This window comes from Microbacterium sp. NPDC019599 (genome assembly GCF_040632175.1).
In the GTDB taxonomy this organism is placed as follows: Bacteria; Actinomycetota; Actinomycetes; order Actinomycetales; family Microbacteriaceae; genus Microbacterium.
On the sequence record NZ_JBEYBL010000005.1, the window covers coordinates 1 to 57,671 of the forward strand.

General features: G+C 70.1%; 49 protein-coding genes (1 of these 49 running past the window's edge). 28 read left to right on the top strand and 21 right to left on the bottom strand.

Going from position 1 to position 57,671, the window contains the following annotated elements; genetic code table 11:
- Window positions 1-143 precede the first annotated feature (143 nt).
- The 4 genes from ABZ477_RS10440 to ABZ477_RS10455 form a co-directional block, all read right to left on the bottom strand.
- Complete coding sequence (locus ABZ477_RS10440) at window positions 144-1,400, bottom strand: nucleotide sugar dehydrogenase (RefSeq protein ID WP_360131998.1); 1,257 nt, start codon at window positions 1,398-1,400, stop codon at window positions 144-146.
- 736 nt (window positions 1,401-2,136) lie between these two features.
- Complete coding sequence (locus tag ABZ477_RS10445) at window positions 2,137-2,766, bottom strand: sugar transferase (protein ID WP_360132001.1); 630 nt, start codon at window positions 2,764-2,766, stop codon at window positions 2,137-2,139.
- Complete coding sequence (locus tag ABZ477_RS10450; protein WP_360132004.1) at window positions 2,763-3,890, bottom strand: aminotransferase class I/II-fold pyridoxal phosphate-dependent enzyme; 1,128 nt, start codon at window positions 3,888-3,890, stop codon at window positions 2,763-2,765. Before ABZ477_RS10450 ends, ABZ477_RS10445 begins: the two co-directional genes overlap by 4 nt.
- Entirely contained in the window at window positions 3,887-5,662 is a 1,776-nt protein-coding gene (locus ABZ477_RS10455; protein WP_360132007.1) for a nucleoside-diphosphate sugar epimerase/dehydratase, read from the bottom strand. The genes ABZ477_RS10450 and ABZ477_RS10455 overlap by 4 nt, the downstream gene beginning before the upstream one ends.
- Before the next feature lie 263 nt (window positions 5,663-5,925).
- Between ABZ477_RS10455 and ABZ477_RS10460 the strand changes: the two genes are divergently transcribed.
- Entirely contained in the window at window positions 5,926-7,707 is a 1,782-nt protein-coding gene (locus ABZ477_RS10460; RefSeq protein ID WP_360132010.1) for a DUF4012 domain-containing protein, read from the top strand.
- Window positions 7,708-7,726: 19 nt separating this feature from the next.
- On the opposite strand, the gene ABZ477_RS10465 is transcribed toward ABZ477_RS10460, so the two are convergent.
- The 3 genes from ABZ477_RS10465 to ABZ477_RS10475 form a co-directional block, all read right to left on the bottom strand.
- Window positions 7,727-8,638, bottom strand: a complete 912-nt coding sequence (locus ABZ477_RS10465; protein ID WP_360132013.1) for a hypothetical protein — start codon at window positions 8,636-8,638, stop codon at window positions 7,727-7,729.
- 1 nt (window position 8,639) lies between these two features.
- A complete protein-coding gene (locus tag ABZ477_RS10470) occupies window positions 8,640-10,274 on the bottom strand; it encodes a polysaccharide biosynthesis tyrosine autokinase (protein WP_360132016.1) in 1,635 nt (544 codons plus the stop codon).
- Window positions 10,275-10,352: 78 nt separating this feature from the next.
- The gene (locus ABZ477_RS10475; RefSeq protein ID WP_360132019.1) at window positions 10,353-11,030 is read right to left on the bottom strand and encodes a low molecular weight phosphatase family protein; all 678 of its coding nucleotides are present in this window, start codon (window positions 11,028-11,030) and stop codon (window positions 10,353-10,355) included.
- 34 nt (window positions 11,031-11,064) lie between these two features.
- Here ABZ477_RS10475 and ABZ477_RS10480 point away from each other — a divergent pair, with 34 nt between their 5' ends.
- The 5 genes from ABZ477_RS10480 (at window position 11,065) to glmM (ending at window position 15,114) form a co-directional block, all read left to right on the top strand.
- Window positions 11,065-11,889, top strand: a complete 825-nt coding sequence (locus ABZ477_RS10480) for a type II CAAX endopeptidase family protein (protein WP_360132022.1) — start codon at window positions 11,065-11,067, stop codon at window positions 11,887-11,889.
- A gap of 130 nt (window positions 11,890-12,019) precedes the next feature.
- Window positions 12,020-12,523 (top strand): hypothetical protein, encoded by a 504-nt coding sequence (locus ABZ477_RS10485; protein ID WP_360132025.1) that lies wholly within the window; start codon window positions 12,020-12,022, stop codon window positions 12,521-12,523.
- A 257-nt stretch (window positions 12,524-12,780) separates the two neighbouring features.
- The gene (gene rplM, locus ABZ477_RS10490; RefSeq protein WP_360132028.1) at window positions 12,781-13,227 is read left to right on the top strand and encodes a 50S ribosomal protein L13; all 447 of its coding nucleotides are present in this window, start codon (window positions 12,781-12,783) and stop codon (window positions 13,225-13,227) included.
- 26 nt (window positions 13,228-13,253) lie between these two features.
- Entirely contained in the window at window positions 13,254-13,730 is a 477-nt protein-coding gene (gene rpsI, locus ABZ477_RS10495) for a 30S ribosomal protein S9 (RefSeq protein WP_360132031.1), read from the top strand.
- A 16-nt stretch (window positions 13,731-13,746) separates the two neighbouring features.
- Complete coding sequence (gene glmM, locus ABZ477_RS10500; protein ID WP_360132034.1) at window positions 13,747-15,114, top strand: phosphoglucosamine mutase; 1,368 nt, start codon at window positions 13,747-13,749, stop codon at window positions 15,112-15,114.
- Between the two features lie 333 nt (window positions 15,115-15,447).
- Here glmM and ABZ477_RS10505 read toward each other — a convergent pair whose 3' ends face one another.
- The 5 genes from ABZ477_RS10505 to ABZ477_RS10525 form a co-directional block, all read right to left on the bottom strand.
- Window positions 15,448-16,296 (bottom strand): hypothetical protein, encoded by an 849-nt coding sequence (locus ABZ477_RS10505; protein ID WP_360132037.1) that lies wholly within the window; start codon window positions 16,294-16,296, stop codon window positions 15,448-15,450.
- A complete protein-coding gene (locus tag ABZ477_RS10510) occupies window positions 16,289-18,859 on the bottom strand; it encodes a DUF4062 domain-containing protein (RefSeq protein ID WP_360132040.1) in 2,571 nt (856 codons plus the stop codon). The genes ABZ477_RS10505 and ABZ477_RS10510 overlap by 8 nt, the downstream gene beginning before the upstream one ends.
- Before the next feature lie 106 nt (window positions 18,860-18,965).
- Window positions 18,966-22,436 carry a hypothetical protein gene (locus tag ABZ477_RS10515; RefSeq protein ID WP_360132043.1) on the bottom strand — a complete coding sequence of 1,157 codons (3,471 nt, stop codon included), beginning with the start codon at window positions 22,434-22,436 and terminating at the stop codon, window positions 18,966-18,968.
- Between the two features lie 163 nt (window positions 22,437-22,599).
- Window positions 22,600-25,173 (bottom strand): DUF4062 domain-containing protein, encoded by a 2,574-nt coding sequence (locus ABZ477_RS10520; RefSeq protein ID WP_360132046.1) that lies wholly within the window; start codon window positions 25,171-25,173, stop codon window positions 22,600-22,602.
- Between the two features lie 158 nt (window positions 25,174-25,331).
- Entirely contained in the window at window positions 25,332-26,264 is a 933-nt protein-coding gene (locus ABZ477_RS10525; RefSeq protein ID WP_360132049.1) for a Ppx/GppA phosphatase family protein, read from the bottom strand.
- A 208-nt stretch (window positions 26,265-26,472) separates the two neighbouring features.
- Between ABZ477_RS10525 and coaA the strand changes: the two genes are divergently transcribed.
- The 9 genes from coaA (at window position 26,473) to ABZ477_RS10570 (ending at window position 34,799) form a co-directional block, all read left to right on the top strand.
- Window positions 26,473-27,426, top strand: a complete 954-nt coding sequence (coaA, locus tag ABZ477_RS10530) for a type I pantothenate kinase (RefSeq protein ID WP_360132052.1) — start codon at window positions 26,473-26,475, stop codon at window positions 27,424-27,426.
- A gap of 217 nt (window positions 27,427-27,643) precedes the next feature.
- A complete protein-coding gene (gene glmS, locus ABZ477_RS10535) occupies window positions 27,644-29,497 on the top strand; it encodes a glutamine--fructose-6-phosphate transaminase (isomerizing) (RefSeq protein ID WP_360132055.1) in 1,854 nt (617 codons plus the stop codon).
- 152 nt (window positions 29,498-29,649) lie between these two features.
- Window positions 29,650-30,084 carry a holo-ACP synthase gene (locus ABZ477_RS10540; RefSeq protein WP_360132058.1) on the top strand — a complete coding sequence of 145 codons (435 nt, stop codon included), beginning with the start codon at window positions 29,650-29,652 and terminating at the stop codon, window positions 30,082-30,084.
- Window positions 30,081-31,205 carry an alanine racemase gene (alr, locus tag ABZ477_RS10545; protein WP_360132061.1) on the top strand — a complete coding sequence of 375 codons (1,125 nt, stop codon included), beginning with the start codon at window positions 30,081-30,083 and terminating at the stop codon, window positions 31,203-31,205. Before ABZ477_RS10540 ends, alr begins: the two co-directional genes overlap by 4 nt.
- Window positions 31,206-31,323: 118 nt before the next feature.
- Window positions 31,324-31,827: a tRNA (adenosine(37)-N6)-threonylcarbamoyltransferase complex ATPase subunit type 1 TsaE gene (tsaE, locus tag ABZ477_RS10550; RefSeq protein ID WP_360132063.1), complete on the top strand. Its 504-nt coding sequence runs from the start codon at window positions 31,324-31,326 to the stop codon at window positions 31,825-31,827.
- Between the two features lie 164 nt (window positions 31,828-31,991).
- On the top strand, window positions 31,992-32,660 hold the full coding sequence (tsaB, locus tag ABZ477_RS10555; protein WP_360132066.1) for a tRNA (adenosine(37)-N6)-threonylcarbamoyltransferase complex dimerization subunit type 1 TsaB: 669 nt from the start codon (window positions 31,992-31,994) through the stop codon (window positions 32,658-32,660).
- Window positions 32,657-33,154, top strand: a complete 498-nt coding sequence (rimI, locus tag ABZ477_RS10560) for a ribosomal protein S18-alanine N-acetyltransferase (RefSeq protein WP_360132069.1) — start codon at window positions 32,657-32,659, stop codon at window positions 33,152-33,154. The genes tsaB and rimI overlap by 4 nt, the downstream gene beginning before the upstream one ends.
- The gene (tsaD, locus tag ABZ477_RS10565; RefSeq protein ID WP_360132072.1) at window positions 33,145-34,221 is read left to right on the top strand and encodes a tRNA (adenosine(37)-N6)-threonylcarbamoyltransferase complex transferase subunit TsaD; all 1,077 of its coding nucleotides are present in this window, start codon (window positions 33,145-33,147) and stop codon (window positions 34,219-34,221) included. The genes rimI and tsaD overlap by 10 nt, the downstream gene beginning before the upstream one ends.
- On the top strand, window positions 34,218-34,799 hold the full coding sequence (locus ABZ477_RS10570; protein WP_360132075.1) for a hypothetical protein: 582 nt from the start codon (window positions 34,218-34,220) through the stop codon (window positions 34,797-34,799). The genes tsaD and ABZ477_RS10570 overlap by 4 nt, the downstream gene beginning before the upstream one ends.
- 219 nt (window positions 34,800-35,018) lie before the next feature.
- On the opposite strand, the gene ABZ477_RS10575 is transcribed toward ABZ477_RS10570, so the two are convergent.
- Window positions 35,019-36,209, bottom strand: coding sequence for a class I SAM-dependent methyltransferase (locus ABZ477_RS10575; RefSeq protein WP_360132078.1), 1,191 nt, complete (start codon window positions 36,207-36,209; stop codon window positions 35,019-35,021).
- Window positions 36,210-36,358: 149 nt separating this feature from the next.
- Between ABZ477_RS10575 and groES the strand changes: the two genes are divergently transcribed.
- Together groES and rarD are read left to right on the top strand one after the other, a co-directional pair.
- On the top strand, window positions 36,359-36,655 hold the full coding sequence (gene groES / locus ABZ477_RS10580; protein WP_045275440.1) for a co-chaperone GroES: 297 nt from the start codon (window positions 36,359-36,361) through the stop codon (window positions 36,653-36,655).
- 221 nt (window positions 36,656-36,876) lie between these two features.
- Window positions 36,877-37,812: an EamA family transporter RarD gene (rarD, locus tag ABZ477_RS10585; RefSeq protein ID WP_360132702.1), complete on the top strand. Its 936-nt coding sequence runs from the start codon at window positions 36,877-36,879 to the stop codon at window positions 37,810-37,812.
- A gap of 365 nt (window positions 37,813-38,177) precedes the next feature.
- On the opposite strand, the gene ABZ477_RS10590 is transcribed toward rarD, so the two are convergent.
- The 3 genes from ABZ477_RS10590 to ABZ477_RS10600 are packed head-to-tail and all read right to left on the bottom strand — an operon-like array spanning window position 38,178 to window position 41,049.
- Window positions 38,178-38,507: a metal-sensitive transcriptional regulator gene (locus tag ABZ477_RS10590; protein WP_360132081.1), complete on the bottom strand. Its 330-nt coding sequence runs from the start codon at window positions 38,505-38,507 to the stop codon at window positions 38,178-38,180.
- A complete protein-coding gene (locus ABZ477_RS10595) occupies window positions 38,504-40,840 on the bottom strand; it encodes a heavy metal translocating P-type ATPase (RefSeq protein ID WP_360132084.1) in 2,337 nt (778 codons plus the stop codon). The genes ABZ477_RS10590 and ABZ477_RS10595 overlap by 4 nt, the downstream gene beginning before the upstream one ends.
- Entirely contained in the window at window positions 40,837-41,049 is a 213-nt protein-coding gene (locus tag ABZ477_RS10600) for a heavy metal-associated domain-containing protein (RefSeq protein ID WP_360132087.1), read from the bottom strand. The genes ABZ477_RS10595 and ABZ477_RS10600 overlap by 4 nt, the downstream gene beginning before the upstream one ends.
- A 211-nt stretch (window positions 41,050-41,260) precedes the next feature.
- On the opposite strand from ABZ477_RS10600, the gene ABZ477_RS10605 reads away from it, so the two are divergent.
- Entirely contained in the window at window positions 41,261-42,550 is a 1,290-nt protein-coding gene (locus tag ABZ477_RS10605) for an ABC transporter substrate-binding protein (RefSeq protein ID WP_360132090.1), read from the top strand.
- 160 nt (window positions 42,551-42,710) lie between these two features.
- Here the strand turns inward: ABZ477_RS10605 and ABZ477_RS10610 are convergent, their stop codons facing one another.
- The 4 genes from ABZ477_RS10610 to ABZ477_RS10625 form a co-directional block, all read right to left on the bottom strand.
- Window positions 42,711-43,487 carry an ABC transporter ATP-binding protein gene (locus ABZ477_RS10610; RefSeq protein WP_360132092.1) on the bottom strand — a complete coding sequence of 259 codons (777 nt, stop codon included), beginning with the start codon at window positions 43,485-43,487 and terminating at the stop codon, window positions 42,711-42,713.
- The gene (locus ABZ477_RS10615; protein ID WP_360132705.1) at window positions 43,484-44,431 is read right to left on the bottom strand and encodes an ABC transporter ATP-binding protein; all 948 of its coding nucleotides are present in this window, start codon (window positions 44,429-44,431) and stop codon (window positions 43,484-43,486) included. The genes ABZ477_RS10610 and ABZ477_RS10615 overlap by 4 nt, the downstream gene beginning before the upstream one ends.
- Window positions 44,432-44,504: 73 nt before the next feature.
- On the bottom strand, window positions 44,505-45,482 hold the full coding sequence (locus ABZ477_RS10620) for a branched-chain amino acid ABC transporter permease (protein ID WP_360132095.1): 978 nt from the start codon (window positions 45,480-45,482) through the stop codon (window positions 44,505-44,507).
- Window positions 45,483-45,486: 4 nt separating this feature from the next.
- Window positions 45,487-46,797 (bottom strand): branched-chain amino acid ABC transporter permease, encoded by a 1,311-nt coding sequence (locus ABZ477_RS10625; protein WP_360132098.1) that lies wholly within the window; start codon window positions 46,795-46,797, stop codon window positions 45,487-45,489.
- A gap of 247 nt (window positions 46,798-47,044) precedes the next feature.
- On the opposite strand from ABZ477_RS10625, the gene guaB reads away from it, so the two are divergent.
- From guaB to ABZ477_RS10675, 10 genes are all read left to right on the top strand, one after another.
- Window positions 47,045-48,547, top strand: a complete 1,503-nt coding sequence (guaB, locus tag ABZ477_RS10630) for an IMP dehydrogenase (protein ID WP_360132101.1) — start codon at window positions 47,045-47,047, stop codon at window positions 48,545-48,547.
- Window positions 48,548-48,939: 392 nt separating this feature from the next.
- Window positions 48,940-49,083: a hypothetical protein gene (locus tag ABZ477_RS10635; protein ID WP_360132104.1), complete on the top strand. Its 144-nt coding sequence runs from the start codon at window positions 48,940-48,942 to the stop codon at window positions 49,081-49,083.
- Window positions 49,084-49,214: 131 nt separating this feature from the next.
- Complete coding sequence (locus tag ABZ477_RS10640; protein ID WP_360132107.1) at window positions 49,215-49,499, top strand: DUF2277 domain-containing protein; 285 nt, start codon at window positions 49,215-49,217, stop codon at window positions 49,497-49,499.
- A gap of 148 nt (window positions 49,500-49,647) precedes the next feature.
- Window positions 49,648-51,336, top strand: coding sequence for an ATP-binding cassette domain-containing protein (locus ABZ477_RS10645; RefSeq protein WP_360132110.1), 1,689 nt, complete (start codon window positions 49,648-49,650; stop codon window positions 51,334-51,336).
- Between the two features lie 175 nt (window positions 51,337-51,511).
- Window positions 51,512-52,630 carry a GuaB3 family IMP dehydrogenase-related protein gene (locus tag ABZ477_RS10650; protein ID WP_360132708.1) on the top strand — a complete coding sequence of 373 codons (1,119 nt, stop codon included), beginning with the start codon at window positions 51,512-51,514 and terminating at the stop codon, window positions 52,628-52,630.
- A gap of 161 nt (window positions 52,631-52,791) precedes the next feature.
- Window positions 52,792-53,574, top strand: coding sequence for an SURF1 family cytochrome oxidase biogenesis protein (locus tag ABZ477_RS10655; protein WP_360132711.1), 783 nt, complete (start codon window positions 52,792-52,794; stop codon window positions 53,572-53,574).
- Window positions 53,575-53,690: 116 nt separating this feature from the next.
- Window positions 53,691-54,215, top strand: a complete 525-nt coding sequence (locus tag ABZ477_RS10660; RefSeq protein WP_360132113.1) for a DUF3817 domain-containing protein — start codon at window positions 53,691-53,693, stop codon at window positions 54,213-54,215.
- A gap of 13 nt (window positions 54,216-54,228) precedes the next feature.
- The gene (gene guaA / locus ABZ477_RS10665) at window positions 54,229-55,836 is read left to right on the top strand and encodes a glutamine-hydrolyzing GMP synthase (protein WP_360132116.1); all 1,608 of its coding nucleotides are present in this window, start codon (window positions 54,229-54,231) and stop codon (window positions 55,834-55,836) included.
- A 383-nt stretch (window positions 55,837-56,219) separates the two neighbouring features.
- A complete protein-coding gene (locus ABZ477_RS10670; RefSeq protein WP_360132119.1) occupies window positions 56,220-56,843 on the top strand; it encodes an ATP-dependent Clp protease proteolytic subunit in 624 nt (207 codons plus the stop codon).
- A complete protein-coding gene (locus ABZ477_RS10675; protein WP_360132122.1) occupies window positions 56,840-57,442 on the top strand; it encodes an ATP-dependent Clp protease proteolytic subunit in 603 nt (200 codons plus the stop codon). Before ABZ477_RS10670 ends, ABZ477_RS10675 begins: the two co-directional genes overlap by 4 nt.
- A gap of 114 nt (window positions 57,443-57,556) precedes the next feature.
- On the opposite strand, the gene ABZ477_RS10680 is transcribed toward ABZ477_RS10675, so the two are convergent.
- Window positions 57,557-57,671 carry the 3' portion of a helix-turn-helix transcriptional regulator gene (locus ABZ477_RS10680; RefSeq protein WP_360132125.1) on the bottom strand. The gene runs 218 nt beyond the window's last position, so the window shows 115 of its 333 coding nt (coding positions 219-333); its start codon lies off the right edge, out of view; the stop codon is at window positions 57,557-57,559.

Sequence of the window (57,671 nt, forward strand, 5' to 3'; positions counted from 1 at the left end):
CGAAGGTAGCGTTGAACACGTCGAGGTCTTTCGGATGCTGAGCGTAGGAACTTCCATCCTCGAAGGCCTCGACGCCTATCCGCCCAGCGGCGCGCGCGCCCCCACTACACCCTCAACTGCGAAGAGCCCCTATGGAGCGGTCTTTAGAGAGCAGAGACGTGGTCGCCTCGGATACGGTTGCGGGTGTCTAGCACCATCGTCTTGCTTCCCGCCAAGATGCTGACATCGAGGTTGGAGTGGTCAGTGAGAAGAATGACTAGGTCAGCGCTTTCGAGCGACTCATCGTTCAACGCAACTTTCTCTACGCCGGCGGGCCAGAAGCGCGTCTCCACGTGATCGTCGACCGCTCGGAGTACTGCGCCAGTATCCAGAAGGAGGTTAATCACCCTCAGGGAGGGAGACTCCCGGATGTCTCCAGTGTCCCGCTTATAAGCGAGGCCTATCAGGAGGACGGTTGCGCCGGACAACGCCCGGCTGCGACTGTTGAGGAGTTGGCTGGCCCGCTGCACGACATAGTCGGGCATGTGGTCGTTTATGTCGTTGGCCAGCTCGACGAACCGAAAGTTGCGTCCTAGCTTCCGGCGGACTTCCCATGATAGGTAGCTCGGGTCGACTGGTAGACAGTGCCCACCCACGCCTGGTCCGGGGGTGAACCTCATGAAGCCGAACGGCTTCGTCGCCGCTGCATCTATCGACTCCCAAACGTTCACACCGAGTTGATGTGCGAAGACGGAGAGCTCGTTGACGAGTGCAATGTTCACGTGACGGAAAGTATTCTCGAGGAGCTTCGTGAGTTCGGCCTCGCGCGTTCCCGAGACTGGCACCGTGGTGTCCACGAGCGACGAATAGAAGTCGTCCACGGCTCGCAGCGACTCCGTGTCGATACCGGATACGACTTTTGGTGTCTCTACAAAACCCCACGTCCTATTCCCGGGATCAATACGCTCGGGACTGTAGCCGACGTGGAAATCGGGCCCCGCGACCAGGCCGCTACCCCTTTCCAGAATCGGTGCAACCAGCTCCTCAGTCGTTCCTGGATAGGTCGTCGACTCCAGAATCACTGTGGCGCCCGGTCTCAGATTTCGCGCGAGGGAGACGGTCGCAGATTCGATGAAAGACAAGTCCGGCAAGGATTCCTTCAACGGTGTCGGAACCGTTATCACCGCAATGTCGAACGTCCCCGCGTCATCGTAGTCGGCTGTCGCCCGATAGCGCCCAGAAGACAGAGCCTCTCTTAACGTTGACGACGGCACGTCACCCACGTAGGACTGTCCCGCTACCAAATCCGCAACCCGACTCTTGTCGAGATCCACCCCTACCACGTCATATCCGACTGCGACGGCCCGCATGGCGACTGGTAACCCCACGTAGCCCTGTCCAACGACTATCACTTTCTGCACGGTCAGTTCTTCACCTCGAACGGGAGCGGGATTTGCGATGGTGCTGCAGGATGACGCAATGATGGCGGTCGCTCCGGCCCGCGCCTCCAACTCTATGACCTCACAATTGGTCCACACCACGACTCGCGCCATCGCGCGATGACCCGATGGGCGCGCCTGATTCCATCTCCGGCGCGGAGCCGGTCCTGCCGAGGTCCAGGCTTGCGCGCAGGCTCGCGGGAGGACTTCGTGGGACTCGGTTCGCTCGGGCTAATTTGATGCCACCAGCGAGGGCGCGAGTCCGCATGGAGATGAGCACCCAAGCGCACAGCGCGAACGCCGGACGTGTTCGAACTGACTGGCTGTCGGCGGCGCCCGAACCCTGAACGTTCCGGGGCGGTGGTTCCAGTGACGGTCGCAAGAAGGACCTGCCGAAAGGGTTCTTGAATGTCGTCTCGTCGTGTTCCGAAGCGCCCGGGTCGAAGGCCGAAGTCACTAGCTCGGAAGCGGTTCATCCAACTGCTCGCCGAGACTGGTCGATGTCCGCTGCCGCACGCGAGGTCGGTGTGACCGGTCCAGGGCGAATAGCTGGAAGAACGGCACCAAAGTGAGGCGCAAGGGTGGCACGGTCAAGGTCGTGCCACCCCTTGGGCCGCTGTCTATCGGTGTCATCTCGCGCCAGTTCCTCTCGGCTTCGATAACCTCTAGCGCCTCGCGCCCGAACCGCCCATACCGACGATAACGAGCTCCCGCGCTGTCACGCATTCCCGCCGAACTTCGACGTCGTGGCCTGTCCCTCGAGGTTGATGCCTTCTCGACGGAAGACTGAGCGGGCCGTCGCCATCAGGATGCGCAAGTCCAGTCGGAGGCTCCGGCGCTCGACGTACATCACGTCGTACTTGAACTTTGTTCCCCAGCTCAATGAGTTTCTGCCGCGAACTTGCGCCAGTCCGGTGATTCCCGGACGCACCTCGTGACGACGAGCCTGTTCGGGTGAGTAGAGCGGCAGGTATTCGACGAGCAGCGGCCGCGGACCAACAAGGCTCATGTCCCCGCGCAGCACATTCCATAGAGTCGGAAGCTCATCGAGGCTGAGGGACCGCAGCTGTCGGCCGAACGGCGTGAGCCTGTCAGCATCCGTCACCCAGCCCTTGGCCTTATTGACAGGAAGCATCGTGCGGAATTTCAGCAACGTGAACACCTCACCGTCCTTGCCCGGCCGTGGCTGACGGAAGATCACGGGACGGCCGAGGTTCTTGGCGACGAGCCCTGCGAGCACCAACTGCAGCGGTGCTGTCAACACGAGCAGAACCGATGCCGCGCCGATGTCGATTGCGCGTTTCACCACCTCGTAGGAGAGTCTGCTCGCGCCTGTTGGCCGGGTCACGAGACGAACCTCGTAATTGCCGCGAACACACGCCCGCGCTCCTCGTCGCTCGAAGCCGAACCACTCGGAAGGGTGAGCCCGGCATTGAACAAGTGGTCCCCAGCCCCAGAAAGCTCCGCACGCGCCCCCTCGAACACGGGCTGCAAATGCATCGGCTTCCAGATCGGGCGGGCCTCGATGCGATCGGCGGCGAGGGCTGCGGTCAGATCGCCCGGCGTCCAGCCGGTCACTGATGAGTCGATGAGTATCGAAGTGAGCCAGGCGTTGTCGTGCTCGTCGTCGACGGTTCCAAAAACCTCGACGCCCTCGACGTCGGCGAAGAGCGACTTGTAGGAATCGCGCAGGCCGCGTCGCCGGGCGATCATCTCGTCGAGTCGGCTCAGCTGCGCTCGGCCGAGAGCTGCGAGCAGGTTGCTCATGCGGTAGTTGTAGCCGATGTCGGTGTGCTCGTAGTGGAGGACCGGCTGGCGTGCCTGCGTCGCAAGGTACCGCACGCGCTCCGCGAAGTCGCCGTCGTCGGTCAGCAGCATGCCGCCGCCGGACGTCGTCATGATCTTGTTGCCGTTGAACGAGACGATTGACGCGCGGCCGAAACTGCCCGCCGCGCGGCCTCGGTGCGTCGCGCCGAGGGATTCGGCGGCGTCGGCGAGCACCGGCACCTCGAACTCGTCGGCGATCGCGAGGATCGAGGTGTAGTCCGCGGCCTTGCCCAGGAGGTCGACGGGGATGATCGCGGCGACGCGCTCGCCGGCATCCCGAAGCCGCTCGAGCGCGATGCGCAGCAGCGAGGGGTCCATGTTTCCCGTGTGGGGGAGGACGTCGACGAAGTACGGCTCGGCCCCCGTGTAGACGATCGCGTTGGCGGTCGCGGCGAAGGTCAGCGTCGAGGTGATCACGACATCGCCGGGGCCGACGCCCAGCGTCAGCAAGCCGAGGTGCAGTGCCGCCGTGCCCGAGCTGAGAGCGACTCCGTGGGCGACGCCGACGCGCTCGGCGAGCTCCCGCTCGAAGGCATCGACATCGGGACCGAGCGGCGCGACCCAGCCGGAGCGGAGCGCCGCCACGACGGCATCCTCTTCCAGCTGGCCGACGTCCGGGGGAGACAGGTAGATCCGGTCGCTCACGATGTCGTTCGAGCCTCCGGCGTGAGCGGACGGATGACCCCGGTCTCGTTGTTGCGCGGACGCGACAGCATCCGCTTCCTCCAGTCCGCGCTGTCGAGCTGATGAGGCGCGATGCTCTCGACCTTCGCGTGCGAGATCTTGGGGTGAAAGGGGCGCTCGGTGGTCTCGCTGGTACCCACGAGCTCCTCGTGGAGCTTCTCGCCTTCGCGCAGTCCGGTGAAGACGATCTCGATGTCCTTGCCCGACATCGCGATCATGCGCTGCGCGACGTCGAGGATCTTGACCGGCTGGCCCATGTCGAGGATGAGCACTTCGCCCCCGCGGCCGATGCCCCCGGCCTGCACGACGAGCTGACACGCCTCGGGGATCGTCATGAAGTAGCGGGTCACCTCGGGATCTGTCACGGTGACAGGACGGCCCGCCTCGATGAGGGACTGGAAGGTCGGAAGCATCGAGCCTCGGCTGCCGATGACGTTCCCGAACCGCACGGACAGGTAGCGCAGGTTCGTCTCTTCGGCCGCCCAGGCGGTCAGCTTCTCGGCGACGCGTTTGGAGTGACCGAGGACGCTCGTCGGATTCGCGGCCTTGTCGGTCGAGATGTTGACGAACGTCGTAACACCGGCCGAGCGCGCCGCCTCGATGACGTTGAGCGTGCCGGTGACGTTCGTCTTCCACGCTTCATCGGGGTACTGCTCGAGCATGGGTAGGTGCTTCAGTGCGGCCGCGTGGAACACGACCTCAGGCAGTCGGCTGTTGAAGATCTGCTGGAGCGTCTCGGCATCGCGGATGTCGGCGAGCACGACGTCCTTCGTGTGGAGCAGGCCGTGGCCGGCGGTCGCGAGCTGAGCGGCCTGCAGACCTGTCTCGTCGCGGTCGAGCATGATCAGCTCCGCGGGGCCGAATTGCACGATCTGCCGGCAGAGCTCCGAGCCGATGGAGCCCCCCGCGCCGGTGACGAGGACGCGCCGCCCGTTCAGATAACTGGCGATGGACGCAACGTTCGTGTCGACCGGCTGGCGCCCGATGAGGTCTTCGATCGAGATGTCGCGGATGTCGGCGGCTCGCTCGTGATCGTCATGGATCTCTGCGAACGGGGGGACGACCATGACTTTGATCTCGTGCGGCGTGGCCGTGTCTTGCACGCGTCGGAGCAGCTCGGCATTCGCCCGGCCGACCGCGACGACGACGATCTTCGCCCCCGTCCGCTCGGCGACGCGGGGCAGATCGTCGAGGGTCCCGAGGACGGGCACGCCTCGCAGCCACAGGTTCCGCTTCTCCGGATCGTCGTCGAGAAAGCCCACGGACCGGAAATCGGAATCGGCATCTCGATTGGTCGCGAGCAGCACACGCTGGCCCACTTCACCGGCGCCGAAGATGAGGACAGGCGCGGCGTCGTCGCGCGGCTTCAGCCGTCGGTCGTTGAACAGCCTGCGGGCGTAGCGCATCGCGAGCATCAGCACGAGTGCGATGGGCGCCGCGATGAAGGCCGTGCTCCGCGGCACACGGGTCGGGCCGATGAGGATGAATGACAGCACGGCGATCACTGCCATCGTGATGAGGACGGTGAAGGTGAGTGCGCGGACCTCCTCGAAGCTCCCGTACGCGAAGCGCCCCCGATACAGGTGGAAGTACATCCCGGCGAAGTACTGGACCGAGGCGGCGGTGAGGGCCGCCCCGAGCAGGCTGAGCCACACGATCGGCGCGACGTCGAACTCGTAGCGGAAGACCGCGGCGCTCGCGAGCGCCACCGCCCAGGCAATCGCGTCGAGCACGAATTGCGTCGTCCCGCGACGCTGAAGCGCGAGGCTCGCGCGCGCATTCGCAGAGGGACCATCGGATGCTGTCACACGTTCACCGCCTCGACATTTCCCCCAGCGAGGCGCCCGCTCTCATGTGGCCGCGTCGCTCATTCTCACGTATCTGTACATTGCCACGAATCCGCCTCGGTGAACGGAAGAAATCCGATCCTTCGCCGACCTGTATTCGTCGGGAAGGCCTCGAGTGCGCGCTCGGAGCGGTCGCTTAACATTGCAGAATGTCGTCCGACGTCCTACCTCGGCCCGCTCGCCGGGCGGGAAAGGCGTTCGCGTGGGCGCTTGCGGCCTTGGCACTCGCAGCGGTCGCCTTCGTCGTCTGGATCGGCATCCGAGGGCTCCTCGCGTATCAGCATCTTGAGGCGGCGCGCGGGGGCATCGAGCGGGCCTCGGCGAACATCACGGAGCCTGATGCGGCCGCTGCCGACATCCGCACCGCCAGTGAGGAGGCACGCGCCGCAGCATCCCTCACGAGCGATCCCGTCTGGAAGGCGGCGGAGGGCCTCCCCTGGGTGGGCCCTCAGCTGGCCGCCGTCGGAACCGTGAGCGCTGCCGTCGCCGGCGTCGCAGACTCCGTCCTGGAGCCGCTGAGCGAGGTCGCATCGGGATTCTCGATCGACTCGCTTCGCCTCGTCGACGGGGCGCTCGACCTGTCGGTGTTCGAGGCGCTCCGCGAGCCCGCGACCGAGGCGTCCCGAGGGCTGGACACCGCGGCCGAGAAGCTGGCAGGCATCGATCGTGCCCCGCTCCTTCGGTCCGTGCGTCAGGGGCTCGACGAGGCGACAGGGAAGCTGTCGACAGCCGTTGCTGCGGCCGGCGCACTCGAGCGGGTCACGACGCTTCTCCCCGCGATGCTGGGCGGCTCTGAGCCGCGCACCTGGCTGCTGCTGTTCCAGAATCCGGCCGAGCTGCGTTCGCTGGGCGGGATGCCGGGTGCCACGGCGGTGATCGCGGCGGACGGCGGACGCGTGCAGCTGGTCGGCCAGGGCACGGCCGCCATCCCTCGGTTCCCGGAACCCGTGCTGCCGCTCGACCCTGAAGTGCAGGGCGTGTTCGGGGAGCGGCCCGCCGTGTGGTTCTCGGGCACGACGATCCTCCCCGACTTCGCGACGGCGGCGCCGCTCGCACGGGAGATGTGGAACCGGGCGCACGGCACACTCGCCGACGGCGTCATCTCGGTGGACCCGATCGCGCTGTCCTACCTGCTCAAGGCCACCGGGCCGGTGCAGTTGCCGACAGGCGAGACGCTTACGTCTGACAATGCGGTCAGCTTCCTGCTGAACCAGGTGTACATCGACTATCCCGATCCGGTGGCACAGAACGCCGTCTTCGCCTCGGCCGCCGCCACCGTTTTCGACGCCCTCGCGTCCGGACGGGCCGAGCCGGCCGCGCTGGTCTCGGCACTGACCCAGGCAGGGGAAGAGCGCAGGCTTCTTCTTTGGAGCAGCGACCCCGATGAAGAGCGGATGCTGTCCGAGACGACCCTCTCGGGTCCGCTGCCGACCACCGATGCCGATACCGCCAGGTTCGGGGTTTACCTCAATGACGGGACCGGCTCGAAGCTCGGGTACTACCTCCAGGTCGACCCGACCTTGGAGTGGGGGAACTGCGCTGAACCGGGCGATGCCGCACGACGGGTGACACTCACGGTCACGATGCACAACAAGGCGCCCCTGGATGCGGCGACGAGCCTGCCGGATGACATCGTCGGAGGCAACTACGGTGTGCCCGCGGGAGTCCTCCGGGTTGTCGGATACATCTATCTGCCGCTGGGGTCGACACTTGTGGACGCCGAGGCGACGCTCGCCCCGGGATTCGGGGGCGGAATGCAGGGCGGGTATCGGGTGCTCAGCTTCCCCGCCGACATCGCTCCCGGCGAGACGTCGACGGTCACCGTGACGGTGGATCTCGGTGACCCCCTGCCCGACGAGGTCACAGCGCTCATCACGCCCGCGTTCGGCGCCACGAGCGTCACAGCGGCCTGCGCGGACGCCGAACGCTAGACTCCGAGCCGAGCCATCCTCAACCGCCCACGCTCACGAGGCTGCCGCCGGACCATACGAGCACCGAACCACCGGCGACGGCCATCGCAGCGGAGGACGCGGCATCCGCCCCCTCGGCGCAGCCGACCGGCGTTCCCGGGTCGCCCTCTCCGCCGGCGGCGGCGAAGCGGGTCACCGTCAGCCCCGCGCAGCCGTCAGCCGGATACGCCGCGATCACTGCCCCGTCGGAAGCCGCGAGGGCGACGACGCCTTCGGGTGAGAGCGGCGACCAGTCTGAACCCGTCCAGACCCACGCGCGCCCCTCGCACACCAGCGCCACGACATCGCCAGACGCGCGCAGACCCCTGGCCTCGGCGCACGGTGCCTGACTGGCTGCGCCGCGGCCGAGGTGGATCAGCGAGGAGTCGACGAGATCGATGTATCGCGACACGGCGAGCACATCGGGGTACGGCGCCCAGAACTGGCCGTTGGTGAAGGTGCGCAACGCCTGGGCGTCGCAGTTGCCGGCGGCAGCCACCATCTCGGCATCCTGTGCGCTGAAAGCGTCGAGCGATGCAACTTGTGTGAGGCCCAGGTAGCGTGCCGTGACGTCGGACCACGTCTGCCCTCCGTCGCCAGAGCGCTCGACGAGCGGCTCGACGGACCCGCACAGCCCGGCGGTCGCGCGCCACATCGCCTGCGAGCCGACGGACAGGAATCGCTCGGCCTCACGAGGTGGTGCGGGCTCTGGCGTGGGCGTCGCAGTCGGAGACGGGGTGGGTGTCTCGGTCTCGACTCCGAGGTCGAAGGTCGGCACGGGCCCGGCGGTCGCGGGCTCGGCAGGCGGGTTCGCACGCTGGTATGCCACGAGCGACAGGATGCCGATCACGACGGCGAGCAGGGCGACGGCGCTGATGGCGACCCACCTCGAGGGCCGGCGCCTGGGGGCCATGTCAGATGAGCGGCTCGGGACGCTGCGATGAACCGCCGGCCGGGTGGATGATCTCGTCGAGCGACGCGGGCTGAGTGGGGGTGGGTGGCGCGGGGAGCGGTGGAGCAGGCGGAGCCGGAGAAGAGGCGGACGTCGGTGCGGGCGTTTCGTCTCGCTTCGCTCGCTCAACGAACGGAGGGTTGGTTCGCTCAACGACCGAGGGGGAGGGGGTGGGAGCGGGAGTGGGCGCGTCCTCCGGCGTCGGCGGCTTCTTGCCCCGCCTGCCGGAGGCCTGCTGTCCGTAGCCGTATCCGTACGAGTAGCCGTATCCATAGGCGTACGAGTCGGGGCCGCGCGTTGGCACCTTGGTCAGGACGACGCCCGCGACGTTGGCGTCGACGGTCTGCAGAGCGTCGAGCGCCCCCTCGAGCTGGTGGCGCGTCGTGTGACCGGCCGACGCGATCACGATCGCGCCGCTCGTGGATTTGGCGAGGATCGCGGCATCCGTCACGGGAAGGAGCGGGGGAGCGTCGCAGAGCACGACGTCGAAGTCGCGTTCGAGCACCTCGAGCAGCGTGTGCATGTTCTTCGAGCCGAGGAGCTCGCTCGGGTTGGGCGGGACCTTGCCGGCGGGCAGGACGTACATCGAGCGCTTGCCCCACGGCAGCATGACGTCGCCGACACGTGCGCGCCCGATCAGCACGTCGGTGAGGCCCACGCCGCCTTCAATGCCGAGGTAATCGGCGACCTTGGGCTTGCGCAGGTCGGTGTCCAGGAGCGCGACGCGGCGGCCGCTGTCGGCAAGCGCGATCGCGAGGTTGATGGCGGTCGTCGACTTGCCTTCGCCCGGGATGCTCGAGGTCACGACGAAGCTCGAGCGGCCGCCGACGTCGAGGAACTGAAGGTTCGTCCGCAGCGCCCGGAACGACTCGGCGAGCGGTGACAGCGGGTCGGCGTGGACGATGAGCGGGCGGTCCTTCGCCTTAGGGTCGAAGGCGATCGAGCCGATGAGCGGGCGCGAGGTTATCTGCTCCACGTCGTGGGGCGTGCGGACCCTGTTGTCCAGCACGTGCCGCAGCACGGCGACGCCGATGCCGATCGCCAGGCCGACGAGGGCCCCGAGCGCGAGGTTGAGCGGCACATTGGGGCTGGAGGGCTTCAGTGCCGGCACAGCATCCTTCACCCGCGTCAGGAGCACGGGACTCGTGTCGGCGCCTTTCGGTGTCTCGATCTTCTCGACCACCGCCTTGAGGCTCTCGCCCAGGGCGTTGGCGATGTCAGCAGCCACGATGGGGTCGGGATTCTCGACCGTGATCCCGATGAGCGTCGTGTTGAGCGGCGACGCGGCACTCACGGACTTTGAGAGTTCGATGGACGTCGTGCCGAGGTCGAGCTCTGCGATGACGGGATTCATCACGATCGGCGTCGTCACCAGATTCGTATACGTCTGGACACGCGACTGCGTGAAGTTGTTGCCCTGCTGGATCTCGGCGATCGTCGCACCCGCCTGGGACGAAACGAAGACGGTGCTCTGCGCCTCATAGAGAGGTGTTCTAGTGAGCGAGTACGCGGCCGCAACGCCGATGCCGAGGATCGTGGCGAGCACGATCGTCAGCCAGTTCTTGCGCAGGATGCGTATGTAGTCCGTCAGCTCCATGCTCGCCCTTCGATGGTCGCGCGCTCGGGCTCATCATTCCACAGGGGCCCGCAACGGCAGGGGAGCGAGTGGACGGCGTCAGGCGCGGCGCCGATCGCGGCGCAGCGGCAAGCTGTCCGGGGCGGCCGTGACCGCCACCTCGGTCTCGTCGGCCGCGCTCGCCCCCTCGAGAGCAATCACGAGTGCCCGCACGACCTCGTCGACGGCGGGAGCGAGCTGCGCCGCGCTGCGCTGATATGTCTCCCACGAGCGCCCGTAGGGGTCGACCACGTCATCGTCGGCGAGGTTGGTCGGCGGTTCAACGGTGCCGCGCTGACCCGAGACAGCGGCCACCACGGCCCCAACGCGGGATTCGGCATCCGTCCCGCCCTCGTCGGCGGCGGTGCGCAGCTCGTCGTCCGACAGGCTCGCGGCCAGGCGCGCGAACTCGCGGATCGTGAAGGTGCTGCGCACGCGCGCGGGGGCGAGCTCGACGACGGCGCGCCGATGGTCGCGCGTCATGGCGAGCACGAGATCGGGTGCCGACAGGAGCGCTTCGGTCAGGTAGCGAGACCGATGGGATGCCGCATCCTCGTGGCGGACGCCGGCTGCGACGGCGAGCGCGAGGGCCTTGGACGTCATCGGTGCCGACGGGAGCCCATGCGTTCCGGCGCTCGCCACGGTCGGCGCGAAGTCCGCCAGGCGCGCCCGCAGCATCAGTTCCGCAAGCGGGGAACGGCAGATGTTGCCGGTGCACACCGTGAGGATCTCGATCACGGCAGAGCCTCCTGGCGCGGGGTAACGTGGGCGCGTGTCCGACCAGCCTACCGACGCGCCCGGTGCGGGGGCTCGGGCGGACTCGAGGGCGCAGCGATCATGGGACACACCCACCGCGGCAGCAGAGACCGCGCCGCCTGGCGAATCGGCACCCACGGATTGGCGCGTCGCGGAACGCCCAGCGAAGGGCTGGAGCGAGTGGCTCCTGGCGGGAGCGCTCGTCTCACTGGGTCTCGCGATCCTCGCGGGGGCGGTCATCACGGGACTCTGGCGATCTGCGTGGGCCCAAGCATCCGCGTCTCTCGTGCTGTGGATAGGGATGCTGCTCCCTACTGTGGTCGCCTTCTCCCGCGCCCGCCCCGGCGGCCTGCTCCGGTTCCGGCCGATCGATCTGCTCTACGGCGCGGTGCTGGGCGCGGGTCTGCGCATCGTGCAGGGGTGGCTGGCAGCAGTCCTCGGCGAGGGCAAGGAACTGCCGTCATACCCGCTCGTCGATGGCGCGCTTCCTACCGGGTGGTGGCTCACAGATGGCTTCGGCGCCGCTGTCGTGTCCCCGGTCGTCGAGGAGTTCTTCTTCCGAGCCGTTGTGCTCGTCTCGCTCTATCTGGTCCTTCGAGGAGCCGTCGGGAAGCTCGTCGCCGCAATCGTCGCCCTGCTTGTGAGTTCGGGTCTCTTCGTCGTCGTGCACGGACTGGCGCTCTCGCTTCCCCTCGGAACCGTGCTGTCCCTGGCGCTTCTGGCGTCGGTATGCGGGTCACTCGTGCTTCTGACTGGTCGCATCTGGGGGGCCGTCCTCGTCCACATCGTCTTCAATGCGAGCTACGTCGCCCTCGCGCTCGCCGGGACATTTCTGGCCTGAACAGCCTGTATTCGTTTTCGACCCATCTGGTGCGCGCCGGATGGGCGCGCTAGCATGACCGGGTGTGCGGCTCTCAGCCGTTTCACAGGCAGTAGCTTCATCTGGCTCCAATCGTTCGGGGATGATCGCAATGCTCAGGAAGACTCTTTCTGCCCTCGTCGTCGCAGGTGCACTGGCGTTGAGCGGCGCGGCCGCCGCCTCCGCCGAGGAGTACCCCGCTGAAGTCGTCATTTCAGCCGCTGACGTCACGCCAGCCCCCGGCGTGCCCACGCTGCTCACCGTGGGTGGACTCGAAGGCCTCACAGAGGTGCAGTTCGACATCACGGGCTGCACCGGCGCGACATTCCAGGAGAGCGGCACCGCCAGGGTCGTCCGGACGGTGGTCGACGCCTCCGCGACAGCGACGTTCGTCGGTACGACCCCCGGCGCCTGCACCGTGTCCGTTTCGAGCGATGAGGGCGTGCTCGGCTCGACCGTCCTCACTGTGACCGGCACGACCAGCGGCGGCGGACTGCCCCCGACCGGTGGCACGGTTCCTGCCGCTGCTATCTGGCTGGGCGTCGGCGCGGTCGGCATCGGCGGCATCGCCGTGGCTGCGGCTGTCGCGCGGCGTCGCGCGACCAGCAACCGCTGACACTCACGCGTCGCGAAGGCCTCGGGACGTCCCCGGGGCCTTCGTTGCGCCCCGGAGCCACGTGTCGCCGGTACTCTGAGGCGGTTTGGACCCAGCATCCGGATGCCGTAAGCTTGATCTTTGGTGTCCGGCTCTTGCTGATCCGGCGCCCGAACGTGAGCCCTCCACTGGCGTCCCACCTCCCGCACTGCGCGTGAGGAAGCACCCCGGAGCGGGATTCACGAACCTCTCCGTTCGATCAAGAAAGCAGCACTACTGTGACGCGCACTTACACCCCCAAGGCTGGTGAGACCCAGCGCGAGTGGCTGGTCATCGACGCATCCGACGTCGTCCTCGGCCGCCTCGCCTCGCACGCCGCCGCGCTCCTCCGCGGCAAGCACAAGCCCACCTTCGCGAACCACATCGACACTGGTGACTTCGTCATCATCGTGAACGCCGAGAAGGTCGCGCTGACGGGCCAGAAGCTCGAGCAGAAGAAGGCCTACCGTCACTCGGGCTACCCGGGCGGTCTGAAGGCGGTCACCTACTCCGAGCTCCTCGAGAAGAACCCCGTCCGCGCGGTCGAGAAGGCCGTCCGCGGCATGCTCCCCAAGAACAGCCTGGGCCGCCAGCAGCTGTCGAAGCTGAAGGTCTACGCCGGTGCCGAGCACCCGCACGCCGCTCAGCAGCCCAAGACGTACACGTTCGACCAGGTCGCCCAGTAAGCGCCGCCCAGAATAAGGACACACTCGTGGCGAACATCGAAGAAGAAACCACCAACTACTCGACCGAGACCCCGGTCGACCAGACCGCCGTCGCCGCCGAGCGCCCCGTGCTCTCGGTCTCGGGCTCGGCTGTCGGTCGTCGCAAGCAGGCCATCGCCCGCGTGCGCGTGATCCCCGGCTCGGGCACCATCACGGTCAACGGCCGCGCGTTCGAGGACTACTTCCCGAACAAGCTCCACCAGCAGCTCATCACCGACCCCTTCACGGTCCTCAACCTCACGGGTGCCTACGACGTCATCGTCCGCATCTCGGGTGGCGGCCCCTCGGGTCAGGCCGGCGCGCTGCGCCTCGGCATCGCCCGCGCCCTCAACGAGATCGACGCGGAGAACAACCGCCCGACGCTCAAGAAGGCGGGCTTCCTCTCGCGCGACGCTCGCGTCATCGAGCGCAAGAAGGCCGGTCTCAAGAAGGCCCGCAAGGCCCCGCAGTACTCGAAGCGCTGATCGGCTCGCGCTCCGCATGCCGCTCTTCGGCACGGACGGGGTGAGGGGGCTGGCCAACGGCCCCCTCACCGCCGATCTCGCTCTGTCCCTGGCCCAGGCGACCGCTGTCGTCCTGGGCCAGGGCCGTTCCGCGGAAGCGCGGAAGGCCGCCGGAAGGCGGCTCACTGCTGTCGTCGCGCGCGATCCGCGCATCTCGGGACACTTCCTGAGCGCCGCCGTCGAGGCGGGCCTGGCGTCCTCGGGCGTCGACGTGCTGGACGCGGGCACGCTGCCGACCCCGGCCGCAGCCTTCCTGATCGCCGACATCGACGCCGACTTCGGCGTCATGATCTCGGCATCCCACAACCCGGCGCCCGACAACGGCATCAAGATCTTCGCCCGCGGCGGAGTGAAGCTCCCCGACATCGTCGAGGAGCGCATCGAGGCCGCCATGGCGGGCCCGAAGCTCCAGCCGACCGGTGGCGACGTCGGGCGCATCAGCCGCTTCGCCGACGCCGAGGATCGCTACGTCGTGCACCTCCTGTCGTCGATCCCGAATCGCCTGGACGGCATCCACGTCGTGCTCGACTGCGCGCATGGCGCAGCATCCGGAGTCTCGCCCGAGACCTTCCGTGACGCGGGAGCCCGCGTCACGGTCATCGGCGCCGACCCCGACGGCATGAACATCAACGACGGCGTCGGATCGACCCACCTCGACAAGCTCGCGGCGGCCGTCGTCGCGGCGGGCGCCGACGTCGGGATCGCGCACGACGGCGACGCCGACCGCTGCCTCGCTGTGGACGCGGCAGGCAACATCGTCGACGGCGACCAGATCATGGCGATCCTCGCCGTCTCGATGAAGGAGCGCGGCCGGCTCAAGGACGACACGCTCGTCGCGACCGTCATGAGCAACCTCGGGCTGCACCGCGCGATGGCCGCGAACGGCATCCGCGTCGAGCAGACCGCCGTGGGCGACCGGTACGTGCTCGAGCGCATGAACGAGGCGGGCTACTCCCTCGGCGGCGAGCAGTCCGGCCACGTCATCATGAGCGAGTACGCGACGACGGGCGACGGGCTGCTGACAGGCCTGCACCTCCTCGCCGAGATGGCGCGGCAGGGCAAGACCCTCGCCGAGCTCGCGTCGATCATGACGGTGTACCCGCAGGTGCTCGTCAACGTGAGGGGCGTCGACCGCTCGCGCGTGCAGACGGACGAGCCGCTGGCGGATGCTGTCGCCGCCGTCGCAGCCGAGCTCGGTGACTCCGGGCGCGTCCTGCTGCGTGCCAGCGGCACCGAGCCGCTCGTGCGCGTCATGGTCGAGGCATCCGATGCCGCCGTCGCGCAGGATACGGCCGACCGCCTCGCGGAGGTCGTGCGGGATCGGCTGGCGCTGCAGAGCGCGTAGCCGGCCTTTCGGCGGATGCCCCGGACCTCCTGGAGGGTCCGGGGCATCGCTGTATCTGGGGGTTGGCTGCTCGGGCGTCCTCTTCGGGCGGAGTTGTGGCCGTGCGGAGGCGCCGGGCGCAGCATCCGTCCTCCGAAGGGGGACAACACCTCGCGAAACCCGCGCGGGTCTGCCGCCGGGCGGCGTCCTGTTCGGGAGGGGTTTTGGCCGTGCGGAGGGGCTGGATGCGGCATCCGTCCTCCGAAGGGGGACAACACCTCGCGAAGCCCGCCGGCTACACCCGAGAGGGGATGATGCCGCGGCACGGCGCGAGCGCCTCGCGAAACCCGCCGGCTACACCCGGGAGGGGACGGATGCCGCGGCACGGCGCGTGAGCGCCTCGCAGCGCAGCGTGAACACGGCGTAGAGCACGAGGGCTCCCGCGATCAGCACGACGAACACGGGCGTCATCGGCCGGTCCCACAGGAGCGCGTCCCGGCCGCCGACGAGTGACACGGCGATCGCGAGCAAGCTGAGCAGCTGCGCCTGGAACAGGATGCGGAAGGCGCTCCACCGCGAATCCCAGACCAGGCCCGCGTTCACGACGCCCGTGAGGCTCAGCACCGCCCCGGTCACGCGGGCCGTGAGCGGCGTGAGCTCCCAGGCCCACAGCTCGACGCCGAGCGCCGGCACGACGAACAGCACGGCGCCGACTGTCAGCGCAGCCGCGCCGATCGCCACGAGGGCGACCCGCCAGCGGGCCGGGATGACGACGTCGACGGGGTCGGGCGTCCGCGGGTCGTGTGGGCGCTGGATGATCGCGACGACCGCGACGAGGAACGGCGTCGTCACGTAGAGCACCATCCACACCGCGAACGAGAGGTTCTGCGAGAACCGGTCGAGGTGCAGGAGCGTCGCGACCAGGAGCGCGCCCGCGAAGACGACGACGGCCGGGAAGCCGTGCTTCACGCGATGCCAGCGCCGCGCGAGCGCGACGCGGATGAAGAACCAGATGCCGCCGACGTACGCCGAGGCGAGGAGGAACGCAGACAGCGGCGGCGCGATGGGCCAGGCGAAGAGCTCGCCCGTGCGCTCGGGGAACGCGAAGAGCAGGAACGCCGCTACGGCCAGGAACGGCACGATCGCGATCGCGACCCAGCGCGTGAGCGGCAGCACGCGGTCGTCGCCGCGCGGCTCAGTCACGCACGTGCTCCAGCGCCTGGTCGACAGTGAGTCCCGCGCCCTCCGCGATGCACCGGTCGAGCTCTTCGCCGAGGCTCCCGTCGCGCAGCGCTGTGAGCGGGATCATGTAGAACTCGAAGGCGCCGGGGTTGAGGAAGCCCTTGCGTCGCCGCACCGTCTGCGCGGCACCCAGGAGGAGCCCGGCCTTGCGCGCGTCGCCCTCGGCCGCCGCGAGCCCCACGAAGGCCTCGAGCCCGTACGCGAGGCTCTCGTCGTGCCCGAGCGCGAGCGAGATGTCCATGCCGTGCGAGAAGTCGTCGCGCGCCCCGGCCAGGTCGCCGGAGAGGAACCGCGTCCACCCGCGATGGTTCATCGCGATGACGATGCCGAGGCGCTCGCCCTGCGCCGAGGCGAGCGCGAGACTCTCGTCGAAGTGCGCCTGCGCGGCCACGAGGTCGTTGCGGAGCATGTCCACGCGCCCGAGCATGACGTGCGCCATCGCCTGCCCCCACGCGTCGTCCGCGCTCCGGAACTCGGCGAGGCTCGTCTCGAGCTCCGTGGTCGCGGTCGCGTAGTCCGCGCCGCTCGCCTCGGTCAGCAGCGCGAGGCCCAGCGACACGCGGGAGAGCGCCGTGCCGAAGAGGTCGTGCGCCTCGATGAAGAGGTCGCGGCTGCGCACCATGCCGGGCGCCGTGTCGAAGGCCGGGTCCTGCCAGAAGCGGATCGCGTTGGCGTAGTACTCCGCGACGGCGCGCGTGCGCACGGCGATCGGCACGCCGTCGCGCTCGGCCATCTGGAGGATCTCCTCGGCCCAGCCCTGCACGACGCCGAGGTAGCCGCCGATCCAGAGGTACAGGTACAGCGACCACAGGTACACGGCCGCGTCGTCCAGCTCTCGCCGATCGAACATCGCCCGCGTCACGCCCGCGAGGTTCTCGATCTCGAGGTCCAGCCGTGCGAGCCAGTCCAGCTGATCCTTCCCGCGGACGCCGGTGGCAGCATCCGTCGCGAGCGCCCGATAGTGGTCGATCCACGCGCGCGTCGCCCGCTCGGCGTGCTCGGGGGCGGCCTCCTGCGCGTACGCCCGCACGAGCGAGAGCAGGCGGAAGGCCGTCTCGCCTTCGTGATCGATGGAGGCGATGAGGCTCGCGTCCAGGAGGGCCTCGAGCGCGCCGAACGGATCCGGCGTGCCGGTCGCCGCGAGGACGGCCTCGGCCGACGCGAGACTGAAGGTTCCGGAGAACGCCGCGAGCGTCTTCAAGGCCGAGCGCGCGTCGTCGTCGAGCAGATCGACGCTCCACTCGATCGTGCTCCGCAGCGCGCGCTGGCGCTCGGGGAGGTCCCGGGCCCCGCCGACGAGGAGGGTCAGTGCCGAGTCGAGCCGGTCGAGGATCTGCTCGACCGTGAGCGAGCGCACGCGGGCCGCGGCGAGCTCGATCGCCAGCGGCACGCCGTCCAGCGCGCGGCAGATCGCGATGACGGATGCCGTGTTCTCTGGCGTCACCCGGAACCCCGGGCGCACAGCGGCCGCCCGCCGCTCGAAGAGCGTGACGGCGGATGCCCCGGTGTCGGGTGCGTCGTCGGCCGGGACGGCGAGCGGCCCGACCTCGTACATGCGCTCCGCACGCACGCGCAGCGGCGAGCGGCTCGTGACGAGGATCTGCAGTCGCGGGACGTCCGTGATGAGCCGCACGAGCAGGCGCGATGCGGCCAGGACGTGCTCCATGTTGTCGACGACCAGCAGCGCGTCGCGATCGGCGAGGGCCGTCACGACGCGGTCCTCGAGCGATCCCTCACCGCCGGCATCCCGGACTCCGAGGGCGCGCGCGATCGGCACGATGACGCGGTCGGCGGACGCGACCGACTCGAGGAGCGCGAAGGCCACGTCGCGGCCCTGCGCGGCGACGGCGCCGGCGATCTCGATCGCGAGGCGCGACTTGCCGATCCCGCCGGGGCCGACGAGGGTCACGATCCGCACGTCGCGGTCGTCGAGGAGCTCGAGGACCTCGCGCTGCTCCTCCTCGCGCCCCACGATCGCCGTGTACGGGGCGGGGATCCCGGATGCCGGCGGCCCGGCTGCGGCGGCGGCCACCGCTTCGGGGCGTCCGGCGTCGAAGCGCTCGGCGAGGAGCGTCGCAAGGTCGTCCTCCACGAGGCGGGCGAGCTCATCCGGGGTGCTGAACGACTTGTACGAGCTGCGGTCGTCGTCTCTGATCCGATCGAGCAGCGTCTCGAGGCGCTCCTCGCGCTCGGGTGCGGGGGCCTTGACGTAGATGAGGTGGGGGAGCGACCCCGACAGCAGGTACTCGTCCTCGAGCCCCGACACGGTCTCGTCGGGGGCGACCCAGCCGTACCGCTCGCCGTAGATGCCGACGAAGACGTCGCTCTGCGCGAGGTACGAGCGGTAGAGGTCGCGCGGCGGGTGGGGACGCGCGCCCAGCTCGAACATGACGGGTGCGAGCTTCATCGACTCGATCGCGGCGCGCACCGCATGGCGCTCCGGCTCGAGCTCTTTCAGAGTGGAGCTGACGAAGATCCGGAGACGCTGATCGGGAGTGCGGATCACCGCGGGCCCTGCGGCCATGAGGGAAATGATGGAGCACGGCGCCCGGTCGCGTCTAGGTCGCGCGGGGGCTTTGCGCGCGCAGCGCCGCGCCCGGCGCAGGCGCCGGGCGCGGCATCCCCCAGACTCAGGCGACGGGGTAGCGGTCCTTCTCCGGGTCGCACGCCGTGTAGGGCGGGTTGCCCGGATAGTGCAGGCTGATCTCCTCCGCGCGGAACTTGTCGATGTACGGGGCGATCTCGAGCACGAAGTCCCCCGCCTTCAGCGGTACGGCGACCGTGTTGTCGAACGACTCGTCGGGCCCGCGGAAGGTCACGAGCACCTGGCCCGTCACGCCCTGCCCCGTGCCGACCGTCACGACGCGCCCACGCAGCGACTGCTTGCCCGCGATCTCGACGTACTCGAACTTCGTCGCCCAGCCCGTGTCGGTCCGCACCTGCACGCCACCCAGGATGATGGGGTGGTTGGGCGCCTCGGGCGGGATGCCGTAGCCCACGAGCGAGAGGTTCGCCGGCGTCCGCACGAGCTTCTCCATCATCCGCTGCAGCTCCTTCTCACGCGGATCGCCGAAGAGCGACTCGACCATGACCTCGACCCGGCGGGTCTCGTCGGGGTCGAGCACGACCGACTGGTGCGCGAGGTAGACGCGGTAGTACGGGGCCATCGGGCCGGTCAGCTGCGGCATGACGTACATCAGTGCGCGCTCGGGGAACGGGTTGTGGAGGGCGACCGTGCTGCGCACGCGACGGGCGGGCGAGGACGCGGCGGAGATGTAGCGCGAGTAGTTCGACTGCGCCGTGTTGTTCGCGTCGCTCACCTCGACGATCGTCGGCGTGACCGACGTGTCGAGATACAGGGGCGTCTTGGCGATGATGCACCGGTGGCCCTGGTTGCCCGGCAGCCACTGCGTCGTGAACTCGACGGACGCCGTGCTCGTGTCGGGCGGGACGTCCTTCGTGTCGCGTCCGAGCCAGACCTCCGGAGCGCCGCCGACCGTGAAGTCCTTGATGTAGAAGTCCACGGTGACGTTGCGGGCTGTGACGGGCCCGCGGTTGCGGTACGTCGCGACCACGTCGTTGACGTGACCCTCCCACGGCACGTTCCGCCACGCGGGGTCGGCGAGCGACCGCGCATTGCGCACCTCGATGTCGGGGCTCTGCCAGTTGTCGCCACCCGGCCAGGGACGGATGACGAGATCTGGGCGGCCGTTCGTGCCGTACTCGATGCGCACCTGCGCGGTGTTGCCGCTCGCGGAGAGCACCGTCATCTTGAAGTCCGCGACCGCCATCGAGGAGGTGTCGGTCTCCTTGTAGTCGTCGCCGGTGGCGAAGAAGGATGCCTCGCCCTCGACGTCGGGGCGGAGCCGGATGATCTGCGGCCGGTTGATGGGGAACGTGAAGTTCTGCGAGCCGACGTCTGTGCCGACGACGACGCCGTTTCCGGTCGAGGCGTCGCTGCCGAGCTGCTGGTCGGAGATGTCGCCCGCCTGCGTGCGCCGGTACTCGAAGTAGTAGTTCCACCCGTCCGCGATGCGGATCTCGACGCCCGTCAGCTCGCCCGCGGGCGGCGCGCCGTCCTCGATGGCGTGGAGCGTCACGGTCTGGTCGAGCGGGATCGTCGAGCGTGAGAAGTCGAACGTCTGCACCCACTCGGGCCGCACCCAGCCGGTCTCCATGCGCTGCGCGATCGTCGGCGCGGGCAGCTGCTGCTCGCTGCTCATGAGGTCGAGGTTCGTGACGTCACGGCTCTGCACATCGGCGGAGTAGCCCCACGAGGCCACGTTCGTGTACAGGTCGGGGTAGCCGAGGTTGTGGCCGAGCTCGTGCGACAGCGTCTCGGTCCGGGTGCGCGAGTCGCGCGTGCCCTCCCAGTCGTCGGGCATGCCGAGCACGTTGAGGTTCACCGACCCGCCGGGGATCGTGAAGTTGCCGCCCCAGGCCTGCGGCCAGAAGAAGTTGTCCGTCCCGGCAGGTCCCTGCGACCGGACGACGAGGATGAGGCTCCGCACGGTCGAGAAGTCGATGATCGGGTTGCCTCCGCCGTCCACCTGGGCGGCCGCGTTCGAGACGCACGCCTGAGCGAACGCCTGCCCATTCGCCGGGGCGAAGGAGTTGTTCGGCCATGGCGTGGGCATCATGCTGAACTGGCTCGCCCAGTTGCCGGCGAGGCTCACGAGCGGCGGTGTGCCGCCGGCGAGGGCCAGAGTGAAACCGCCGTAGGACACCTCTTCGAAGTACAGGCGGGCGCTGTCGGTGGAGCCGACGGCGCTCTCCTCCCAGGCGTCGCGGACCGTGTCGAATCCCGTGCCGGTGGGATACCGCGAGTCGGAGACATCCACCATCAGGATCGCGATGTTGCGCGTGCCGGACTGCGGGATGACGTCGACGTTCTGCGGCGTCGTGCCCCCGCCGCCCCACGTGTAGCCGGTCTGGAACGTCCCGACGGGGCCGGCGAGCCAGTGCGCCGGGCTGGCGGCCGGATCGGCCCACTCGTCCGTGATGTGGAACTCGAGCACGGCCACCTCGGTGGCAGTGGGCCGGTGGGTGACGACGAGCTTGTGGTCGCCGGGCTGGTACCCGACGAGCAGCATGATCTCGCCCGCGACCGAGAGGTCGTCGTGTGAGAGCGACACACGACCGCCGGCATCCCCGTCCGGGATCGTGAACTCGAGGTCGTCCATGAGGTGGCCCGTCGTGCCCATGTCCACGACGACGCGCTCGTACGAGCCGATGAAGGGCTTCGGGTTGCCGATCGTGAGCGTGACGGGGCGCGAGACGACAGGCGGACGGACGTCCCACCACGTGATGCCGTGTCGGTCGATCGCGATGAGCCGCTCGGAGGCGAGCTGCCACACGGCGAACGGCTGCTCGCCGGCGCCCAGGTCGTAGACCTCCTTCGCCCGGCCCCGCGCGAGCACGAGCGAGCTCACGATGCCGTGCGTGCCGTCGGCGTCTTCTCGCGCGCCCGCGAGCAGGAGCGTGCCGGACCGTGACGAAGGCGTGAGATACCCGGCACCCTTGAGCCCGTCGGCGATCTCGGTGAAGGCTGCGTCCCCGGGCGTGATCGACAGCCATCGGCCGCTCTCGGTCTCGACGACGTGCAGCTGCGCGCCGTCGTCCGAGAACGCGACTCCGCCCGTGGGCAGGAGGTCCGCGCCGATCGTCTCGGCGAGTCCCGTCGTGACGTCGACCGTGCGCAGCTCGCCGGTCGCGTTCTCGACGAACGCGAGGGTCGTGCCGTGCAGCGCGAGCTGTCCGGGTCGGCCCACGCCCGTCGCGACGACGCGCCGGCGGCCGAGCACGGAGGCCGCGACCACGCTGATGACGTACCGCCGGCCCACCTGATCGGCGACGTAGAAGACCCGTCCGTCCGCGCCTGCGACGAGCCCGACCGGGTCCGAGAACCCGCTCGCGAGGACCGTCGTGTCGCCGGTCTCGATGTCGACCGAGAGCACCTCTCCCGCGCTCGCGACGAGCAGCGAGTGCGTCCGCGTCAGCCGCCGGATGATCGGCAGGCGACCCGAGAACAGCTTGCTGGGCGGCGCCGCTCCGGCGGCTGCGGTGATGTCGAGGCTGATGCGCTTCGTCGCGGTGGCCATGGCAGGGCTCCCTGAACTCGCCGCCACACAGGGCGGATGTCAATGGAGAGGAGGTTCGGGGCTCAGTGATACATGCGGGCGTGGATGCGGCCGCCACGAGCCGGTCGGGGGCGGGCGGTCGCTCGCGGGTCACGCGAGCGCGGTCGCCGGACGGCGGGCGGCCTCACCCGCGCACGTCGTCGAGCGCCTCGGCGACCGTCAACGCCAGCCCTTCCTGCGTCGCGCGGTCGAGCTCGTCGCCGAGGCCCGCCAGTCGGAGCGCCTGCAGGGGAACCATGTAGAACTCGAAGGCGCGCGGATTGGAGATGCCCTTGCGGCGGCGCAGCGCCTGCGCCGCCCCGAGAAGCCGCCCCGCGGCCACCGGGTCGTCCTGGCCCGCCCGCACCCCGACGAACGCCTCGAGTCCGTACGCGATCCCCTCGTGATGCCCGAGGCCCACGGAGAGGTCGAGCGACTCCGCGAAGTCGCGGCGACTGCCTTCGGCGTCCCCACCGAAGAACTTGGCCCATCCGCGGTGATGCTGCGCGATGACGATGCCGAGGCGCTCGCCCGCGGTCGTGGCCAGAGCGAGGCTCTGCTCGAAGCGGTCCAGCGCGGCCGGGATGTCCCGCGCCAGCAGATCGATCCGCCCCAGGACGACCAGTGCGACCGCCTGGCCCCAGGCGTCGTCGACGTCGCGGAAGCCGGCGAGGCTCTCTGCCAGCTCCCCCCGCGCGAGCTCGAAGTCCGGAGCGGGCGCGGACCTCGCCAGGCACGCCAGACCCAGCGAGACTCCGGCGAGCGACGCCCCGAAGCGGTCCGAGGCCCGCCGGAAGAGATCGCGGCTCTGCTCCAGCCCCCCGACGGCGTCGAAGCCGGGTTCCTGCCAGAACCGCACGGTGTGGATGTAGTACAGCGCGATCGCGCGTGTGCGGTCGCGGAGGCCGAGCCCCTCTCGATCGGCGGTCTCGAGCAGCTCGGTCGTCCACGCCTGGACGATGCCGAGATAGCCGCCGATCCGCAGGAACAGGTACAGCGACCAGATGAAGGACGCCGCCTCATCGAAGCGGCGGAGGTCCAGGAGCGTCCGCATGACGTTGCCGAGGTTCTCGATCTCGAGATCCAGCCGCGCGAGCTGTGCGAGCTGCTGAGCACCGCGCAGACCGACCTCCGCCTCGGCCGCGACATCCCGGTAATGGGCGATCCAGACGTCGGCGACCCGCATCCGCCCCCATTCGTCGAGGAGTCCGGCCGCGTAGGCGCGGACGACGGACAGCAGCCGGAACGCCGCGAACGGGCCGCGGTCGGTTCGCCCCAGGAGACTCGCGTCGACGAGCGCCTCGAGGCAGGTGAGCGGGTCTCGAGCGCCCGAGGCGCTGAGCACGGCCTCTGCCGACTCGAAGGTGAAGGACCCGACGAAGACCGACAGCGCCGCGAGCGCCGACCGCGTGTCGGTGTCGAGGAGCTCGACGCTCCAGCGGATCGTCTCACTGAGCGCCCGCTGCCGGGCCGGCAGGTCGCGTGACCCCGCCACGAGGAGAGTGAGGGCGGAGTCGAGGCGCGCGAGGATCTCGCGCGGACTGAGCAGCCGGACGCGGGCAGCGGCGAGCTCGATCGCGAGAGGGACGCCGTCGAGCGCACGGCAGATCGCCACGACGTCGTCGAGGTTGTCCGGGCCCAGGCGGAACTCCGGGCGCACCGCCGCCGCCCGCTGTGTGAACAGAGCGACGGATGCCGAGGCCTCGGCCGCGCCCTCTGTCACGTCCTCGGCAGGAAGCGACAGCGGCCCGATGTCGACGACGCGCTCCGCGCGCACGTGCAGCGGCGAGCGGCTCGTGACGAGCAGCGTCAGGCGCGACGTACCCGCGACGAGGCGCACGAGGACGTCGGCGGCGTCGAGGAGGTGCTCCATGTTGTCGACGACCAGCAGGAGGTCGCGGTCGCGCACGGCCGCGATCACCTTGTCCTCGAGGGATCCCTGAGCGGCGGCATCCCTGACCCCCAGGGCTCGCGCGATCCCGGTGATGGCTCGCTCGGGCGACGAGATGGCCTCGAGCAGCGCGAAGGCGACATCGCGCCCGGCGGCGGCGGCATCCGTCGCGATCTCGATCGCCAGGCGCGACTTGCCGATGCCGCCCGGCCCGACCAGCGTGACGATACGCACATCGCGGCGCTCGAGGAGGGCGGCGATCGCTCTCCGCTCCGCGTCGCGCCCGACGATGGGCGCGTACGGCGCCGGGATGCCGGGCGAACTGAGCGCCTCGACGGGCGGCGGCTCGATGGTCTCGAACCGCTCGGCGAGCAGCGTCGCGAGATCGTCCGCGACGAGCCGTTCGAGCTCCTGCGCGTCGGCGAACGACTTGTACGACGTGCGGTCGTCGGCGCGGATCCGATCCAGGAGGGCCTCGAGGCGGTCCTGACGCGCCGGCGCGGGATCCTTGATGTAGATGAGCCGGGGAAGTGCCCCCGACAGCCGGTACTCGTCCTCGAGCCCCGAGACCTCTTCGTCGGGTGCCGTCCAGCCGTAGCTCTCCCAGTAGATCCCGACGAAGACGTCGCTCTGCGCGAGGTAGGAGCGGTACAGCTCGCGCGGCGGATGGGGCCTCGCGCCGAGCTCGAACATGACGGGTGCGAAGTGCATCGCCTCGAGCGCGGCGCGCACGGCTCGCCGCTCCGGCTCGAGCTCTTTCAGAGTGGAGCTCACGAAGACGCGGAGTCGCTGATCGGGAGTGCGTATCGCCGCCGGCCCGCGGGCCATGAGGGAATCATGGACCTCCCGCGGCGCCGCGTCCAGAGGTCGGGAGCCGCCGAGCCGCCGGGGCGTCGGGCGCCGCCGAGAGGTCGGTGCTCAGCCCCGGTGGAACTCGGCGATCAGCCCTGGGAGACCCGGGCCTCAGCCCCAGCGGAAGCGGGCGCTCAGCCCCAGGAGAGCGACTCGATGTAGCGCAGCAGCACGCCCTCGCGCAGGGCCCACGGGCTGACCTCGAGCTCGTCGACCTTGAGCGCCTGCATGGCCGCGTGCAGCACGACGGCGCCCGCGACGATCTGGAACGTCCGGTCCGGCGTGATCCCCGGAAGCTCCTGCCGCGCGGACGCGGGGATGCGCGCCAGCCGCGGGATCCACGAGCCGAGCGAGGCGCGGGGGAGCAGCATCCGCTCGATCCCCGACCATCCGGGAACGGGGTAGCCCGCGAGCTTCGCGAGGGAGCGGATCGCCTTCGACGATCCGACGACATGGTCCGGCCGCGGCAGGGCCAGGAACTGCTCGGCGACGGGCGCGAGCACTTCGCGCGCGTGGTCGCGCAGCACCTCGACGGCGTCCTCGCCCGGCGGATCCTGCGACAGGAACTGCACCGTCATGCGACCCGCGCCGAGGGGGACGGATGCTGCCACCTCGGGCAGCTCGTCGGCTCCGGCGGCGATCTCGAGCGAGCCGCCGCCGATGTCGAAGAGCGTGATCTGGCCCGCCGACCAGCCGAACCAGCGACGGACGGCGAGGAATGTGAAGCGCGCCTCGGACTCGCCGCCGAGCACCTGCAGCTCCTGCCCGAGCGCATGCTCGATGCGGGCGATGACGTCGGCGCCGTTGGTCGCCTCGCGCACCGCGGAGGTCGCGGTCGCGAGCAGCTCGTCGACCTTCTCCTTCGCGGCGACCTCGCGGGCGCGGGACACGGCGTTGACGAGCGCCGTGACGCCCTCCTCCGTGATCGAGCCGTCCGGCGCGAGGTAGCGCATGAGGCGCAGCACCGTGCGCTCGCTCGTCGTGGCGTGCGGCCGCCCTCCGGGACGGACGTCTGCGACGAGCAGGTGGACGGTGTTCGATCCGATGTCGAGGACTCCCAGGCGCACGCGTTCAGGCTAGCGGGCGGCGCCGGGCTGCGGTGGCCCGTGTCGGACACGAAACCCGAGCCGCGGGGGCCGGCCCTGGCGTCCCATTCAGGAGGTGTTGTCCCCGCCGGGAGGTCGGATGCCGCGGCTCGCTCCTCCGGTACGGCACAACGCCTCGCGACCGCGGCGCCGGGCGGCGGCATCCTGCCCACCCGTTACGATGATCGGGATGTCCGCCGACGACGCAGCGACCCTGACCAACGTGCTCTCGCTGTACCGCGAGATCCCGCGCGGCGAGTGGGCGCGATTGGCGGCGGGGCTCGCCCAGCCCCTCACCGAGACCGAGATCGTGCAGCTGCGGGGCCTCGGCGACCGGCTCGACATGGCCGAGGTCGCGCAGGTCTACGTGCCGCTGTCGCGCCTCCTGTCGCTCTACGCCGAGTCGACGAAGCGGCTCGGGGTCGACACGGCGGACTTCCTCGGCGAGCACGATACGACGACCCCCTTCATCGTCGGCGTCGCAGGATCGGTCGCCGTCGGCAAGTCCACGATCGCGCGCCTGCTGCGCGAGCTCACGAGCCGCTGGCCGGGAACCCCGCGCGTCGAGCTCGTGACGACCGACGGGTTCCTCTACCCGAACGCCGAGCTGGAGCGTCGCGGGCTCATGGAGCGCAAGGGCTTCCCCGAGTCGTACGACCGCCGCGCGCTCGTCGCGTTCCTCACGGAGGTCAAGAGCGGCGCGGCCGAGGTGCGCGCGCCGTACTACTCCCACATGCGGTACGACATCGTGCCGGATGCTGTCGTGACGGTGCGCCGCCCCGACATCGTCATCGTCGAGGGCCTCAATGTGCTGCAGCCGCCGCCGACGCCCAACGACGTCGCGGTGGGCGACCTCTTCGACTTCTCGATCTACGTCGACGCGGATGCCGGGCACATCGCGCAGTGGTACGTGGACCGCTTCCTCGCGCTGCGCCGAGGCACCTTCAGCAATCCGAACTCGTTCTTCAACGTCTTCGCCGAGCTGAGCGACGAGCAGGCCGTCGAGCGGGCCATGCACTACTGGAACACGATCAACCTCCCCAACCTCGAGGAGAACGTGCTGCCGACGCGCCACCGCGCCTCGCTCGTGCTGCAGAAGGCCGCCGACCACACCGTCGAGACGGTCTGGCTCCGCAAGCTCTGATCCGAGCCGGCCCCGAGGCATCCCTTCTCGTCCCCTCAGCCACCCTTCTCGTCCCCTCATCCACAGGTCAACCACGGATCCGCAGGATCGATCCACGCCGATACGCCTGCAAACGCGTGGTTGACCTGTCGGTCGGGGCGGGGTGGCGTTGGTCGCCGGGCGGACAGCATCCGTTTGTTCGGGCTCCTGACCAAACCCCCCGCCTACCATTGAGGGCATGTGCGGAATCGTCGGATACGTGGGCCCGCGGCCGAGCCAGGCCATCCTCCTGTCGGGGCTGGCGCGGCTCGAGTACCGCGGATACGACTCGGCAGGCATCGCCGTCATCGACGGCGAAGGGGATCTCGGGATGCGCAAGCGGGCCGGAAAGCTCCAGGTCCTGCGCGACGACCTGACCTCCGAGCCGCTGCCCGACGGCACGACCGGCATCGGCCACACGCGCTGGGCGACGCACGGCGGGCCTACCGACGCCAACGCGCACCCCCACCTCGCGGACGACGACAAGCTCGCCCTCATCCACAACGGCATCATCGAGAACTTCTCCGAGATCAAGGCCGACCTGGTCGCCGAGGGCTATGACTTCCGCAGCGAGACCGACACCGAGGCGGCCGCGATCCTCCTCGGCCACGAGTACCGCAGGAACGGCGGCGACCTCGTCGACGCCTTCCGCGCGACGGTGGCCCGGCTCGACGGCGCCTTCACGCTGCTCGCGATGCACGAGGACCACCCCGGGCTGGTCGTCGGCGCCCGCCGCAACTCTCCGCTCGTGATCGGGCTCGGCGACGGCGAGAACTTCCTCGCCTCGGACGTCGCCGCGTTCGTCGAGCACACCCGCCACGCCCTCGCGATCGGGCAGGACGAGATCGTCGCGATCACGCCCGCCGGCGTCACGGTGACGGACTTCTCCGGCGGCCCGGTCGAGGTCGAGCCCTTCGAAGTGCTGTGGGATGCCGCAGCCGCCGACAAGGGCGGCTGGTCGTCGTTCATGGCCAAGGAGGTCTCGGAAGAGCCCGAGGCCGTCGCCAACACGCTGCGCGGCCGCATCCGGGACGGCGCCGTCGCGATCCCCGAGCTCGACGGCCTCGACGAGCTGTTCGCCGACATCAACCGCATCATCGTCATCGCGTGCGGCACGGCCGCCTACGCCGGCGCGGTCGGCAAGTACGCGCTCGAGCAGTGGACGCGCATTCCGGTCGATGTCGAGCTCGCGCACGAGTTCCGCTACCGCGACCCGGTGATCGGCCCCGACACCCTCGTCGTCTCGATCAGCCAGTCCGGCGAGACGATGGACACGCTCATGGCCGTCAAGTACGCGCGCGAGCACGGCGCCCGCACGCTCTCTATCTGCAACACGCAGGGGGCGACGATCCCGCGCGAGTCCGACGCCATCGTCTACACGCACGCCGGCCCCGAGGTCGCCGTCGCCTCGACGAAGGCGTTCGTCGCCCAGATCACGGCGCTGTACCTGCTCGCCCTACACATCGGCCAGGTGCGCGGAACGCTCTCCGCGACCGAGGTGGCCCAGCAGGTGCTCGAGCTCGAGGCGGTCCCCGGCAAGATCCAGCTCGTGCTCGAGCGCGAGCAGGAGCGCATCGAGCAGTTCGCCGGCTGGATGGCCGACACGCGCTCCGTGCTCTTCCTCGGCCGCCACGTGGGCTACCCGATCGCGCTCGAGGGCGCGCTCAAGCTCAAGGAGATCTCCTACATCCACGCCGAGGGCTTCGCGGCGGGCGAGCTCAAGCACGGGCCCATCGCGCTCATCGAGCCGGGCCAGCCCGTCTTCGTCATCGTGCCGTCGCCGCGCGAGTCGCCCGTGCTGCACTCCAAGGTCGTCTCGAACATCCAGGAGATCCGCGCCCGCGGCGCCCGCGTCATCGTCGTGGCGGAGGAGGGCGACGCCGCCGTCCTGCCGTACGCCGACGAGGTGCTGCGCATCCCGCTCGCCGAGCCGCTCTTCGAGCCGATCCTCGCGGTCGTCCCGCTGCACATCTTCGCGATGGGCCTCGCGACGGCGAAGGGCCTCGACGTCGACCAGCCGCGCAACCTCGCGAAGTCCGTCACGGTCGAGTGACCGTTTCCGGTCGTTGAGCGAGGAGCGAAGCGACGAGACGAAACGCGTGAGCCGCGCGCAGGCGTTTCATCTCGCTTCGCTCGCTCAACGACCGATCTCCGAAGCGCGCGATAGGGTGACGGATGCCGCGGGAGCGGCATCCGGGAGGCTGAATGATCGTCGGGATCGGCGTCGACCTCGTCGACATCGGCCGCTTCGAGCGCACCATCGAGCGCACTCCGCGGCTGCTCGACCGCCTCTTCTCGGCGGCCGAGCGCACCCGCGCGCCGCGGTCGCTCGCCGCGCGCTATGCGGCGAAGGAGGCGCTCATCAAGGCGCTCGGCGGCTCTGACGGCCTGCACTGGAGCGAGGTCGAAGTCGCATCCGAGGCATCCGGTCGTCCTCATTTCGTGCTGTCGGGCTCGACCGCCGCCGTCGTCGCCGACCGCGGGATCACCGCCCTGCACCTGTCGATGTCGCACGACGGGTTGTACGCGACGGCGTATGTCGTCGCCGAGGCCCGCGAGTCGCCGGAAGATCTGGCGACTCGACGCTCGGTGGCCCGAACTTCTGGCTTCTCGCCGAGCGAAGAAGGCGGGATGCTGTGAGCCGCCTGCCGGCCGGGATCCTCCGCGAGGCGACGATCGACGTGGGCGCGATCGCCGCCAACGTGCGGCATCTGCGGCGTCTGACCGAGTCCGAGGTCATCGCGGTCGTCAAGGCCGACGGCTACGGCCACGGAGCAGTGCGCAGCGCCGCCGCGGCGCTCGAGGGCGGCGCGAGCCGGCTCGGCGTCGCCGACATCGGCGAGGCGCTCGCCCTGCGACGCGGCGGAATCTCGGCCCCCATCCTCGCGTGGCTGCACGCGCCGGGCGCGAACTTCCACGAGGCGGCGGGCGCGGGCATCGAGCTCGGCATCTCGAGCTTCGACCAACTCCTGCAGGCGGGGGCCGCGGCATCCGTCGACCGACCGGTCGGTGTGCACCTCAAGCTCGAGACGGGCCTCGGGCGCAACGGCATCGCGCCGGAGGACTGGCGCGTCGTGGCCGCCGAAGCCGCCCGGCTGGAGCGCATCGGCAAGCTCCGCGTGATCGGGCTCTTCAGCCACGTCTCGAACACCTCGGCCGACGACGATCGGGCCGCGCTGCAGCGGTTCGAAGAGGGGGTCGCGGTCGCGGCATCCGTCGGCCTCGCGCCGCAGCTGCGGCACATCGCGGCGTCGAACGCCGCGATCGACCTCCCCGAGGCGCGGCTCGGCTGCGTGCGCCTCGGCGTCTCGATCTACGGCCTCTCGCCCTTCGACGACCGCGACTCGGGCGATCTCGGACTTCGGCCTGCGATGACCCTGCGGGCCCCCGTCGCGGCCGTGCGGCGCGTGCCCGCCGATCACGGGGTGTCGTACGGCTACACGTACCGAACGGAGGGTGAGACGACCCTGGCGCTCATCCCGCTCGGCTACGCGGACGGTGTGCCGCGCCATGCCTCGGGTGGCGGGCCGGTGTGGATCGGCGGCACGCTGTTCCGCGTGGCGGGCCGCATCGCGATGGACCAGTTCGTCGTCGACGTCGGCGATCAGCCCGTCTCGGTCGGCGATGAGGCCGTCCTCTTCGGGGATCCGACCCTCGGTGTGCCGTCCGCGAAGGACTGGGCGGATGCCGCCGGCACGATCAACTACGAGATCGTGACGCGCATCGGACCCCGCGTGCCGCGCCGGCAGGTCTCGGCATGACCCGGTTCGGCGACTCGCGCGTGCAGAACGTCTCCAAGCCGGGCTGTGCCGCCGCCGGAACGCGGACTCGGGATGCCGGGTGGCCCAGATTGGCGACGTTGTGCACAGGAGGCCCGGCATGACGGGCCTGGAGACCCTCGAGGGCCGGCGCGAGATCACCTCGCCGGAGGACATGGAGGAGTTCGGCGAGCGACTGGGACGGATGCTGCGCCCCGGCGACATCGTCGTGCTGACCGGTCCGCTCGGCGCGGGCAAGACGACGCTCACGCGAGGCATCGGGCGCGGGCTCGGCGTACGCGGCCCCGTCCAGAGCCCGACGTTCGTCCTCGCCCGGACGCATCCCTCGCTCGTCGGCGGAGCCCCGCTCGTGCACGTCGACGCGTATCGCCTCGGCTCGGCCGCCGAGCTCGACGACCTCGACATCGACTTCGAGGGCTCGGTCGTGATCGTGGAGTGGGGCCGCGGCCTCATCGACGCCGTCGCGGACGCCTGGTGGGAGATCGAGCTCGAGCGCGAGTGGGGCGGCACGGGCGTGGACTCCGCCTGCGGCACGAGCGGTCCCGCCGCCGCCGAGCTCGACGCCAACGCCCCGCGCCTCGTGACTGTCTCCCACCGCCCGTAGCCCCCTCGCCCTCGGTCGTTGAGCGAGCGGAGCGAGACGAAACGCGCCGAGCCCGGCGTGGAGGCCGAGTCCGGGGCGTTTCGTCTCGGTCGCTTCGCTCCCTCGCTCAACGACCGAGAAGGCGGTAGCAAGCCGTGTTCGTCCTGCCCGACTAGCCTGGATGGGTGATCCTCGGCATCGACACGTCGCTCGGCACGGCCGTAGCCGTCGTCGAGGAGGACGGCGTCGTCCGGTCGCAGATCGAGAGCGCCGACCCCCGCGGGCACGCCGAGGTCATCGGCGGGCTCATCCGGCGGGCGCTCGCCGAGGCATCCGTCCGCCCAGGTGACGTCTCATATGTCGCAGGAGGCATGGGGCCTGGCCCGTTCACGGGACTCCGCGTCGGGATCGCAGCCGCGCACGCGTTCGCGCTGGGCCGCGGCATCCCGTTCGTCCCGGTCGTGAGCCACGACGCCGTCGCGCTCGAGCTCCTGCTGCATTCGGCGCTGACGGGCGGGCGCGACAACACCGACGACGATCCCTTCGCCGTCGTTACCGACGCGCGCAGGCGCGAGTTCGCCTACACGGTGTACCGCGGGATCGACGACGACGGCCTGCCGATCCGCGCCGTCGACTCGGCGCTCGCGCCGCGGGACGAGCTCGACGGAGTGCTCGAACGCGAGGGAGTGCTGCGCCGCGACGCCGACCGGATCCCGGCGGCGATGCTCGCCCTGACGGCCGCGCGCGCGATCGCCGCGGGCCGCACGATCGGTCCCGCCGACGCGCTCTACCTCCGCTCGCCGGACGTGACGCTCCCCACCGGACCCAAGCGCGTGACAGGGGGTGCGGCGTGAGCATCCGCCCCGCGACTCCCGAGGATCTCGCCGCCATCATGGCGATCGAGCGCGCCTCGTTCCCGACCGACGCGTGGTCGGAGCCCATGATGCGCGAAGAGCTCTCCTCGCCGCACGGCCGCTACTTCGTGTCGGAGGAGGCGGGCCGGCTCGTCGGATACGGGGGCCTGCGCGCTCCGCAGGGATCGCGGGATGCCGACATCCAGACGATCGCGATCGCCGAGTCCGCCCGCGGCCGGGGTCGCGGACGTGTGCTGCTCGAGGCGCTGCTGACCGAGGCATCCGCCCGCCGCGTGCACGAGGTGTTCCTCGAGGTGCGGGCCGACAACCCCGTCGCGCAGTCGCTGTACGCGTCGGAGGGCTTCGCCGAGGTCGGCCGGCGCCCCCGCTACTACCAGCCCGACGACGTCGACGCCGTCGTGATGCGCCTCGACCTGACCGCCTGGGACGCCCGCCGTCAGCCCGACCCCGAGGACGCGGGAGTGTGCACGTGAGCCCCGAACCGCTGGTCCTCGGGATCGAGACGAGCTGCGACGAGACGGGCATCGGGATCGTCCGCGGCCGCACGCTCCTGAGCAACACCATCGCGAGCAGCATGGACGAGCACGCGCGCTACGGCGGGGTCGTCCCCGAGGTCGCCGCCCGCGCGCACCTCGAGGCGCTGCAGCCGTCGATCGAGGCCGCGCTCGCCGAGTCGGGCGTTGCGCTCACCGACATCGACGCGGTCGCCGTGACGTCGGGACCCGGCCTCGCGGGAGCCCTCATGGTCGGCGTCGGCGCTGCGAAGGCGCTCGCGGTTTCGCTCGAGCGGCCGCTGTACGCCGTCAACCACCTCGTGGGGCACATCGCCGCAGACATCCTCGACGCCGACGCCCCGCCACTCGAGTACCCCACCGTCGCGCTCCTCGTGAGCGGCGGACACACGTCGCTCCTCCTCGTCCGCGACCTCACGACCGACGTCGAGCTCCTCGGCGAGACGATGGACGACGCCGCCGGCGAGGCCTTCGACAAGGTCGCTCGCCTGCTCGGCCTGCCGTACCCCGGAGGTCCGCAGATCGACCGCGCGGCGCTCACGGGCGACCCCAAGGCGATCCCGTTCCCGCGGGGCCTCTCGCGCGCGTCCGACATGGCCTCCCACCGCTACGACTTCTCGTTCTCGGGGCTCAAGACCGCCGTCGCGCGGTGGGTCGAGCAGCGCGAGGCGGCCGGCGAGGACGTGCCCGTCGCCGACATCGCGGCGTCCTTCCGCGAAGCCGTCGTGGACGTGCTCGTGACGAAGGCGCTCGCCGCCTGCAAGGACCACGGTGTGCCGCGCCTGCTCCTCGGCGGAGGCGTCATCGCGAACAAGCGCCTGCGCGACGTGGCCCTCGAGCGGGCGGATGCTGTCGGCGTCACCGTCCGCATCCCTCCGCTGTCGCTCTGCACCGACAACGGCGCCATGATCGCGGCGCTCGCATCGGAGCTCATCATGTCGGGCCGCCGCCCCTCGACGCTCGAGTTCGGCGCCGACTCGACGCTCCCTGTGACCGAGATCCAGGTGGCGGAGGGGGTCGCGGCGTGAGCGACCGCGAGCCGGAGCCTGGCACGGGCGAGGCCGCGCGGCCCGAGCCCGCCGTCGAGCCGGTCGAGCCGGTCGAGCCGGTCGAGCCGGTCGAGCCTTCCTCCCCGCCTGCCTCGCCTGCCGCGGCGATCCGCCCCGAGCCCGCGAGCACGATGCAGCCGACGGAGGACGTCGCGCCGGTCGGTGCCGAGTCGACGCTCCCGGGCGCCCACCGAGGCGGCTTCCAGCGGCTGCCGACGGCTCCCGTCGCGATCACGGCCGAGTCCGCACCGCACGATCCCGATGGCGATCAGCCCGAGCCCGTCCTGATGTGGGCGATGCCTCAGCCCGCGCCCCCGGCGCGCGGCATCGCCGGGTGGGCGCTCGCGTTCGCCATCGTCGCGCTCATCGCCTCGCTGTTCGTGGGGTGGGGCTTCCCGGTGGCCGTCGCGGCGATCGTCGCTGCGATCATCGCCCTCCGCCGTCCGCTGGAGAGCCGCGCCGTCGCGATCTGGGCCCTCGCCATCGCCGCGGTCTCGATGCTCTACAGCGCCGGCTGGCTGCTCTTCGCCGCGACGAGCGCGGGTCTCATCGGCTGAGCCCGAAGCGTTCGCCGGGCTGAGGCGTTTCGTCTCGCTTCGCTCGCTCAACGACCGAACCCATTCCGGGCGGCGACAAGCTCGTGGGTCGGGCGTTCGCCGGGCCGAGGCGTTTCGTCTCGCTTCGCTCGCTCAACGACCGAACCCATTCCGGTCGTTGAGCGAGGGAGCGAAGCGACCGAGACGAAACGCCACGCATTCCGACGAGAACGGCCGGGTTCAGACGCGGTCGGCCAGGAGCGCGACGCGCTTCTGGCCGATGCGGGTCACGATGAGCGTCGCCGACTCGTCGCCGCGCAGCGCGAGCGACTTCCGCAGGGCGGCGGGGTCGATGTCCACTCCGCGCTTCTTGATCTCGAGGCGCCCGATGCCGCGCTCGCGCAGGGCCTTCGCGAGCTTCTTCGTGTCGGCGGGAAGCTCCTCCCGCACACGGAACGACGCCACGAACGGCGAGGTCAGCGGCGCATCCGAGGTGAGGTACGCGATGTGCTCGTCGATCATCCCGGCCTCGAGCGACCGGGCGACATCGCCGATGAGCCGGGCGCGGATCACGGCGCCGTCCGGCTCGTGGATGAACGCGCCGAGCGCGCGCACCGGCTCGTCCTCGGCATCCGTCCCGCCCGTGAGCTCCCACGCCGACTCCCCCCGGACGACCAGGGCGGCCCGGCGCACGCCGTCGCGTGCCAGCATCCCCGTCCAGACGACCAGCTCGATCGTCGAGCCCTCCGCGCTCACCCACTGCGCCTCGGCGTCGGGGGGCAGCAGTGCGCGGTCGAGCGCGGGGCCGAGCTTGACGCCGGTGGGATGCCGCGACGCCAGGTCGAAGACCCAGTCCAGCGAGGGCGACCAGTCCTCAGGTCGCGTGCGCGACGTCTCGCTGTGTCCCGCCGTGCGCCGCGCCGGGTCGAGCCAGTACGCTTCGACGTCGAGCCCCTCGACGGCGTCCTCCGCGCGCGCGTGCCGCACGGAGACGTCGTCCCCGAACGGGGCGAGGTTGTAGGCCGCGATCGCCGCCGTGACCTCGTCGGCGTCCACGGCCACGACCTTCAGCCCGAGCGCCGCGAGCCCGAGCGCGTCTCCGCCGATGCCGCAGCCGAGGTCGGCGACCGAGGTCGCTCCGGCGGCGCGGAACCGGGCCGCGTGCCTCGCGGAGATCCCGAGGCGGGTGGCCTGTTCGAGACCTGCGCGGGTGAACAGCATCCGTTCCGCGAACTCGCCGAACTTGGCGTGCGCGCGCGTCCTCAGCCGCGCCTGACCCACGACAGCCGACACCAGCCCGGGAGAGTGCCCGGCCGCACGCAGCCGCGAAACGGTGCGCGCGACGTCATCGGTGGAGTCGATCGCGGGGAGCGTGTCGAGCAGTCGCAGACCCTCGGGGGTCAGCAGCGCGGTGAGCTCTGCGAGATCCATCCGGCAAGCGTACGGGCGCGCGTGGCGTTGTGTGACGACACTTGGCACTCACGTTGCAAGAGTGCCAGCCGAATGCCTAGACTGGATCAGCACTCGCCCTATGTGAGTGCTAACGAGTCTTGTTTCTCAAGGAAAGCAGAGGTAGACCCGTGTCGGTTTCCATCAAGCCGCTCGAGGACCGCATCGTCATCAAGCAGGTCGAGGCCGAGCAGACCACCTCCAGCGGTCTGGTCATCCCCGACACCGCCAAGGAGAAGCCCCAGGAGGGCGAGGTCGTGGCTGTGGGCCCGGGCCGCATCGACGACAACGGCAACCGCATCCCGCTCGACGTCGCCGTCGGCGACCGCGTGATCTACAGCAAGTACGGCGGCACCGAGGTCAAGTTCGGCGGTGACGAGTTCCTCGTCCTGTCGGCTCGCGACGTGCTCGCGGTCGTCGTCCGCTGACGACAGCTTCCTGAGGGGGCCCGGATGCTTCGGCATCCGGGCCCCTTCTTCATGCCCTGGCAGTAATCGGTCGGAGGTCGGCAGAGCGGATGCCGCACCCCGGCCTCGGGCCGTGCGAGGCGTCCTACGCTGGGTGAGTGAGCCCCGAACCTTCCTCCCCGCCGGCCGCGACGACGGGCCGCGCGGGCGGAGGACGCGGGGACGCGGCATCCGGAGCCGACCTGTCCAGGCAGCACGCACTCGGCGGTGTCTACGCCTTCATCGCGTACCTGCTGTGGGGCTTCCTGCCGCTCTACTTCCTCGCGCTCGCGCCGACGGGACCGTTCGAGGTCGTCGCGTGGCGCATCATCCTCTCGCTCGCCTTCTGCGCGATCCTCCTGACGGTCACGCGCACGTGGCCCAAGCTCGTCGCAATCCTGCGCAACCGGCGGCTCGTGGGCTGGACGATGGCCGCGGGCGCGCTCATCTACGTCAACTGGCAGGTCTACCTCATCGGCACGCTGACGGGGCACGTCGTCGAGACGAGCCTCGGCTACTTCATCAACCCGATCGTGACGGTGCTTCTCGGGGTCATCGTGCTGCGGGAGCGGCTGCGGGTCGTGCAGTGGATCGCGATCGGCATCGCCGCGGCGGCCGTCGCGGTCATCGTGTTCGGGTACGGCGCGTTCCCGTGGATCGCGCTCACGCTCGCCTTCACGTTCGGCTTCTACGGCCTCGTGAAGAAGCAGATCGGGCCTTCCGTCGACGCCGTGAGCGGCCTGACGCTCGAGTCGCTGTGGCTCACGCCCGTCGCGATCCTCCAGCTCGTCGTCGTGGGACTCACGACGGGTCTCACGATGGGCCAGGGCTCCACCCTGCACACCGCGCTGCTGCTCGTGGCAGGCGTCGCCACCGCCACGCCGCTGCTGTTCTTCGCCGCCGGTGCCCGCCGCGCGCCCCTGACGCTCATGGGCATCCTGCAGTTCGTCGCGCCGATCCTGCAGTTCATCATCGGCGTGTGGGTGCTCGACGAGCCCATGTCGGTCGAGCGCTGGATCGGCTTCGGACTCGTGTGGGTCGCGCTGACGCTGCTCACGATCGACTCGCTCGTCGCCGCGCGCCGCGCGCGGCTCGGCCAGCGCGACGACGCCGCCTCGGACGTCGCCGACCTCACCTGACCCGGCCACTGCGTCCCTAACTCCGGCTGGTCGGGCTTCGGAGGGCGCCGGAAGCGCTTCTGAGGTCACTTTGGCACCAGCCAGCCGGGGTACGGGACGCCGGAGCCGGGCGTGCCCGAACTCGTCTGACCGCGACCCGCGCGTCCCCGACTCCGGCCGGTCGGGCTTCGGAGCGCGCCGGAAGCGCTTCCGAGGTCACTTCGGCACCAGCCAGCCGGGGTACGGGACGCCGGAGCCGGGCGTGCCCGAACTCGTCTGACCGCGACCCGCGCGTCCCGAACTCCGGCCGGTCGGGCTTCGGAGCGCGCCGGAAGCGCTTCCGAGGTCACTTCGGCACCAGCCAGCCGGGGTACGGGACGCCGGAGTCAGCGCACGAGGCGCGCGATCGCCTGGCTCGCCTCGGTGATCTTGGCCTCCGCGTCGGCTCCGCCGAGCTTCGCGGCATCCACGACGCAGTGCCGGAGGTGGTCGTCGAGCAGCCCCAGCGCGACGGCCTCGAGGGCCGAGGTCAGCGCGCTGATCTGCGTCAGGATGTCGATGCAGTACTTCTCGTCCTCGACCATCTTGTGGATGCCGCGGGCCTGACCCTCGATCCGCTTGAGGCGGTTGAGGTACTTGTCCTTGTCGGTGATGTAGCCGTGGTGCGCGTGCGCGTGCGATCCGGATGCCGCGCTCGGCGTGGATGCGAGGGTCATCGCGTCTCCTTCACGAGGTGGTGCTGGTGGTGGTCGGCTTCGGGCGCCCGCGCGGCCGCTGCAGCCTCCGAAGCATGGCTGCGGAAGCGCCGCAGGCGCAGGCTGTTGCCGACGACGAACGCGCTCGAGAACGCCATCGCGGCGCCCGCGATCATGGGGTTGAGCAGTCCGAGCGCCGCGAGCGGGATCGCCGCGACGTTGTAGGCGAACGCCCAGAAGAGATTGACCCTGATCGTGCCGAGAGTGGCGCGCGAGAGGCGGATCGCGTCGGCCGCGCTGCGCAGGTCGCCGCGCACGAGGGTCAGATCGGATGCCTCGATCGCAGCATCCGTACCCGTGCCCATCGCGAGTCCCAGGTCGGCCTGCGCGAGAGCGGCGGCATCGTTCACGCCGTCGCCGACCATCGCGACGACCCGGCCCTCGGCCTGGAGGCCGGAGACGACGCTGAGCTTCTCGGCCGGGAGAACCTCGGCGATCACGCGGTCGATGCCGACCTCGGCGGCGATGCGGCGCGCGACCGTCTCGTTGTCGCCGGTCAGCAGGATGGGCTCGAGCCCCAGTCCGCGCAGCTGTGCGACGGCTTCCGCGCTCGTCGGCTTGACGCTGTCTGCGACGGTCAGGATGCCGCGCACGGCGCCGTCCCATCCCACGACGACGACCGTCATGCCCTCGGCCTCGAAGTCAGCGACTCTGTCGGCGAGCTCGCCCTCCACGGTGAGGCCCCACTGAGCCAGCTGCGACGCGCGTCCCGCGACCACAGCGCGGCCCTCCACGATGCCCTGGACGCCCGCGCCGGGGGTGCTCCGGAACCCCTCGACCTCCGGGAGCACACCGACCTCCGCGGCGGCCCCGCGCGCGACCGCCTGGGCGACCGGGTGCTCCGACGGGTGCTCCAGCGCACCGGCGAGCCGCAGCAGCTCGGCACGGTCGGTGCCGGGCGCCGGCACGGCGCCTGTGAGCGACATCCGTCCCGTGGTCACGGTGCCCGTCTTGTCCAGGACGATCGTGGCGACCTTCCGCGTCGACTCGAGCACCTCGGGACCGCGGATCAGGATGCCGAGCTGCGCGCCGCGGCCCGTTCCGACGAGCAGCGCGATGGGGGTGGCAAGACCCAGGGCGCACGGGCAGGCGATGATGAGCACGGCGACCGCGGCGCCGAACGCGGCGGCGGGGTCGAAGCCCAGCAGGAGCCACACGACGAGCGTCGCGAGCGCGATGCCGATGACGATCGGCACGAAGACGGCCGAGATCCGGTCGGCGAGCCGCTGGGCCGCGGCCTTGCCGGACTGCGCCTCCTCGACGAGCCGGGCCATCTGCGCGAGCTGCGTGTCCGTGCCGACGCGCCTCGCCCGCACGATGAGGCGACCGCCCACGTTGACGGTCGCGCCGACGACGGCGTCGCCCACGGCGACCTCGACCGGCATGGACTCGCCTGTCACGGTCGAGGCATCCACGGCTGAAGTGCCTGAGACGACGACTCCGTCGGTCGCGATCTTCTCGCCGGGGCGCACGACGAACTCGTCACCCACGCGCAGGTCCTCGATGGGCATGCGCACCTCGATGCGCGACCCCGACACGAGGTCGTGGCGCAGGACCGCGACCTCCTTGGCTCCGACGTCCATGAGCGCCCGCAGGGCGGCTCCGGCCTCGCGCTTGGACCGCACCTCGAAGTACCGGCCTGCGAGCACGAACATCGTGACGCCCGAGGCGACCTCGAGATAGAGGTTGCCCGCCGCGTCGCTCGGCGAGATCGTCCACGTGAAGCCGTGGGTCATGCCGATCATCCCGGCATCCCCGAAGAACAGGGCGTACAGCGACCAGACGTAGGCGGCCGTCACGCCGACCGAGATGAGCGTGTCCATCGTGACGGCGCCGTGGCGGAGATTGACGAGCGTCGCCTGGTGGAACGGCCACGCCGCCCACGTGACGACGGGCGTCGCGAGAGCCAGCGAGACCCACTGCCAGCCCGGGAACTGCAGGGCAGGGATCATCGCGAGAAGGATCACCGGCACCGACAGCGCGATCGCCGCGATCAGCCGGCGGCGCAGGGAGGCGAGCTCGGGCTCGGCATGGTGCGAGTGCTCGACGGGCTGGGGGAGCGCGGCGCCGTAGCCCGTCTTCTCGACCTCGGCGACCAGCAGCTGCGGGTCCATGCCTGCAGGCGCGCTCACGTGCGCCTTCTCGGTCGCGAAGTTGACGGATGCCTCGACCCCGTCGAGCCGATTGAGCTTCTTCTCGATGCGCGCGGCGCACGACGCGCACGTCATGCCCGTGATCTCGAGGTCGACGCGCTGCGGAGCGCTCGCGGCGGCGTGGGGAGCGTGAGCGCTCATGAGACCCGCATCGCCTCGTAGCCCGCCTCGTCGACGGCGGCGATGACGTCGTCGTCTGCGATGCCGGCGCTCGTCGTCACGACGAGGCGGCCGCTCGCGGCGCTGACGTCGACGGCCTCGACGCCTGGCAGCTGCGCCACCTCTCGCCGCACACTCGCCTCGCAGTGGCCGCAGCTCATACCCGTCACCTGGAACTCGTTGATCGTCATCTCACTCGGCTTTCGTCGGAAGGATACCCCCAAGGGGTACCGACTCCAACCATATACCCGTCGGGGGTATTCCGAGGCCGTCCGCGGGAGCGATCCCGCCGTTACACATCGTTAACGAAAGGCAATACACAAGAGACCCGCCCGCGATTAGGTTTGATCCACTGGGCCGGACCCCGAGCCGTGCCCGCGTTCATTCACAGCAAGGAGCAACATGAGCGTCTTCACCCGCTCGCGTAAGGCCTCAGTCCTGGGCGCGATCGCGCTCGCTGGCGCCAGTGCCCTCGTCCTCGCCGGCTGCGCCGGCGGCGGATCGGGCAGCAGCGAGACCAGCGCGCCCGCCACCGAGGAGCGCGACCTCACCCTCAAGATCGGCACGATCCTTCCGCAGACCGGATCGCTCTCGTTCCTCGGCCCGCCCGAGGAAGCAGGCGTCGGCCTCGCCGCCGAGGACATCAACGCCGTCGCCGAAGAGACCGGCCTGACGATGGACGACGTCGTCTGGGGTGACTCGGGCGACACCGACAACAAGGCGTACGCCACGACCATCCAGAAGCTCATCTCCGAGGGTGTGACCGCCGCCATCGGCGCCGCCTCGTCGGCCGTGACGAAGCTCTTCCTCGACGACGCCGTCGCCTCGGGCATCATCACGTTCTCGCCGGCGAACACCTCGGTCGACTTCATCGACTGGGACGACAACGGCCTCTACTGGCGCACGGCTCCCGCCGACACGCTCCAGGGCGAGGTGCTCGGCAACCTGGTCGCAGAGGACGGGCACAAGAACGTCGCGATCCTCTACCAGAACGACTCCTACGGCACGGGCCTCTCGGGCGTCTTCAAGGAGGTCTTCGAGGGCTCGGGCGGCACGATCGTCGAGGAGCAGTCGTACAACACGGGTGACACGAGCTTCGACGCGCAGATCAGCGCGCTGCTCGCCTCGAACCCCGACGCGATCCTCCTCGTGACGTTCGACGAGATCTTCACGATCGGTCCCGCGCTGCTTCAGGCCGGCTACCCCGCCGAGGACCTGTACCTCGTCGACGGCAACCTGAAGAACTTCGGCACCGACGACAAGTGGCCCGCCGGCCTCAGCATGGAGGGTGCCAAGGGCACGACTCCTGCCGGCCCCGCTCCCGACACCGAGTTCCAGGGTCGCCTGAACGACTGGTGGACCGGCGAGGGCAACACCGAGCTGACCGACTTCTCGTACGCGAACGAGTCGTACGACGCCGTCGTGCTCCTCGCGCTCGCATCGCTCGCGGCGAACTCGACCGAGGCGACCGACGTGGCCGGCAAGCTGCAGGAGGTCTCGGGCGGCTCGGGCGACGGTGAGAAGTGCACCAGCTACAAGGAGTGCGCCGACATCATCCTGGGCGGCGGCGTCGCGGACTACGACGGGTTCTCGGGCCCGATCACGTTCGCTGACAACGGCGACCCGACAGAGGCGACGATCGGCATCTTCCAGTACGGCGCCGACAACAACAACACGCGCATCGACATCTGAGTCGACTCGCACAGGAAGGGCCGCGGAGCGATCCGCGGCCCTTCCGCTTGCCCGGCGCCGGCCAGGCAGGTCGCCGCGCTCGCGAGAAGGCGGCACTCGAGAGAAGAGGAGAGCGGATGCTGACAGCATCCGCTCTCCCCTTCTCAGAGCCTGTGTCGGGTCAGTGCCCGTCGGCCCCCAGTGTTCCGAGGTAGAGGCCGATGACCTTGGGGTCGTTGAGGAGCTCGCGCCCCGTGCCCTCGTATGCGTCGCGGCCCTGGTCCAGGACGTAGCCGCGGTCGCAGATCTGCAGGCAGCGGCGTGCGTTCTGCTCGACCATGATCGTGGTGACGCCCGCCTTGTTGATGTCGGAGACGCGGATGAAGGCGTCGTCCTGACGGACGGGGGAGAGGCCCGCCGACGGCTCGTCCAGGAGGAGCACGGACGGGTTCATCATGAGCGCGCGCGACATCGCGACCATCTGGCGCTCGCCGCCGGAGAGCGAGCCGGCGCGCTGCTTGAGGCGCTTGCCGAGCTCGGCGAAGATCCCGGTGACGAACTCCAGGCGCTCGGCGTAGTTCTTCGGCGCCTGGTACAGCCCCATCTGCAGGTTCTCCTCGATGGTGAGCGAGGGGAACACGTTGTTGGTCTGCGGCACGAATCCGACGCCGCGTGCGACGAGCCGGTCGGACTTGAGCCCGACGACGCTCTCGCCGTCGACCGTGATCTCGCCGTCGCGCACCTTGACCATGCCGAAGATGGCCTTGAGCAGCGTCGACTTGCCCGCGCCGTTCGGCCCGATGATGCCGATCAGCTCGCCCTTGCGGGCGACGAGATTGGCGCCGTTGATGATGTTGATGCCGGGCAGGTAGCCGGCGTACAGGTCGGTGACCTGGACGACCACGTCGCTGCTGGCGACGGCCGTGCCGGACGCGGGTGCGGTCGAAGGACTGGTCACTTGTTCTCCTCCTCGGCCTCAGCGATCGACGCGGCCTCTTCGTCCTTGATCTCCTCGAGCAGCTCGAGGGCGGACGTGTCGAGCTCGCCGGCGATCCGGCCGGTCACGACGCCGAGGTCGACGTCCTGGTGGCTTCCGAGGTAGGCGTCGATGACGGCCTGGTCCTGCATGACGGTGTCGGGCGGTCCCTCCGCGACGACGCGTCCCTCGGCCATGACGACGACCCAGTCGGCGATGTGGCGGACCATGTGCATGTCGTGCTCGACGAAGAGCACGGTCATCCCGAGGTCCTTGAGGTCGAGGATGTGGTCGAGGAGCGACTCCGTGAGCGCGGGGTTCACGCCTGCCATCGGCTCGTCGAGCATGACGAGCGTCGGATCGTTCATGAGGGCGCGCGCCATCTCGAGGAGCTTGCGCTGGCCGCCCGAGAGCGACGCGGCGTAGTCGTCGGCCTTCGCGTCCAGCTTGAACCGCTGGAGCAGCACCATCGCCTTGTCCTCGATCTCGTCATCCTGCTTGCGCCAGATGGCGGGGATGATGCTCGCCCACAGGCTCTCGCCCTTCTGGTTGCCCGAGCCCAGCTTCATGTTCTCGAGGACCGTCAGCAGCGACAGCGCCTTCGTGAGTTGGAACGTGCGGACCTGGCCCATGCGGGCGACCTTGAAGGACGGGATGCCGGCCAGCTGCGTGCCGTCGAACGACCAGCTGCCCGAGTTCGGCTTGTCGAAGCCGCACAGCAGGTTGAAGAGGGTCGTCTTGCCCGCCCCGTTGGGGCCGATGAGCGCCGTGATCGCGTTGCGGGGGATCTCGAGGTGCTCGACGTCGACCGCCGTGAGGCCGCCGAAGCGGCGGGTCACGTTGTCGATGACGACGATGGGGTCGTTCTTGGCGACGCCGGGTACGGCATCCCCCTTCGCGAGTCCCGTCGTCTTGGGGCGGCGGATGCTGCCGGTCGCGGTGGGAACCGCGCCCGTGGTCGCCGGGGTGCCCGGTGCGACCGGTTCCTGAGGCGTGCTGTTACTTGACAAAGGTCAGCTCCCTCTTGTTTCCGAGGATGCCCTGCGGGCGGAAGATGACGATCAGCATGAGCGCGACGCCGACGAGGATGAACCGGAGCGTTCCAGCCTGCTGCGTGGACATGCCCAGGATCCCCGCCTGCGCGAGCGCCGGCAGCACGTTGTCGAGGAAGCCCATGATGACCCAGAAGATGACGGCGCCCAGGGCCGGCCCGAACACGGTGGCTGCGCCGCCGAGGAGCAGGATCGTCCACAGGAAGAACGTGAGCGACGTCGTGTAGGTCGCCGGGATGACGGCCGACGGCAGGGCGAAGACGACACCGCCGAGGGCGCCGAAGACGCCGCCGATGATGAGCGCCTGCATCTTGTACGAGAAGACGTTCTTGCCGAGCGAGCGGACGGCATCCTCGTCCTCGCGGATGCCCTTCAGGACGCGGCCCCACGGGCTGCGCATGAGCGCCCACACGAGGTAGACCGCGATCGCGAGGAGGATGATCCCGAAGACGCGCACCCAGAGCTGGTTCTCGGTCCAGGTCCACGGGCCGAACCCGTACGTGCCCTCCGGGAACGGGTTCGCCCCGCGGAAGCCCGCGTGGTAGTTGCCCAGGCCGTCGGCTGAGTTGGTCCACTCGTCGAAGAGCAGCGTCGTCAGCAGCAGTCGGACGATCTCGGCCGCGGCGATCGTCACGATGGCGAGGTAGTCCGCTCGCAATCGCAGCGTCGGGATGCCGAGGATGATCGCGAAGATGCCCGCCGCGATGCAGCCCACGATGATGCCGACCCACCAGGGCCATCCGAAGCTGAGGATCGAGATGGCGTAGCCGTAGGCGCCGAGCGCCATGAACCCCGCCATGCCGAAGTTGAGCAGGCCCGCATAGCCGAAGTGCACCGCGAGTCCTGTGGCCGCCAGCGCATAGGCGATGGTCTCCGGACTGATGATCCAGTAGGCCGTGTTGTTGAGAATCTGTCCCCAATCCATGGCGCTAGCCCAGCCTCTCCTTGCGACCCAGGATGCCCTGCGGTCGCACCAGCAGAATGATGATCAGAACGGCGAGCGCGCCGACGTACTTCATGTCGGGTGGAATCCACAGTGTCGACACTTCGACGAGGATGCCCACGATGAGCGAGCCGATGAGGGCGCCGAACGCCGTCCCGAGGCCGCCGAGCGTGACCGCGGCGAAGATCAGGAGCAGCACCTGGCCGCCCATGTCCCACTTGACGCCGGGGCGGAAGTACGCCCACAGGACGCCGGCGATCGCCGCGAGCGCCGCGGCCAGGATCCATACGATCCGGATGACCCGGTCGACGTTGATTCCGGATGCCGCGGCCAGGCCCGGGTTGTCGCTGATGGCGCGCGTCGCCTTGCCGACCCGCGTCCGCAGCAGCCAGTACGCGACCGCGACGAGCAGGACGACGCTCGTCGCCATCGACGCGACGTCGATCCAGGAGAGCGCGATCGGGCCGATGCGGACGTCGCGCGGGGCGCCGGCGCCGGGCAGCTGGTAGGTGCCGCCGCCGATGAAGTAGAGGTACACGTAACGGATGGCGAGCGAGAGGCCGATGCTCACGATCATGAGCTGGACCAGGCCCAGGCCTCTTCGTCGCAAGGGTTTCCACAGACCGGCGTCGAGCGACCAGCCCAGGGCGCCGCCGAGGAGGATGACGACCGGGAGCACGATCCACATGGGCCAGGCGAGCCACGATCCGAACACGAGCGCCACGATGGCGCCGAAGGTCAGCATCTCGCCGTGTGCGAAGTTGCTCAGGCCCGTCGTGCCGAAGATGAGCGAGACGCCGACCGACGCGAGGGCCAGGAGCAGGCCGAAGTTGAGGCCGTTCATGAGCCGGTCGAGCAGCTGCGCCCACAGGGGGACGGTCTCTCGCACGCCTTCACCGAGGAACAGGTTGACGATCTTCGTGTTGGTGAGCCCGAACTCGACGTCCTGCGAGGCGGAGTCGCCTTCCACGATGACGCCGTCTGGCAGCGTGGACTCGTCGACCGTCAGGGTGTACTCGCCCTTCTCAGGGACGTAGAGGCGCCACCTCCCGTCGGCGTCCGTCTCGGTCTCGGCGTTGAAGCCGTTGCCCTCGATGGCGACGCCCACGCCCTCGAGAGGCTCGTCCTCGAAGGTGATGACGCCGCCGAAGTAGAAGTCGGTCGGCTCCTGGTCGTCGCCCGGGGCGGCTTGGGCGGCCGCGCCACCCATGAAGACCATCGCTGCGGCGAGGAGCACGCCGAGCAGAGCGGCGAGCCACGGCGCGGCGCGCCGCGCGGCGGTAGTCGTAGAACCCACAGAACCTCCTGACAGGCACGACGCACCGAGGTTCGGGTCGCATCGGCCGTGATGAACGACGGTACGAGCGTAATGTGTCGTCCGTATTTCGGGGGACACCGGTCTGAGTCGTTGTGGAATCTCCACCCCTGGGCCGGCCCCGGGAATGTTTCCAGGTTCCGCTCGCTTAGAATTCTGTACGGCGCGTTCCGCGCACCGGCCGTCGTCGTCCCACCCCGAGCAACGCGCCGCGCGCGCAGGAGAACCCATGGAGCAAAACGACCCCTTCGGCTTCGTCGGACTCACGTACGACGACGTCCTGCTGCTGCCCGGCCACACGGACGTCATCCCGAGCGAAGCCGACACCTCGTCCCGCGTGACGCGACGCATCACGGTCGCGACGCCGCTCATCTCGAGCGCCATGGACACGGTGACCGAGGCGCGCATGGCGATCGCCGTCGCGCGCGAGGGGGGCCTGGGCATCATCCATCGCAACCTCTCCATCGAGGAGCAGGCGGCGATGGTGGACCGCGTCAAGCGCAGCGAGTCCGGAATGATCACGGACCCCATCACGACGACGCCCGACACGACGATCGAAGAGGTCGACGGGTTGTGCGCGAAGTACCGCATCTCGGGCCTGCCCGTCGTCGACGACGACGGCCGCCTCGTCGGCATCGTCACCAACCGCGACATGCGCTTCGTCTCGGGGTTCGAGCGCCAGACGACGAAGGTCCGCGACGTCATGACCACGAAGGGCCTCGTCACGGGCCGCGTCGGCATCAGCGCCGGTGAGGTCATCTCGCTGTTCGCGCAGCACCGCGTCGAGAAGCTCCCCCTCATCGACGAAGACGGAAAGCTCGCCGGCCTCATCACGATCAAGGACTTCGACAAGAGCGAGAAGTACCCGCTCGCGACGAAGGACGAGCAGGGCCGGCTCCGCGTCGGCGGCGCGATCGGCTTCTTCGGCGACGCGTGGCAGCGCGCCGAGGCCCTCCGCGACGCGGGCGTCGACGTCATCGTGGTCGACACGGCGAACGGCCAGTCGGCCGGCGTCATCGACATCGTCCGCCGCCTCAAGGCCGACCCCACATTCGCGCACATCGACGTCATCGGCGGCAACGTCGCGACGCGCGAGGGCGCCCAGGCGCTCATCGATGCGGGAGTGGATGCTGTCAAGGTCGGCGTCGGGCCGGGCTCGATCTGCACGACCCGCGTCGTCGCCGGCGTGGGCGTTCCCCAGGTCACCGCGATCTACGAAGCGTTCCTCGCGGCGCGCGAGGCGGGCGTCCCGGTCATCGCCGACGGCGGCCTGCAGTACTCCGGCGACATCGCGAAGGCGCTCGTCGCCGGTGCCGACACCGTCATGATCGGCTCGCTCTTCGCCGGCACGGACGAGAGCCCGGGCGAGGTCGTCTTCGTCGGCGGCAAGCAGTTCAAGCAGTACCGCGGCATGGGCTCGCTCGGCGCGATGCAGACGCGCGGCAAGAAGACGTCCTACTCGAAGGACCGCTACTTCCAGGCCGACGTCCCCAGCGACGACAAGCTCATCCCCGAGGGCATCGAGGGTCAGGTGGCCTACCGCGGCCCCGTCTCGGCCGTCGCGTACCAGCTCGTCGGCGGGCTCCGGCAGTCGATGTTCTACGTCGGCGCGCGCACGATCGAGGAGCTCAAGGCCAAGGGCCGCTTCGTCCGCATCACGGCCGCCGGCCTCAAGGAGTCTCACCCGCACGACGTTCAGATCGTCGTCGAGGCGCCCAACTACAAGCGCTGATCCAGACGTTCGGAAGGGCGGGAGCGCATCGCGCTCCCGCCCTTCTCGTCTGCCAGGCCGGGCCCCGCCCGACCGCGAGACTTCACAGATGTCACGCGAAACGGCGTGAAATCGTACATTCGTGAAGTCTCGCGGGGGGGCAGCTCACACCCGGGTGAGTTCGGGGGAACGGGATGCCGCGGGAGCAGCATCCGGACCCTCCGGCGTCGCGCGCACGGCGCGGCCCGCGGGAAGCCACAGAGCCGCGACGGCCGCGGCGAAGAGGACGACCGCGCCCGTGAGGACCGCGGGGCGCGCGGCGTCGACGTGGAGGTCGGGCTGCAGCTTGGCAGTTCTTCCGCGACGAGGCAGGGTTCGAGGCCGACGAGGCGCGCGCGTTCCTCGCGGAGGGCATGCTCATCAACGTCATGATCGGCATGCGGCTCGTCGACGACTACGGCTCGGATCCGCGGATCACCGAGCTCTTCCGCTCGTGCTTCCCCAACGAGCTTCCGCACATCCTCGACATCGCGCCCCGCAGCGACGAGCCCTGGTGACCTGACCCCACCCGCCGCCCGCGAGACTTCACGAATGGGGGTCCGCCACGGCGTGTCGCGCCCCGTTCGTGAAGTCTCGCGGCGGGCGGGCAGGGAGACGGATGCTGGGCGCCCGGCGTATCGTCGGGGCTATGTGCCGCAGCATCCACACTCTCCACAACTTCGAGCCGGCTGCCAGCAGCGAAGAGGTGCACGCCGCCGCGCTCCAGTACGTCCGCAAGATCGCGGGCACGACGAAGCCGTCGAAGGCCAACCAGGAGGCCTTCGACCACGCCGTGCACGAGATCGCGCACATCACGCAGCACCTCCTCGAGGACCTCGTCGCGAGCGTGCCGCCGAAGAACCGTGAGGTCGAGGCCGAGAAGGCCCGCGCCCGCGCGATCAAGTCCGGAAGGTACGCCGCTCCCGCGGCCTGACCCGCGGTCGCCCGTTCGAAAACGAGGAGATGCGCGAAACAGAGGATGCCGCGCGCCGATCGGATCCTCCTTTCTGCCCATATCCTCTGTTCTGCGCATCGGTTAGGCTGGTCGGCTCCGCGCTCGCAGGAGCGGATGGAGTAACACGGTGGGTCACATCGACGTCAACGGCGTCTCGTTCGCGCTGCCCGACGGGCGACAGCTGCTCGACGACGTCTCGTTCCGAGTCGGCGAGGGCTCGGCGACGGCCCTCATCGGCGCGAACGGCGCGGGCAAGACGACGCTCCTGCGGATGATCCGCGGCGAGGTCGCCCCCGACTCCGGCTCGATCTCGATCGGCGGCGGGCTCGGCGTCATGGACCAGTTCATCGGCCACGGCGGCGCCGACCAGACCGTCGCCGACCTCCTCGTGGCGGTCGCGCCCGCGCGCGTGGCCCGGGCGGCCCGCGAGCTCGAGGCGGCCGAGAACGCCATGATCGAGCACGACGACCTCGACACCCAGATGCGGTACGCGACGGCGCTCGCCGAGTACGCCGAGGCCGGCGGCTACGAGCACGAGACCGTCTGGGACACGTGCACGATCGCGGCGCTCGGCATCCCGTATTCGCGGGCGCGGTTCCGCGACCTGTCGACGCTCTCGGGCGGCGAGCAGAAGCGGCTCGCGCTCGAGGCCCTGCTGCGCGGCCCGGATGAGGTGCTGCTGCTCGACGAGCCCGACAACTACCTCGACGTCCCCGGCAAGCGCTGGCTCGAGGAGCGGCTGCGCGAGACGCCCAAGACGGTCCTGCTCGTGTCGCACGACCGTGAGCTCCTCGCGCGCGGTGCCGACCGGATCGTGACGCTCGAGGCGAGCCCCGCCGGGAGCTCCGCCTGGGTCCACGGCGGCGGTTTCGCGTCCTACCACCAGGCGCGCGAGGACCGGATGCTGCGCCTCGACGAGCTGCGCCGGCGCTGGGACGAGCAGCACGCCAAGCTCAAGGCCCTCGTCGCCGACATGAAGGTCAAGGCCGCCGCCAACGACGGCTTCGCCTCGCGGTATCGCGCGGCGCAGACGCGGCTTCGGCGCTTCGAAGAGGCCGGCCCGCCCGAGGAGCGCCCGCCCGAGCAGGACCTCGCGCTGCGCCTGCGCGGAGCCCGCACGGGCAAGCGGGCCGTCGTGGCGGAGCGGCTCGAGCTGACGGGGCTCATGCAGCCCTTCGACCTCGAGGTGTGGTTCGGCGACCGCGTCGCGGTGCTCGGCTCCAACGGGTCGGGCAAGTCGCACTTCCTGCGGCTGCTCGCCCGCGGCGGCACCGACCCCGACTCCCGCCTCGGCCACGTCACGCCGGTCGGCTCGGCCCTCGACCCCGTCCCGCACACGGGCCGGGCGATCCTGGGCGCGCGCGTCTGCCCGGGGTGGTTCGCCCAGACCCACCGCCACCCCGAGTTCATCGGCCGGACGCTCCTGGACATCCTGCACCGCGGGGACGACGTGCGATCGGGTATGCCGAGGGATGCCGCCAGCTCCGCGCTGGATCGCTACGGGCTCGTGCGCCAGGCCGAGCAGGCGTTCGACACGCTGTCCGGCGGCCAGCAGGCGCGCTTCCAGATCCTGCTGCTCGAGCTCTCGGGCGCGACGCTCCTGCTCCTCGACGAGCCGACCGACAACCTCGACCTCGTCTCCGCCGAGGCGCTCGAGGACGCGCTCGACCGGTTCGAGGGGACGGTGCTGGCCGTGACGCACGACCGGTGGTTCGCGAAGTCCTTCGACCGGTTCCTCGTGTTCGGCGAGGACGGCCGGGTCCGCGAGGCCGACCAGCCCGTGTGGGACGAGCGCCGGGTGGCCCGCGCGCGGTGAGCGACAGCATCCGTCCCTCGCCCTGCGCGCGGCGTTTCGTCTCGCTTCGCTCGCTCAACGACCGGCTGTCCTCGGTCGTTGAGCGAGGAGCGGAGCGACGAGACGAAACGCCTCGGACCGGCGCCGAGGCCCGAAGGGGTCGTCCGGGCCCGCGGACTAGGCTGGGTGCGTGAGCATGGACATCGAGCTCGGCCGCGCCAAGCGCGCCCGCCGGGCCTTCGCGTTCGACGACATCGCGGTGGTGCCCTCGCGGCGCACGCGCAACCCCGAGGACGTCTCGACCGCGTGGTCGATCGACGCGTTCCAGTTCGCGATCCCGGTGATCGGGGCGCCCATGGACTCCGTCATGAGCCCGCGCACGGCCATCATGCTGGGCCAGCTCGGCGGCCTCGGCGTCCTCGACCTCGAGGGCCTGTGGACGCGCTACGACGACCCCGAGCGCCTCCTCGCCGAGATCGCGTCGCTGCCCGACTCCGAGGCGACGGCCCGCATGCAGGAGCTCTACTCCGAGCCCATCAAGGCCGAGCTCGTCCGCGACCGCCTCGCCGAGATCCGCGCCGCGGGCGTCACGGTCGCCGGCGCCCTCACGCCGCAGCGCACGGCCGAGCTGTACGAGACCGTCGTCGCCGCCGGCGTCGACCTCTTCGTCATCCGCGGCACGACCGTCTCGGCCGAGCACGTGTCGTCCGTGGCCGAGCCGCTCAACCTCAAGAAGTTCATCTACGACCTCGACGTCCCGGTCATCGTGGGCGGCGCCGCGACCTACACGGCGGCACTGCACCTCATGCGCACGGGAGCCGCCGGCGTGCTCGTCGGCTTCGGCGGCGGAGCGGCGTCCACGACGCGCGCCACCCTCGGCCTCCACGCACCGATGGCGACGGCCGTCGCGGATGTCGCCGGCGCGCGCCGCGACTACCTCGACGAGTCGGGCGGACGGTACGTGCACGTCATCGCCGACGGCGGCGTGGGCACCTCCGGCGACATCGTGAAGGCGCTCGCGATGGGGGCGGATGCTGTCATGCTCGGCGTCGCCCTCGCCCGCGCGACGGATGCCCCGGGCCGCGGCTTCCACTGGGGCCCCGAGGCGCACCACGCCAAGCTGCCGCGCGGCCGACGGATGAAGGTCGAGCAGCTCGTCGACCTCGAGTCGGTCCTGTACGGCCCGGCGCCCGTCGCCGACGGCACGGCGAACCTCATCGGCGCCCTCCGCAAGTCCATGGCGACGACGGGCTACTCCGACCTCAAGGAGTTCCAGCGCGTGGAGGTCGTCGTCGCGCCGTACAACGGCGGATGAGCGATCCGGACGACACCACCCGGTCGTTGAGCGAGCGAAGCGAGACGGAACGCGCCGAGCCCGCGGCCGACGCCGGGTCCGAGGCGCTTCGTCTCGGGGCTTCGCCCCGCGCTCAACGACCGGATGAGCCCGAGGTCTTCCCGCCCACGCTGCGCGAGGTCATGCTGCGCCCCCGGTGGCTCGGGATGCTGCTCCTGTGCCTCGTCGTCGCGGGTGTCTTCGCGTGGCTCGGGCAATGGCAGCTGAGCCGCGCGATCACCACCAACCCCGTCCCGCCCGGAGCGACCGAGGAGATCCGGCCGATCGCCGACGTCGTCGGACCGGGCGAGTACGTGCCGGAACCGCTCGTCGGCCAGCGAGTCGAGGTCACGGGTCACTGGATCCCCGGCGACTTCCTCATCGTCTCGTCGCGCTTCAACGACGGCGAGGAGGGGTACTGGGTCACGGGCCAGCTGCGCATCGACGGCACGGAGGCTCCGGCATCCGTCGCCGTCGCGATCGGCTGGGCCCCGACCCTCGACGAGGCGCGGGCCGGCGTCGACGCCTTCGAAGCAGCATCCGGTGGGGACTCCGTGACGGTCGTGGGCCGCCTCATCTCCGACGAGGGACCCGTGACGCCGCCGCGCGGCGCCGACCCCCAGACGATGACCCGCATGTCGCCCGCCGCGCACCTCAGCCAGTGGCACGACATCGAGGGACTCGACGTCTACCGTCCCTACGTGGCGTCCGAGGCCTCGCCGGAGCCCCTCGCCGACATCCACTCACCGCCGCCCGAGGAGGGCTCGGGCGTGAACTGGCTCAACATCTTCTACGCGATCGAGTGGGCCGTCTTCGCCGGCTTCGCCTTCTACCTCTGGTACCGCCTCGCGCGCGACGCGTGGGAGAAGGAGGTCGAGGACATCCAGGATGCCGCGGCATCAGCATCCGGATCCGGATCGGCCTGAGAACCGGTCGAGATTGCGCGAACGACCGCCGTTCCCGCGCCCACCCGCAGTTCGTGCAATCTCGGCGGCCCCTGCCCCGGGCGGAGGCCCGAGAAGCCCTGGGTAGACTGGAGTGCATGCCCGCCGCTCCGAAGCTCGCCTCTTTCCCTGCCATCCGGGGCGCGCTGAGGTTCTACCAGATCTGCTCGATCATCACGGGCACGATGCTGCTCCTGCTGTGCGCCGAGATGGTCGTCAAGTACGGCCTCGGGTACGAGCTGTTCCTCGGCGGTTCGGGCGGGTTCCTGTGGTTCGCGCCGCTCGACGCGTTCGGCGAGTCGACCGGAGACGGGCTGAACCTCTCGCTCGGCATCCTCGTGGCGCACGGCTGGTTCTACGTCGTGTACCTCTTCTCGTGCTTCCGCGTGTGGAGCCTCATGCGCTGGCCGTTCTGGCGCTTCCTCCTCCTCGCGTCGGGCGGCATCATCCCGTTCCTGTCGTTCTTCCTCGAGGCGCGCGTCGCCCGCGACGTCAAGGTCTACCTGGCCGACCGCGAGGCCGCCGAGGCCGCGGGCGAGGGGCAGACCCATCACCTCGCAGCGCACTCGACGCTGACGCAGAACATCCCGACCGAGAGCACGACCAAGCGTCCGCTCCTCTGACAGAAAGCAGCCGGTGACAGAGCAGACCGAGACCTCTTCCCAGCCGTCGGCAGACACGACGCAGCGGCCTGTCCTCGTCGTCGACTTCGGCGCGCAGTACGCGCAGTTGATCGCGCGCCGCGTGCGCGAGGCGGGCGTGTACAGCGAGATCGTGCCGCACACGGCATCGGCCTCCGACATCGCGGCGAAGAACCCCGTCGGCATCATCCTCTCGGGCGGACCGTCGTCCGTGTACGAGGAGGGCGCCCCCGCGCTCGACGCGGGCGTCTTCGACCTCGGCGTCCCGACGCTGGGCATCTGCTACGGCTTCCAGGTGATGGCCCAGTCGCTCGGCGGCGAGGTCGCCAACACGGGCCTCCGCGAGTACGGCGCGACGGATGCCGCCCTCACGGGTGACGGCGGCGTGCTGCTGGGCGGCCAGCCCGGCGAGCAGAACGTCTGGATGAGCCACGGCGACCAGGTCTCGCGCGCACCGGAGGGCTTCGAGGTCCTCGCCTCGACGCCGGCCACTCCCGTCGCGGCGTTCGGCGACGACGAGCGCCGCTTCTACGGCGTGCAGTGGCATCCCGAGGTCAAGCACTCCGACCACGGCCAGGAGGTCATCGAGAACTTCCTGCACAAGGCGGCGGGCCTGGCGGCCGACTGGAACAGCGGGAACGTCATCGCCGAGCAGGTCGAGCGCATCCGCGAGCAGGTCGGCACGGGCCGCGTGCTGTCGGCGCTCTCCGGCGGCGTCGACTCCGCCGTCTCGACGGCGCTCGTGCACAAGGCGGTCGGCGACCAGCTCGTCGCCGTGTTCGTCGACCACGGCCTCCTCCGCAAGGGTGAGCGCGAGCAGGTCGAGAACGACTACGTCGCCTCCACCGGCGTGCGGCTCGTGACGATCGACGCCCGCGAGCAGTTCCTCACGGCGCTCGCCGGGGTCTCGGACCCCGAGGAGAAGCGCAAGATCATCGGCCGCGAGTTCATCCGCACGTTCGAGGCGGCCGAGCGCGAGCTCATCGCCGAGGCGGCCGCGGACGGCGAGCCCATCCGCTTCCTCGTGCAGGGCACGCTGTACCCCGACGTCGTCGAGTCCGGCGGCGGCACAGGCACCGCGAACATCAAGTCGCACCACAACGTCGGCGGCCTCCCCGAGGACCTGCAGTTCGAGCTCGTCGAGCCGCTGCGGACCCTGTTCAAGGACGAGGTCCGCGCGATCGGCCGCGAGCTCGGGCTCCCTGAGGTGATCGTCTCGCGCCAGCCCTTTCCGGGCCCCGGCCTCGGCATCCGGATCGTGGGTGAGGTCACCGCTGACCGCCTCGAGATTCTGCAGGATGCCGACGCCATCGCCCGCGAAGAGCTGACGAAGGCCGGATTGGACGGCGAGATCTGGCAGTGCCCCGTCGTGCTGCTCGCCGACGTCCGCTCGGTCGGAGTCCAGGGCGACGGCCGCACGTACGGGCACCCGATCGTGCTGCGGCCCGTGTCGTCCGAGGACGCGATGACCGCGGACTGGACGCGCCTGCCCTACGACGTGCTGTCGAAGATCTCCAACCGCATCACGAACGAGGTCCGCGAGGTCAACCGGGTCGTGCTCGACGTGACGTCGAAGCCCCCGGGGACCATCGAATGGGAGTGATTCCTTCTCCCTGATCCCCGATCGGGTTATCGCCTTCCCGCGCGCGAGGCGACGTCGCGTCGACTCCCATGGATCGGTGATGATTCTTCGGGGGCCTGTGTCGCGCCACCACGCCGCGCGCTCCCGCGGGCCCGGTCTCCGCCGGGCGACGCAAGGGCCCGCGGGCCCAGCCTCTGCCGGGCGGCGCAAGGGCCCGCGGGAGCGCGCGAGGACGCCGCGCGAGGCGGGTACGAATCGAACCGACCCTCCGCCGATCGCAAGACGACCGCCGATCGCAACACGACCGCCACCGCCAATCGCAACACGACCGCGATCCGCTCGCGGCAGAGCCGCCTCCAGCAGAACCCGACCCGCAGTCGACTCGGTCAACGCAAAGTAGGCACATGGCTGAAGAAGGCAAGATCCCGCTGTTCGGGGCCGAGGCGCGGCGCGAGCTGTTCCACCAGCGCGTGCTCGTGCTCGACGGTCCGCTCGACGACGACAACGGCACCCTCCTCGCGACGCAGCTCCTGGCGCTCGCGGCGGAGGACGAGGCATCCGACATCGCCCTCTGGATCCACTCGCCCGGCGGATCCGTGCCGTCGATGCTCGCGATCCGCGACGTCATGCGGCTCGTCCCCAACGACGTCGCGACGCTCGCGCTGGGCCTCGCCTGCAGCGCCGGCCAATTCCTCCTGTCGGCGGGCGCGCGGGGAAAGCGGCGCGCGCTGCCGCACGCGCGCATCCTGATGCATCAGGGATCCGCAGGCATCGGCGGCTCGGCCGTCGAGGTCGAAGTGCAGGCCGACGACCTGCGGCACATGCGCGACACCGTCCTCGGGATCATCGCCGACGACACGGGCCAGCCCGTGGCCCGGATCTTCGAGGACTCCCTCCACGACCGCTGGTACACGGCGCCGGAGGCGCTCGACTACGGCTTCATCGATGGCATCGTCTCCGACTTCGCGCAGGTCGTCCCCCGTCGCAGGCGCCCCGCCGGCTTGAGCGTCGAGGCGGTGGCGGCATGACCTCGTACACGATTCCCAACGTCGTGGCCCAGCATCCGCGCGGCGATCGCATCATGGACGTCTACTCGCACCTGCTCGCGGAGCGGGTCGTGTACCTCGGCACGGGCATCGACGCGGGCGTCGCGAACGCGCTCATCGCGCAGCTGCTCCACCTCGACGCCGACAACCACGACCGCGACATCCAGCTCTACATCAACTGCGAGGGCGGCGATCCCGCGGCGATGCTCGCGGTGTACGACACGATGCAGCACGTGCGACCCGACGTCGCGACGACCGTCGTCGGGCAGGCGATCGGCGTCGGGGCGGTGATGCTGGCCGGGGGCGCCGCGGGCAAGCGCGCGGTGCTCCCGCACGCCCGTGTGGTGCTCCACCAGCCCGCCGGCCAGGGCCGCGGCGCGATCCCCGACCTCATCCTGCAGGCGGACGAGCTCGTCCGCGTGCGGGGAGACGTCGAGCAGATCCTCGCCCGCCACACGGGGAAGGATGCCGCGAAGCTGCGCGCCGACACCGACCGCGATCGGGTGTTCACCGCGGCGGATGCCGTCGCCTACGGACTCGCCGACCGCGTGCTGGAGCGCGGGGTCGTGGTGGTTGTCTGACCGCGGGGTGCAGAACTCAGCAAGAATCGGCGTTGTCGCCGGCGGCACCCGCGGAATTCCGGGGATCCACCGCCCCGCGGATTCCGATCTTGCTGACTTCTGCCGCGCTTCGGGTCAGGCCGCCAGGACGTAGCCCGCGCGGCAGCCGACGACGGAGCGCTCGGCCGTGCGCGAGCGGAGGTCGTCGGCGACGGCGGCCGTCAGCTCGACGAGCGTGACCTCGAGGGCG

What these genes read in the sequence shown, in the direction of transcription:
- ABZ477_RS10460 (WP_360132010.1), top strand. Translation starts at nt 5,926, where the DNA reads ATGTCGTCCGACGTCCTACCTCGGCCCGCTCGCCGGGCGGGAAAGGCG.
- ABZ477_RS10465 (WP_360132013.1), bottom strand. Translation starts at nt 8,638, where the DNA reads ATGGCCCCCAGGCGCCGGCCCTCGAGGTGGGTCGCCATCAGCGCCGTC.
- ABZ477_RS10470 (WP_360132016.1), bottom strand. Translation starts at nt 10,274, where the DNA reads ATGGAGCTGACGGACTACATACGCATCCTGCGCAAGAACTGGCTGACG.
- ABZ477_RS10485 (WP_360132025.1), top strand. Translation starts at nt 12,020, where the DNA reads ATGCTCAGGAAGACTCTTTCTGCCCTCGTCGTCGCAGGTGCACTGGCG.
- glmM (WP_360132034.1), top strand. Translation starts at nt 13,747, where the DNA reads ATGCCGCTCTTCGGCACGGACGGGGTGAGGGGGCTGGCCAACGGCCCC.
- ABZ477_RS10510 (WP_360132040.1), bottom strand. Translation starts at nt 18,859, where the DNA reads ATGGCCGCAGGGCCCGCGGTGATCCGCACTCCCGATCAGCGTCTCCGG.
- ABZ477_RS10515 (WP_360132043.1), bottom strand. Translation starts at nt 22,436, where the DNA reads ATGGCCACCGCGACGAAGCGCATCAGCCTCGACATCACCGCAGCCGCC.
- ABZ477_RS10520 (WP_360132046.1), bottom strand. Translation starts at nt 25,173, where the DNA reads ATGGCCCGCGGGCCGGCGGCGATACGCACTCCCGATCAGCGACTCCGC.
- coaA (WP_360132052.1), top strand. Translation starts at nt 26,473, where the DNA reads ATGTCCGCCGACGACGCAGCGACCCTGACCAACGTGCTCTCGCTGTAC.
- glmS (WP_360132055.1), top strand. Translation starts at nt 27,644, where the DNA reads ATGTGCGGAATCGTCGGATACGTGGGCCCGCGGCCGAGCCAGGCCATC.
- ABZ477_RS10540 (WP_360132058.1), top strand. Translation starts at nt 29,650, where the DNA reads ATGATCGTCGGGATCGGCGTCGACCTCGTCGACATCGGCCGCTTCGAG.
- tsaE (WP_360132063.1), top strand. Translation starts at nt 31,324, where the DNA reads ATGACGGGCCTGGAGACCCTCGAGGGCCGGCGCGAGATCACCTCGCCG.
- ABZ477_RS10575 (WP_360132078.1), bottom strand. Translation starts at nt 36,209, where the DNA reads ATGGATCTCGCAGAGCTCACCGCGCTGCTGACCCCCGAGGGTCTGCGA.
- ABZ477_RS10590 (WP_360132081.1), bottom strand. Translation starts at nt 38,507, where the DNA reads ATGACCCTCGCATCCACGCCGAGCGCGGCATCCGGATCGCACGCGCAC.
- ABZ477_RS10595 (WP_360132084.1), bottom strand. Translation starts at nt 40,840, where the DNA reads ATGAGCGCTCACGCTCCCCACGCCGCCGCGAGCGCTCCGCAGCGCGTC.
- ABZ477_RS10600 (WP_360132087.1), bottom strand. Translation starts at nt 41,049, where the DNA reads ATGACGATCAACGAGTTCCAGGTGACGGGTATGAGCTGCGGCCACTGC.
- ABZ477_RS10605 (WP_360132090.1), top strand. Translation starts at nt 41,261, where the DNA reads ATGAGCGTCTTCACCCGCTCGCGTAAGGCCTCAGTCCTGGGCGCGATC.
- ABZ477_RS10620 (WP_360132095.1), bottom strand. Translation starts at nt 45,482, where the DNA reads ATGGATTGGGGACAGATTCTCAACAACACGGCCTACTGGATCATCAGT.
- guaB (WP_360132101.1), top strand. Translation starts at nt 47,045, where the DNA reads ATGGAGCAAAACGACCCCTTCGGCTTCGTCGGACTCACGTACGACGAC.
- ABZ477_RS10635 (WP_360132104.1), top strand. Translation starts at nt 48,940, where the DNA reads ATGCTCATCAACGTCATGATCGGCATGCGGCTCGTCGACGACTACGGC.
- ABZ477_RS10640 (WP_360132107.1), top strand. Translation starts at nt 49,215, where the DNA reads ATGTGCCGCAGCATCCACACTCTCCACAACTTCGAGCCGGCTGCCAGC.
- ABZ477_RS10650 (WP_360132708.1), top strand. Translation starts at nt 51,512, where the DNA reads ATGGACATCGAGCTCGGCCGCGCCAAGCGCGCCCGCCGGGCCTTCGCG.
- ABZ477_RS10655 (WP_360132711.1), top strand. Translation starts at nt 52,792, where the DNA reads ATGCTGCGCCCCCGGTGGCTCGGGATGCTGCTCCTGTGCCTCGTCGTC.
- ABZ477_RS10660 (WP_360132113.1), top strand. Translation starts at nt 53,691, where the DNA reads ATGCCCGCCGCTCCGAAGCTCGCCTCTTTCCCTGCCATCCGGGGCGCG.
- ABZ477_RS10670 (WP_360132119.1), top strand. Translation starts at nt 56,220, where the DNA reads ATGGCTGAAGAAGGCAAGATCCCGCTGTTCGGGGCCGAGGCGCGGCGC.
- ABZ477_RS10675 (WP_360132122.1), top strand. Translation starts at nt 56,840, where the DNA reads ATGACCTCGTACACGATTCCCAACGTCGTGGCCCAGCATCCGCGCGGC.